Below are 42,186 nucleotides of genomic sequence, written 5' to 3'. Positions count from 1 at the left end.
GGCGAAGTTGGCGAACAGCAACATGATGAAAACGATAAGCGCGAAGAACAGCACAACAATCTGTGTACGGCTGCGTACGCCTTCCATTGACCTGCCTGTCTTACTCATTTAAATCAGGCCCCCGCCTGGACCAACTGCGATTCGTGACACAAAACAGACCCGTCGACACCGGGCCACTTCGCTCTTCTAGAACGCTACATCCAGGAACTCGTCGGATTTCACCAGTGCCCACGGACTGAACACCAGCCAGGCCTGTTCGCGAATGAACTGCCCGCGCAAAAAGGGCACCAGACGCGGATCGGGCGTGCCCTGCGCCTCCGGAATCAGGCTCAACTGACTGAAATGCTGCATGCCGAACACTTCATCCACCAGCAGACCGGCGAACGCATCCTGATGTTCCACCACCAGCACGCGGCGCTGCTTGCGCACCGGCGACAACTCATGCCCGAAGAACCCGCACAGGTCGGTAAGGGGCAGCAGTCGCCCGCGTAGATTGGCGATGCCCACAACCCAGGGTTTTACTCCGTGCAACGCCGCATGCCGTGGCTCATGCAGGATTTCGGCGATCTCGCCGATAGGCGCCACGAAACGCTGCTCGCCCATTCTGAAACCAATGCCGACCCAATCCTGCTGATGGGCTTGCTGCAGCGGCAACCCGGCCGCCAGTGACCGGCACCGCCGATCGATGTCCAGAAGCATTTCAAAGGCTGTGCGTGGCTCGGCCATGACCAGACTCCGGCGATCAGCCGGCCAGCACCGCGTTCAGGGTTTTCATCAGGGTGTCTTCATCGACCGGCTTGGTCAGGTAATCGCGAGCACCCTGGCGCTTGCCCCAGACCTTGTCGGTCTCCTGATCCTTGGTGGTGATCATGATCACCGGGATCATGGCGGTGTCGGCGTCCTTGGTCAGCTGGCGCGTGGCCTGAAAGCCGTTGAGCCCGGGCATCACGATGTCCATCAACACCGCATCGGGTTTTTCCTGGCGAGCCAGGGCCACGCCGTCCGCGCCATTTTCAGCCTTCAGCACTTCATGGCCATGCTTTTCCAGCATGCCGGTGAGTTTGTACATTTCAGTCGGCGAATCATCGACGATCAGTATTCGAGCCATGGGTGTTCCCCGTCAGTTGCGAGCACGCGAGCAATGGGCGCGGGCATCACGGTATGTGTTGTTCTACTGCAACGAAGCTCGGCACATGAGCCTTGATCGCGCTGAGCAGTTCTTCCTTGCTGAAAGGCTTGGTCAGAAACTGGTCCGACCCGACGATCCGCCCCTTGGCCTTGTCGAACAGCCCGTCCTTGGAGGACAGCATGATCACAGGCGTGGACTTGAAGGCCCGGTTGTTCTTGATCAGGGCACAGGTCTGATAACCGTCCAGACGCGGCATCATGATATCGACGAATATAATGCGTGGGTGGTTATCGGCAATCTTGGCCAGCGCGTCAAAACCGTCGACGGCCGTGATGACTTCACAGCCGACGTTTCTCAGCAGCGTTTCGGCGGTGCGGCGAATGGTCTTCGAGTCGTCGATGACCATGACTTTCAAGGCTGTGGGGTGCTGTTCCATATCTGCTCTTCCATCGCCGCAGCGAATTTTTGCGCGTTCTGCAAAGCACTGGGAGCCTGATGGTATGGCTTTACGGATCCATAAGGATCGTAGACCGGATGCCGAGCCTTTTTAGCACACTCTCCCCGGTCAATCCATAAAGTGCGCCGCTGCATGTCTGCCCCTTGACCCGGAGCAAACGGAGCGCCACCCTGACGCCAATTTCACGGCCGTCACGGCCCTTATCGATCAGAGGATATTGCCCATGAGCGTTCGCCTAGGGATTGTCATGGACCCCATTGAGCGCATCTCCTATAAAAAGGACAGTTCGCTGGCCATGCTGCTTGCCGCACAGGCGCGCGGCTGGACACTGTTTTACATGGAGCAGAAGGACCTGTATCAGAACGCAGGTCAGGCTCGCGCCCGCATGAAACCGCTCAAGGTGTTCGCCGATCCGGGCAAATGGTTCGAATTCGAGGCCGAAGTCGACGCCGGGCTGGACGATCTGGACGTGATCCTGATGCGCAAGGATCCGCCGTTCGACATGGAGTTCGTTTACGCCACTTACCTGCTGGAGCAGGCCGAGCGGGCGGGCGTGCTGGTGGTCAACAAGCCGCAGAGCCTGCGTGACTGCAACGAGAAGCTGTTCGCTACGCTGTTCCCGCAGTGCACCCCGCCGACGCTGGTCAGCCGTCGGTCCGACATCATCCGCGAATTCGCCGAGCAGCATGGCGACGTGATCCTCAAGCCGCTGGACGGCATGGGCGGCGCGTCGATCTTCCGCCACCGCGCAGGTGATCCCAACCTCTCGGTGATCCTGGAAACCCTGACCGCCCACGGCACGCAACAGATCATGGCGCAGGGTTATCTGCCGGCAATCAAGGACGGCGACAAGCGTATTCTGATGGTCGATGGCGAGCCGGTTCCGTATTGCCTGGCGCGCATTCCAGCCGCAGGCGAAACCCGTGGCAACCTGGCCGCAGGTGGTCGGGGCGAAGCGCGGCCGCTGAGCGACAAGGATCGCTGGATCGCGGAACAGATCGGCCCGACGTTGCGTGAAAAAGGCCTGCTGTTCGTGGGCCTCGACGTCATCGGCGAGCACCTCACCGAAATCAACGTCACCAGCCCGACCTGCATCCGCGAGATCGATAACGCGTTCGGCACCGACATCGGCGGTCTGCTGATGGACGCGATCGAGAAGAAACTGCAGGCGCGGTCGGCCTGATAGCGGATTCGCCAGCCGACAGCACACCGTAAGATGCCCCTTCGTCCGATCCGGACCGGAGCGGCATCGCACATTGCGTTATCATGCGCCACCTGTAACACGACACGGATTTTGACATGCAGGCTGACGAGATGCTGAACCGCCAATGACATCGATGGCCAGAAACGACCTACCGCTGGAACTCTCGAGCGTCGGAGTGCGTCCGGTCGATCGCCTGGGTTTCACCATGATGATCGCCGCCTTGATCCATCTGGCGATCATCCTTGGTGTGGGCTTCACCTACGTAAAGCCCGAGCAGATCTCGCAGACCCTGGAAATCACTCTGGCGACGTTCAAGAGCGACGAAAAGCCCAAACAGGCAGACTTCCTGGCGCAGGACGACCAGCAGGGCAGCGGCACGCTGGACAAGGCTGAAACGCTGAAAACCACCGAGATCGCGCCCTACCAGGACACCAAGGTCAACAAAGTCACGCCGCCTCCGGCCAGCAAGCCGGTCGTCAAGCAGGAAGCGCCGAAAACCGCGGTCGCGACCACTGCGCCGAGCCAGCAGAAAACCGTCGCCAAACGCGAAGAAGTCAAACCCGAACCCACCGCCAAGACCGCGCCGACCTTTGACAGTGCGGATCTGAGCAATGAAATCGCCAGCCTCGAAGCCGAACTCTCCGCCGAGCAACAGTTGTATGCCAAGCGCCCGAAGATCCATCGCCTGAACGCAGCATCGACGATGCGCGACAAGGGTGCCTGGTACAAAGATGACTGGCGCAAGAAGGTCGAGCGGGTCGGCAACCTGAATTACCCGGAAGAAGCCCGCCGCAAGCAAATCTACGGCAACCTGCGGCTATTGGTCTCGATCAATCGCGACGGTTCGCTGTACGAAGTGCTGGTGCTTGAATCGTCGGGGCAGCCGTTGCTGGACCAGGCAGCCCAGCGAATCGTGCGACTGGCGGCACCATTTGCGCCGTTCACCGGCGATCTGGCCGATATCGACCGGCTGGAGATCATCCGCACCTGGAAATTTGCCCGCGGCGACAAGCTTTCAAGCAATTGATGCTTTTTGGTCAATCCTGCTGACACACGCATAACTGACAGTTGTCAGCGACGCGGCTCAACGCCACACTAGGGCTCATGAAAAAAGTCTCTCCGAGTTACCTCAAGCATCAGTTCTTGATCGCCATGCCGCACATGCACGACGAGAACTTCTCGCAGACCTTGACCTACATCGTCGAGCACAACGCCAATGGCGCAATGGGGCTGGTGATCAACCGCCCGCAAAGCCTGACCCTGGCCGATGTGCTCGAACAACTGCGGCCGGAGCTTCCGGCCCCGGTACGTTGCCAGCAGATCCCGATTCACTCCGGTGGGCCGGTCCAGACCGATCGCGGCTTCGTTCTGCATCCCAGCGGCCAGATATTCCAGGCGACCGTCGATCTGGGTGGCATTTCGCTGTCCACGTCGCAGGACGTGCTGTTCTCCATCGCCGATGGCTACGGCCCTGATCAAAATGTGATCACCCTGGGTTACGCAGGCTGGGACGCAGGCCAGCTGGACGCCGAGATGGCAGCCAACGCCTGGCTAACCTGTTCGTTCGACCCGGCCATCCTGTTCGACGTGGACAGTGAGCAGCGCCTGGATGCCGCCGCTGCACGGCTGGGCATCAACCTCAGCCTGTTGTCGACTCAGGCAGGGCACGCCTGATGGCCGCATTGCGCCTGCTGCTGGGGTTTGATTTCGGCACCAAACAGATCGGCGTTGCAGTCGGCCAGGCCATCACCGGCCAGGCCCGCGAACTGTGTACGCTCAAAGCACAGAACGGCATCCCGGACTGGGACAAGGTGCAGGCGCTGATCAAGGAATGGCAACCCGACGCCATCGTGGTCGGCCTGCCACTGAACATGGACGGCACGCGCAGTAACATGAGCGACCTGGCCGAGAAGTTCTCGCGCAAGCTCAATGGCCGTTTCGGCGTGACGGTCTACACCCATGACGAACGCCTGACCACGTTCGAAGCCAAAGGCGAGCGCATGGCCCGAGGCGGCCAGAAAGGCAGCTACCGCGACAATCCGGTCGACGCCATTGCCGCCGCGTTGCTGTTGCAAGGATGGCTGGATGAGAACGCCGAGCTGTTGAATGCGTGACTTTTTGCGTCCGCACAGCTTCGAGATACCCGGATTCCACGTTTACGCCTGAGCGACGCCTCACCGTCGGCCGCCGCTCGAGCCCTCAAGGAGCAACCATGAGTCTGCCAAACCCCGCCGAACTGATTCGTCAGATGGCCACTGACCTGAACGCTCACCTGAGCAAGCGCGGCATCAGCGACCCTCGTTTTATCGGTATCCGCACCGGCGGTGTCTGGGTCGCTCAGGCGTTGCTCAAGGCGCTGGACAACCCTGCTGCGCTGGGCACACTGGACGTTTCCTTCTACCGCGACGATTTCAGCCAGAATGGCCTGCATCCGCAGGTACGCCCGTCAGAGCTGCCGTTCGAGATCGAAGGCCAGCACCTGGTGCTGATCGATGACGTGCTGATGAGTGGCCGGACCATTCGCGCCGCCTTCAACGAGCTGTTCGACTACGGTCGCCCGGCCAGTGTCACGCTGGTCTGCCTGCTGGACCTGGACGCCGGCGAACTGCCGATCCGTCCCGACGTGGTGGGCGCGACCCTGCCTCTCGCCCCGCAGGAACGCATCAAGCTGTCCGGACCAGAGCCTCTGGCGCTCGAACTCCAAGACCTCTCAACCGCCCTCTAAGAGTCCATTGCGATGACGCCTCTCGACGCCAAGCGCCCGCTGCAACTGAACCATCAGGGGCAGTTGCGCCATTTCCTGTCTCTGGACGGCTTGCCCCGCGAGCTGCTCACCGAAATCCTCGACACCGCCGACTCGTTTCTCGAAGTCGGCGCACGGGCGGTGAAGAAAGTCCCGTTGTTGCGTGGCAAGACGGTGTGCAACGTGTTCTTCGAGAATTCGACCCGCACCCGCACCACGTTCGAGCTGGCAGCCCAGCGCCTGTCGGCCGACGTGATCACCCTGAACGTCTCGACCTCGTCCACCAGCAAGGGCGAGACGCTGTTCGACACGTTACGCAACCTTGAGGCCATGGCCGCCGACATGTTCGTCGTGCGCCACGCCGATTCAGGCGCCGCGCACTTCATTGCCGAGCACGTGTGCCCGGACGTTGCGATCATCAACGGTGGTGACGGACGTCATGCGCACCCGACTCAGGGCATGCTCGACATGCTGACGATTCGTCGTCACAAGGGCGGTTTCGAAAATCTGTCGGTGGCCATCGTCGGCGATATCCTGCACTCCCGCGTGGCGCGCTCCAACATGCTCGCGCTCAAGGCGCTGGGCTGCCCTGACATCCGCGTGATCGGGCCGAAAACCCTGTTGCCGGTCGGCATCGAGCAATACGGCGTCAAGGTTTACACCGACCTGAACGAAGGCTTGAAGGACGTAGACGTGGTCATCATGCTGCGCCTGCAACGCGAACGCATGACCGGCGGCCTGCTGCCCAGCGAAGGCGAGTTCTACCGCTTGTTCGGCCTGACCACCGCACGCCTGGCCGTCGCAAAACCCGATGCCATCGTGATGCACCCGGGCCCGATCAATCGCGGCGTGGAAATCGAGTCGGCAGTGGCCGACGGGGCGCATTCGGTGATTCTCAATCAAGTGACCTACGGCATCGCAATCCGCATGGCGGTGCTCTCCATGGCCATGAGCGGACAAACCGCACAACGACAGTTCGAGCAGGAGAACGCCCTGTGAAGCTCAGTATTCTCGGCGCTCGCGTCATCGATCCGGCCAGCGGTCTGGATACCATCACCGATCTGCACATCGAAGCGTGCAAGGTCCTGGCTATCGGCGCAGCACCGGCCGGTTTCGAGGCGACGCAAACCGTTGATGCCAGCGGTCTTGTGGCAGCGCCTGGACTTGTAGACCTGAATGTCTCTTTGCGTGAGCCGGGTTACAGCCGCAAGGGCAGCATCGCCAGCGAAACACGTGCGGCAACCGCAGGCGGCGTGACCAGCCTGTGCTGCCCGCCGCGCACCAAACCGGTTCTGGACACCTCGGCGGTGGCTGAACTGATTCTGGACCGCGCTCGCGAAGCCGGTTTCAGCAAGGTGTTCCCGATCGGAGCACTGAGCAAGGGTCTGGAAGGCGAACAACTGGCCGAACTGATTGCGCTACGCGACGCAGGCTGCGTGGCCTTCGGCAACGGCCTGAACAGCTTCAGCAACACCCGTACGCTGTGCCGGGCGCTGGAATATGCTGCCACCTTCGACCTGACGGTGATTTTCAACTCGCAGGATCGCGACCTGGCGCAAGGCGGTCTGGCTCACGAGGGCCCGATGGCGAGCTTCCTCGGCCTCGCAGGCATTCCGGAAACCGCTGAGACTGTGGCACTGGCCCGCGATCTGCTGCTGGTCGAGCAAAGCGGCGTCCGCGCCCACTTCAGCCAGTTGACCAGCGCTCGCGGCGCGGCGCTGATCGCTCAGGCGCAGGCCCGCGGCCTACCCGTCACGGCGGACGTAGCGCTGTATCAGCTGATCCTGACGGACGAAGCGCTCATCGACTTCTCCAGCCTGTATCACGTCCAGCCCCCGCTACGCACCCGCGCCGACCGCGATGGCCTGCGTGAAGCCGTAAAGTCCGGTGTGATTCAAGCCATCTCCAGCCACCACCAGCCCCACGAGCGTGACGCCAAGCTTGCGCCCTTCGGAGCCACCGAGCCGGGCATCAGCAGCGTCGAACTGTTGTTGCCGCTGGCGATGACGCTGGTTGAGGATGGCCTGCTGGACCTACCAACCCTGATCGCCCGCCTGAGCAGCGGCCCGGCCAGTGCCTTGCGCCTGCCTGCCGGCAAGCTGAGCGCAGGCGCACCGGCGGACATCGTCCTGTTCGATCCGACGGCTTCAACCCTCGCAGGCGAGACCTGGCTGTCCAAAGGCGAAAACTGCCCATTCATCGGCCACTGCCTGCCGGGCTCGGTGCGCTACACGCTGGTGGATGGACGGATCAGTTATAGCCGCTGAAGTACCTCCTGATCGTAACCACGCTCCGCGCCTGGCCGTAAGGTCTGACGCAGAGCGCCACGGGAGGCATGCCCACCAGATATCAGCCGCGTCGTGCATTCTCCATCGAGACCTGGTTATTAAGCGTCCAGAAGTCATACAGGATGCCGATCAGGAACAACCCGCCTGTGCACAGGTAGATAACCCCGGTAATCCACTTGCCCATGTACATGCGGTGCACGCCGAACAGGCCAAGGAAGGTCAGCAGAATCCACGCCAGGCTGTAGTCGGTGGAACCGGGCGTGAAGCGCAGATCGGCCTCGCGATCCATCGACGGGATCAGGAACAGGTCAATCAGCCAGCCGATGCCCAATAGCCCGAATGTAAAGAACCAGATTGTCCCGGTTACCGGCTTTCCGTAGTAAAAACGGTGCGCGCCCAGGAACCCCAGAATCCACAACAGATACCCCATGACCTTGCTGTGCGTGTCGGACCGATAGCCGTTCATTTGTACCCTCTTTGAGCCAATAGAAAAAAATAGATAACAATTTTGTGACTCCACCGCCGTCTTCCGACGTATGGCACCGAACCTCTCACCGATCAGCCAAACCCTTGACGTCAAAGGGATTAACCCGAAAAAGGAAAGAGTCTCTCGCACAAAACGCAATGATGCCACTGTGATTCACTCGACAAATGGGGTCAGAATTTTCAAAAAAGCTGTTATAAAGTTGCGCGCTGACCACTATGAGCCCTGCCGAATGCGTCCTTTTTTCAAGACATGGCTAACCATTTGCCTATTTATGCCACTGGCCGCCCACGCCACCAATCGTGAGCAACAACTTCCTGCGAGCTTCTCGGGTTACACCGCAAAAAACCATCTTTCGCCCGTGATCGCTACCCGCAACACCCCTCAGGAAGCCACTGTCGCTCCTCATGCCACGCGAAATGCCCGCGCCGTTCAGACGCCGGTTTCGCGCAAGAATTCCGCCAAGGCCACCAAGGCACAGGCCTTGACCGCCGTTAATGGCAAACAGGGTAACGCCGTTGTGAAACGTGCGCTGCAGACGGTCGGTACGCCCTACCGCTGGGGCGGCACCACACCGGGCAAAGGCCTTGATTGCAGCGGGCTGGTGAAGTACGCCTACAGCGACGTTCGCGAAGTGGATCTGCCACGCACGTCCAACGCCATGGCTCAGGGCCACGGTCAGACAGTCGATCGCAAAGACCTGAAACCAGGTGACCTGCTGTTCTTCAACATCAAGAGCCGCAACGTCAATCACGTAGCGATCTATCTGGGTGAAGGCAAATTCGTTCACGCGCCGCGTCGCGGCAAGGCGGTCACCGTCGATACGCTGAACAAGCCGTACTGGAGCAGCCATTACAAGATTGCCAAGCGCGTGCTGCCTAAACAGGCTCCGCAAATGCGGGTCGTGCAGCGCTGATCGTCCCCTCAAGGCCTGCCGTCGCGCAGGCCTGCTCTTCCCTTCCCTCACACCACACTTAGAAGTTGTCAGGCACCTTGGCCCGCTCACGGGCGCTCTCGCGTGTAATCAGTCCCTTCTTGACCAGATCGGCCAGGCACATGTCCAGCGTCTGCATGCCCACCGACCCACCGGTCTGGATCGCCGAGTACATCTGCGCCACCTTGTCTTCGCGAATCAGGTTACGGATCGCTGGCGTGCCCATCATGATCTCGTGAGCCGCAACGCGCCCACCGCCTACCTTCTTGAGCAATGACTGCGAGACCACTGCATGCAGGGACTCGGACAGCATCGAGCGGATCATGGATTTTTCCTGGGCGGGGAACACGTCCACGACCCGGTCGATGGTCTTGGCGGCCGACGTGGTGTGCAGAGTGCCGAACACCAGGTGGCCGGTCTCGGCGGCCGTCAGCGCCAGGCGGATGGTTTCCAGGTCGCGCAGCTCGCCGACCAGAATCACGTCCGGGTCTTCACGTAGCGCCGAGCGCAAGGCTTGCGAGAAACCCAGCGTGTCGCGATGCACTTCGCGCTGGTTGACCAGGCACTTCTTGGACTCGTGAACGAATTCGATAGGGTCTTCGATGGTCAGGATATGGTGATGCTTGTTGCTGTTGAGGTAATCGATCATCGCCGCCAGGGTGGTCGATTTGCCAGAGCCGGTCGGCCCGGTGACCAGAATCAGACCACGCGGGACGTCTGTAATCTTGCGAAACACACTTCCCATGCCCAACTCTTCCATGCTCAGAATCCTGGAAGGGATGGTCCTGAACACCGCGCCAGCACCGCGATTCTGGTTGAACGCGTTGACCCGAAACCGCGCAACCCCTGGCACTTCGAAGGAAAAGTCAGTCTCCAGATCTTCCTCGAAGTCCTGGCGCTGCTTGTCGTTCATGATGTCGTAAATCAGCGCTTTGACTTCTTTCGCATCGAGCGGTGGCAGGTTGATTCGCCGCACATCGCCGTCAACCCGGATCATCGGCGGCAGACCTGCAGAGAGGTGCAAGTCCGATGCGCCCTGTTTGGCACTGAAGGCCAGCAGCTCGGTAATATCCATACAGCTCCCCAATCACATAGAATGCCGCAGACTTTAGCCCTGCTGGCGCAAATCAATGTCCACGATAGCAGCGAACATTTCAACGCTCGAACAGCGAATTCGTACAGCGTCTGTCACGGCACAGCGCGATCCGGCCTCGGTCGGCCTGTTGGCGGTGAGCAAAACCAAGCCTTCCAGCGCGCTGCGTGAAGCGTACGCCGCCGGCCTGCGGGATTTTGGCGAGAACTACCTACAGGAAGCATTGGGCAAACAGGCCGAATTGGCCGACCTGCCCTTGTGCTGGCACTTCATTGGCCCCATTCAGTCGAACAAGACGCGTGCTATCGCCGAACACTTCGCCTGGGTACATTCCGTGGACCGCCTGAAAATCGCTCAACGCCTGTCCGAGCAACGCCCTGAAGGCCTGGAGCCGCTCAACATCTGCATTCAGGTGAATGTCAGTGGCGAGGCCAGCAAATCCGGCTGTACGCCCGAAGACCTGCCCGCGCTGGCCGCCGCCATCAGCGACCTGCCGCGCTTGAAGCTGCGGGGCCTGATGGCCATTCCCGAGCCCACCGAAGACCGGGCAGAGCAGGAAGCAGCCTTCGCGGCCGTGCGCACGCTGCAGAAACAACTGGACCTGCCGCTCGACACGCTGTCCATGGGCATGAGCCACGACCTGGAAGCCGCCATCGCCCAAGGCGCGACCTGGGTGCGGATCGGCACCGCCCTGTTTGGCGCACGCGACTACGGTCAGCCCTAACTCTCCACACAAGGACCCTCTTTCATGAGCAAGACTCGTATCGCCTTCATCGGCGCCGGAAACATGGCCGCCAGCCTGATCGGCGGCCTGCGTGCGCAAGGCGTGGAAGCGTCCATGATCTGCGCCAGCGCACCGGGCGCCGAAACCCGCGAGCGGATCGCGACCGAACATGGCATCCAGGTGTTTGCCGACAACGCCGACGCCATCAAGGGCGCGGATGTCGTCGTGCTGGCGGTCAAACCGCAACTGATGAAAACCGTTTGCCAGGCGCTCAAGCCCAGCCTTGAAAGCCACCAGTTGATCGTCTCGGTGGCCGCCGGTATCACCTGTGCCAGCATCACGTCGTGGCTTGGCGAGCAGCCGGTGGTACGCTGCATGCCCAACACACCGTCGCTGCTGCGTCAGGGCGCAAGCGGGCTGTACGCCATCGGACAAGTCAGCGCCACGCAACGCGAACAGGCCGAGCAACTGCTGTCGGCGGTCGGGATTGCGGTCTGGGTCGAACAGGAAAAGCACATGGATGCCGTGACCGCGGTCTCCGGCAGCGGTCCTGCGTACTTTTTTCTCATGATGGAAGCGATGACTGCCGCAGGCGTGAAGCTCGGCCTGCCGGAAGACATCGCCAAAAAACTTACCCTGCAAACCGCGCTTGGCTCGGCGTTGATCGCCACTGGCAGCGACGTGGATGCAGGCGAGCTGCGCCGTCGTGTCGCCTCGCCAGGCGGGACCACGGAGGCGGCTATCAAGGCATTCCAGGCCGGTGGTTTCGAAGCGCTGGTAGACACCGCGCTGACCGCCGCCGACCACCGCGCAGCCGAGCTGGCTGAGCAATTGGGCAAATAATTTCCAGATCCTTTTCGGAGCAGATTGATGATCGGATTGAACACCGCTGCAATTTACGTCCTGCAAACGCTCGGCAGTCTCTATCTGCTGATCATCCTGATGCGCTTCGTGCTGCAACTGGTGCGCGCCAATTTCTACAACCCGCTGAGCCAGTTCATCGTCAAAGCGACCCAACCGCTGCTCAAGCCGCTGCGGCGCATCATTCCCAGCGTATTCGGCCTGGACATGTCGTCGCTGGTGCTGGCGATCATCGTGCAGATGATTCTGATGGCCCTGACGCTGCTGCTGATGTACGGCACCACGGGCGATCCACTGCACTTGCTGCTCTGGGCGATCATTGGTGTGACGGCGCTGTTCCTGAAGATCTTTTTCTTCGCCCTGATCATCAGCGTCATCTTGTCCTGGGTCGCGCCGGGCAGCCACAATCCTGGCGCCGAACTGGTCAATCAGATCTGCGAGCCGGCACTGGCGCCGTTCCGCAGAATCGTGCCTAACCTTGGCGGTCTGGACATCTCGCCGATCCTGGCCTTCCTGGTGCTCAAGCTGCTGGACATGCTGGTCATCAACAATCTGGCCGCCATGAGCGCGATGCCAGAGGTGCTGCGCCTGCTGATGTAAACCATTGATGATGATCGTGCCCGGGTGCCGGGCACGATCAAACGCAGTGTCTGTTATGGGGGATGAGCCAGCCTGGCGGTTATTCCCTTATTGCCGCTACACCCCACGGTCTTTAGACTTACGCCTCATTTATGCGAGAGCAGGGTCGATGCCCACGGTCTTTCCCCACGATTCTGTCGGTCTGGTCACACCGCAACTGGCCCATTTCAGCGAGCCTCTGGCGCTGGCCTGTGGCCGGTCGCTGCCTGCCTACGACCTGATTTACGAAACCTACGGCGAACTCAACGCCACCGCCAGCAACGCGGTGCTGATCTGTCACGCACTGTCCGGGCACCATCATGCGGCGGGTTTTCACAGCGCCGATGATCGCAAGCCCGGCTGGTGGGACAGCTGCATCGGCCCCGGCAAGCCGATCGATACCCACAAGTTCTTCGTCGTCAGCCTGAACAACCTCGGCGGTTGCAACGGCTCGACCGGCCCCAGCAGCATCGATCCGGAGACTGGCAAGCCATTCGGTGCCAACTTCCCGGTCGTGACGGTGGAAGACTGGGTCAACAGCCAGGCTCGTCTGGCCGATACGCTGGGCATCCAGCAGTGGGCAGCAGTCATTGGCGGCAGCCTGGGCGGCATGCAGGCGCTGCAATGGACCATCAGCTACCCGGAGCGCGTGCGCCACTGCCTGGCAATCGCCTCGGCACCCAAGCTCTCGGCACAGAATATCGCCTTCAACGAAGTGGCGCGTCAGGCCATCCTCACCGATCCGGAGTTTCATGGCGGCTCGTTCCAGGAGCACGGTGTGATCCCCAAGCGCGGCCTGATGCTGGCGCGGATGGTCGGGCACATCACTTACCTGTCCGATGACTCGATGGGTGAGAAATTCGGCCGTGGCCTCAAGAGCGAGAAACTCAACTACGACTTCCATAGCGTCGAGTTTCAGGTCGAGAGTTACCTGCGTTATCAGGGCGAAGAGTTCTCCGGACGTTTCGACGCCAACACCTACCTGCTGATGACCAAGGCGCTCGACTATTTCGACCCGGCGGCGAACTTCAACGACGATCTGGCCAAGACCTTCGCCAACGCGACCGCCCGGTTCTGCGTGATGTCGTTCACCACTGACTGGCGTTTCTCGCCGGCCCGCTCCCGTGAACTGGTGGACGCGCTGATGGCCGCCCGCAAGGACGTCTGTTACCTGGAAATCGACGCGCCACAAGGGCACGACGCCTTTCTGATTCCGATCCCGCGCTACCTGCAGGCTTTCAGGAATTACATGAATCGAATTTCGCTGTGAGGATGTCATGAGAGCCGATCTGGAAATCATCCAGGAATGGATTCCCGCTGGCAGCCGTGTGCTCGACCTGGGTTGCGGTGATGGCGAGCTGCTGACCTGGCTGCGTGATCACAAGCAGGTCACCGGCTACGGGCTGGAAAAGGACGCGGGCAACATCGCCGAATGCGTTGCCAAGGGCATCAATGTCATCGAGCAGGACCTGGACAAGGGGCTGGGCAACTTCGCCAGCAACAGTTTCGACATCGTGGTCATGACGCAGGCCCTGCAAGCGGTGCATTACCCGGACCGGATCCTCGACGAGATGCTGCGCGTCGGCCGTCAGTGCATCATCACCTTCCCGAACTTCGGCCACTGGCGCTGCCGCTGGTACCTGGCGAGCAAGGGTCGCATGCCGGTCTCCGAGTTCCTGCCGTACACCTGGTACAACACGCCCAACATTCACTTCTGCACCTTCGAAGACTTCGAGGAATTGTGCCGCGAGCGGGATGCGCAAGTACTCGACCGGCTGGCTGTCGATCAGCAGCACCGTCACGGGTGGGCCAGCAAGCTATGGCCTAATCTGTTGGGTGAAATCGGCATCTACCGCGTCACCAGCCCGGGCCTGACGGACCACCAGATCGCCGTGTGACGCTTCGTTTCGAGGAACGCGACATGTACCGTCCGGCCTGTTTACTGCTGATTACAAGCCTCAGCATCCCTGCACTGGCGACAGATGCCATCAAGGCCAGTCGTCAGGAGACATTCGGCGATGTCACGGTTCACTACAACACCTTCAATTCGACGGCGCTGCAACCGGACATCGCCAAAGGTGCCGGGTTGATCCGCAGCAAGGATAAGGGCGTCATCAACGTGTCGGTGATCCGTAACGGTACGTCCCAAGTGGCCCAGGTCAGCGGTACGGTCAAGGATCTGGCCAACGCTTCGCTGCCGCTGGGCTTCAAGCCGGTTACCGACTACGGCGCGGTCAGTTACATGGCGCAGTACCCGGTGCCGCAGCAGGAAGTCAGGATTTTCGATATTTCCGTCCAGACGGGCGGCACTACTCACCGTTTCAGTTTCAACCAGGAACTCTTTCCGGGCCCATGATGAACCTTACGCAACTTGTTTTGGCCAGCCATAACGCTGGCAAGCTCAAAGAACTCCAGGCCATGCTCGGTGACCGCGTCACCCTGCGCTCGGTGGGCGAATTCAGTCAGATCGAACCCGAAGAAACAGGCCTGTCGTTCGTCGAGAACGCCATCCTCAAAGCCCGCAACGCATCGCGCCTGTCCGGCCTGCCCGCACTGGCGGACGACTCGGGGCTGGCCGTGGACTTCCTGGGCGGTGCGCCAGGCATTTACTCGGCGCGTTACGCCGACGGCAAGGGCGATGCGGCCAACAACGCCAAGCTGCTGGAGGCGCTCAAAGACGTGCCGGACGAGCAACGCGGCGCGCAGTTCGTCTGTGTGCTGGCGCTGGTGCGTCATGCTGACGATCCGTTGCCGATTCTGTGTGAAGGTCTGTGGCACGGGCGCATTCTGCATGCGGCCAGCGGCGAACACGGCTTTGGCTACGATCCGCTGTTCTGGGTGCCTGAACGCGACTGCTCCAGCGCAGAGCTGGGCCCTGTCGAAAAGAATCAGTTGAGCCATCGCGCCCGCGCCATGGTGCTGCTGCGCCAGCGCCTGGGTCTGCAATGATCCACGATCCGCCTGCGCAGCCGCTGTTTCTCGGCGAGACTGGCTTCTCGTCCGAAAGCCCGCGCCCTGCGCTGCCGCACCTGCCGCCGCTGTCGCTGTACATTCACATCCCGTGGTGCGTGCGCAAATGCCCGTATTGCGACTTCAACTCCCACACGGCAAGCCCGGTGCTACCGGAGCAGGAGTACGTCGACGCGCTGCTGGCCGATCTGGATCAGGACCTGCCCCACGTCTACGGACGCGAACTGCAGTCGATCTTCTTCGGCGGTGGTACGCCCAGCCTGTTCAGCGCCGAAGCGCTGGGCCGTCTATTACAGGGTGTGGAGCAACGTACCCGTTTCGCTGCCGACATCGAAATCACGCTGGAAGCCAACCCGGGTACGTTCGAACAGGCCAAGTTCAGCGCCTATCGCGGGCTCGGCATCAATCGGCTATCGATCGGCATTCAGAGCTTTCAGGAATCCAAGCTCAAGGCGCTGGGCCGGATTCACAACGGTGACGAAGCGATTCGCGCGGCGGACATGGCGCGGCAGGCCGGTTTCGATAACTTCAACCTGGACCTGATGCACGGCCTGCCAGAGCAGTCGCAGGACGAAGCGCTGGATGACCTGCGTCAGGCCATCGCGCTGGCACCGACTCATCTGTCGTGGTATCAGCTGACGCTGGAGCCCAATACGGTGTTCTGGAACCAGCCACCCGTGCTGCCGGAAGACGACATTCTCTGGGATATTCAGGAGACCGGTCAGCAATTGCTGGCTGATCATGGCTATGCGCAGTACGAAGTGTCCGCCTATGCACAGCCTGGAAAACCGGCGCGACACAACCTCAATTATTGGGCCTTTGGTGATTTCATTGGCATCGGTGCCGGTGCGCACGGCAAGCTGAGTCATCTGGACGGTCGCATTTTCCGCACCTGGAAGACTCGTCTGCCCAAGGATTATCTGAACCCGGACAAGCCTTTTCAGGCGGGCATGAAGCTATTGCCGCTGGACGAATTGCCGTTCGAATTTCTGATGAACGCTCTGCGACTCACAAAGGGCGTGGACGCTGCATTATTTCGGGAAAGAACGGGTCTAAGCGTCGACTCATTGGCCGAAGCCCGCAGACAGGCGGAACGAAGAGGTCTGCTGCATACGGATCCGACACGCCTGGTGGCAACGCCCCAAGGTCAGCTATTTCTCAACGACTTGTTGCAATACTTTCTGATCTAAGGACCCTGCATGGATCTCATACTCGATCTGCTCGCCACCGTCTCACGCTGGAGTCGCAGTAACCTTTCAGAAATCGCCCTGGCATTGGTGGGCTGCCTGCTGGTGCTGTTCGGCTCGGATGTCAAAGGCTGGCTGGAGCAGCGTGTGGGCAGCATGGCCGGCGCCCTGCGCATCCCGATCATGGCCCTGCTGTGCACCGTCGGCAGCGGCCTGGCCCTGATCTACGCAACCCCTTGGGTCGTACGCGGCCTGAGCCAGTTCAACAACTACAGCCTTGCGCCTGTGTTACTGGTAGTTCTGGTCTTGATCGGCGTCATCGCAGACCGCAAGTAACCCTGGGAAAGCGGTGCTCTGCAAGGGGGCAATTGATCTACCCCCAATCGAGTGCAGCACTCTGTAATGGGCGGACCCGTGGGAGCGGACTCGTCCGCGAAAGCTTTGTCCCTGACGCCAGATTTCCCAACGCCTGCACTGCCCTCTTCGCGGACAAGTTGGCTCCCACGCAATCATCTGATCCCATCAAGTGCAGCGCTCGGTGATGGGCTCCCCCGTGGGAGCGGACTCGTCCGCGAAAGCTTTGTCCCTGACGACTCAGTCCACTTTCTCGAACTTCAGATCCCATACCCCATGCCCAAGACGTTCGCCGCGGCGTTCGAACTTGGTGATCGGACGTTCGGCGGGGCGTGGCACGTACTGGCTGTCCTCGGCCTGATTGCGGAAGCCCGGCGCAACGCTCATCACTTCCAGCATGTACTCGGCGTACGGCCCCCAGTCGGTCGCCATGTGGAACACACCGCCGATCTTCAGCTTGCTGCGCACCAGTGCCGCGAACTCGGGCTGCACGATGCGGCGTTTGTGGTGACGGCTCTTGTGCCACGGATCGGGAAAGAACAGCATCAGGCGGTCCAGACTGTTGTCGGCGATGCAGCGGTTCAGCACCTCAATGGCATCACAATCATAGACACGCACGTTGGTCAGGCCCTGAGTCAGCACGCCATTGAGCAGCGCGCCGACACCGGGGTAATGCACCTCGACGCCGATGAAATCCTGCTCGGGCGCGGCCGCCGCCATTTCCAGCAGCGAATGGCCCATGCCGAAGCCGATTTCCAGGGTGCGTGGTGCAGAGCGACCGAACACCTGGTCGAAATCGACCGGCGCGTCAGTCAGGGAAAGCCCGAACAGCGGGCGTCCCTGATCAAGGCCACGCTGTTGGCCTTCGGTCATGCGGCCGGCGCGCATCACGAAACTCTTGATGCGGCGGTGCTGGCGCTCCTCGCCTTCTTCGGTAGCGGGCGACTCTGGGGGCGTAATGTGCGAATCAGTCATCAACGGGCTCTTACTTGATCAGGCCATCCAGCGGCGAAGACGCGCTGGCATAGAGTTTTCGTGGCATGCGCCCGGCGAGGTACGCCAGACGACCGGCAATTACAGCGTGCTTCATGGATTCGGCCATCATGATCGGCTGCTGCGCATGGGCGATGGCGGAATTCATCAACACCGCCTCACAGCCCAGTTCCATGGCGATGGTGGCATCGGACGCCGTGCCGACACCGGCATCGACCAGCACCGGCACTTTGGTTTCTTCGAGGATGATCTGCAGGTTGTACGGATTGCAGATCCCCAGCCCGCTGCCGATCAGGCCGGCCAGCGGCATGATGGCTATGCAGCCGATTTCCGCAAGCTGGCGGGCGATGATCGGGTCATCGCTGGTGTAAACCATCACGTCGAAACCGTCCTTGACCAGCACTTCGGCGGCCTTGAGGGTTTCGATGACGTTCGGAAACAGGGTCTTCTGGTCGGCCAGTACTTCCAGCTTGACCAGATTACGCCCGTCCAGCAGCTCGCGGGACAGGCGGCAGGTGCGCACTGCCTCGACCGCATCGAAGCAGCCAGCGGTGTTCGGCAGGATGGTGTAACGGTCCGGAGGCAGTATGTCGAGCAGGTTCGGCTCACCGGGATTCTGGCCCAGGTTGGTGCGGCGCACGGCCACGGTCACGATTTCGGCACCCGAGGCTTCGATGGCCAGACGGGTCTGCTCCATATCCACGTATTTGCCAGTGCCTACCAACAGACGCGACTCGAAGGTCCGGCCGGCCAGAACGAAAGGCTTGTCTGTGCGAACAGTGTTCATCGGGAATCCTCTTCAACTTGCAGATTAGGGGGCATCGTCGTGCAGCGTGCGAACTAGCCGCCGCCGATCGCATGAACCACTTCGACCTGATCACCTTCGGACAGGGTGGTGGTTTCGTGCTGGCTGCGCGGCACGATATCCAGGTTCAATTCCACTGCAACCCGGCGTCCGGCCAGCTCCAGACGGGTGAGCAATGCCGCGACGGTTGCGCCATCGGGCAGTTCAAAGGATTCACCGTTCAACTGAATGTGCATGCGAGAGCAGCCATCATTTTAGGGGGCCAGCATTCTAGCCCGATCAGCCGGTATGACCAAATCAAAGCCACGCCATTCGTCTCAAGCGGACGTGGTCATCAACCCTGATTTCACGGCGCAGAACCCAGACGCCACGCCGCCAGCCCCAACATTGCCCAGCCGGTCAGAAACGCCAGGCCGCCGAATGGCGTGATGATGCCAAGCTTGCCGATGCCGGTCAGCGTCAACGCATACAGGCTGCCGGAGAACAACAGGATGCCGATGGCGAAGCTGATACCCGCCCAAGTCATCAACCTGCCGGGAAGCTGCGCCGCCAGCACGGCCACGCCGAGCAAGGCCAGGGCGTGGACCAGTTGATACAGTACGCCGGTCTGGAAGATCGTCAGGTATTCAGCGGTCAGACGTCCTTTCAGGCCGTGAGCGGCAAAGGCGCCGAGCGCCACACCGGTGAATCCGAAGAAGGCGGCCAGCATTAAAAAGCTACGAAGCATCAGGAACTCCAGTGAAAAATCGTCCGAAGGCGCACGGTCTGTATAATGGCCCGCTCAACGGGTTCGGCCAAGCCATCTCTATGCTGCAGTCTCTCTTTCGTCGCATCCTCAAAGCCCTGCTGTGGTTCGCCGCAGGCAGCGTCATTCTGGTTCTGATCTTTCGCTGGATACCCCCGCCGGGCACGGCACTGATGGTCGAGCGCAAAGTCGAATCCTGGTTCGACGGCCAGCCCATTGACCTGCAGCGCGACTGGCAGCCATGGGACAAGATTTCCGACAACCTGAAAATCGCGGTCATTGCCGGCGAAGATCAGAAGTTCGCCGAGCACTGGGGCTTCGATGTCGACGCGATCCAGGCCGCCATTCTGCATAACGAGCGCGGCGGCTCGATTCGCGGTGCCAGCACCCTGAGCCAGCAAGTGTCGAAGAACCTGTTCCTGTGGTCCGGCCGCAGTTACCTGCGCAAAGGCCTGGAAGCCTGGTTCACCACACTGATCGAACTGCTGTGGTCCAAGGAACGCATCCTTGAGGTCTACCTCAATAGCGTCGAGTGGGACGAAGGCGTATTCGGCGCCCAAGCCGCAGCGCAACATCACTTTAGGGTCAATGCCAACGCATTGTCGGTCCAGCAGGCCAGCTACCTCGCCGCCGTCCTGCCCAACCCCAGAGAATGGAGCGCCAGCCACCCCAGCAGTTACGTCTCCCGCCGTGCCGGCTGGATCCGCCAGCAAATGCGTCAGCTGGGTGGAGATGGGTATCTGGCGAATCTGAATAGCAGTCGTCGGTGGTGACAGCGGTCGCCATAAACGCTTAATGCTGACACGATCACAGCAGCTGCCTCACATTTCTGACAGTAGATTTCCGATGCGAGCCTGACTTAGCGTTTGTTAAAGGACATCCACTGAGCAGGAGCTCTGCGATCATGGAAGGCACGGAAAGAAAAACGGTTAATGTCTGCACTCTTGGGCATGTGGATGATGGAAAAACCACGTTAACGGCTGCTCTCAGTCATGTATGTTCAGAAAGCTTCAGTTCAAAAAAAGTTGGATTCGACGCCATCAATGCTGCGCCGGAAGAGAAATTTGGCGGCATCACGATTAAGGTTGCTCGCGTAGCATACGACTCGAAAACCCGTCACTACGAGCATGTGGACTGCCCCAGTCACGAAGACTACGTAAAAGGGTTGATCAGCGGTGCGGTAGAGGTCGACGGCGCTATTCTGGTTTGCTCTACGGCTGACGGCGCGATGTCAGGTACTCGCGCTCATGTCCAGCTGTGTCGCGATGTCGGCATATCGCATATCGTAGTCTTCCTTAGCAAAGCAGATTTAGCTGATGACGAAGAAACCGTGAAAATTTACGAAATGGAAGTTCGTGAATTGCTGAATAGCTATAATTTTCATGGCGATGACGTTCCGGTGATTATCGGTTCAGCCCGAATGGCATTAGAAGAAAAGGATGATAAGAACCGGGGGACTTCCGCCATCAAAAAGCTTATTGAAGCAATGGACAGCCACATTCCGAATGCAGTCCCCACTACTGATAAACCATTCTTGATGCCCATTGATGTAGATTGGCTCACTGGTCCTGGTACTGTAGTCTCCGGTCGCATTGAGCGCGGCATCATCAGAGACAATGATGAGGTCGAAGCCGTAGGTGTTCCCGATATCACCAAAACCAAGTGCCTTGCCATCAAGACGTCTAAACAAATAACCCATGAAGGTCGAGCGGGTGATGAGTGCACGATCGTGCTATCCCAAATCGAGGAAAATGATTTGAGGCCAGGTCCGATATTGGTCAAGCCAGGCACCATTAAACCTCACACCGATTTCGAAGCTGTTATCTATGTCCTGAGCGGGATGGAAAATGGTCGTACTGCCCCTTTTCTCAGTACTTATAGTCCACAATTCCACTTTCGCAATGCGGATGTGAAGGGGCAATGCAAGCTACCGGAAGACCATGAGCTTGCAGCGCCAGGTGAATATATAAAAATCAGCGTTACGCTGAGCAATCATGTTCCACTTGAAGAAAGCCTGCGATTTACTGTTCATGACCAAGGTAAGACCGTAGCCTACGGCATCATCACCAAGATTATTAAGTAAAGCTCAATGCCCCTCTGCCAGCCCCCTAAAAACAAACGCCCCGATCAAGTCGGGGCGTTTTGCATTACAGCGTTGCGTCAAGCAGCGATTGACGTCTTGAGCTTATTCATCGCGCTCTTTTCCAACTGACGAATACGCTCGGCGGAGACGTTGTACTTCTGCGCCAGGTCGTGCAGCGTGGCTTTCTCTTCGGCCAGCCAGCGCTGGTAGAGAATGTCACGGCTGCGTTCGTCCAGTACGTCCAGCGCCTGATGCAGATTGGCGGTGGAGTTGTCGGTCCAGTCGGAGTCCTCCAACTGACGCGCCGGGTCGTAGCGGTGGTCTTCGAGGTAGTTGGCAGGCGACTGGAACGCGCTGTCGTCGTCAGCTTCGGCTGCCGGGTCGAAGGCCATGTCATGACCGGTCAGACGGCTTTCCATCTCGCGCACTTCACGCGGCTCAACGCCCAGGCTTTCAGCGACGCGATGCACTTCATCATTGTTCAGCCAGGCCAGACGCTTCTTCTGGCTGCGCAGGTTGAAGAACAACTTGCGCTGCGCTTTTGTAGTCGCGACCTTGACGATGCGCCAGTTGCGCAGGATGAACTCGTGGATTTCAGCCTTGATCCAGTGCACGGCGAACGACACCAGACGCACACCCATTTCAGGGTTGAAGCGCTTCACGGCCTTCATCAGACCGACGTTACCTTCCTGAATCAGGTCAGCCTGAGCCAGACCGTATCCGGAATAACTGCGTGCGATGTGCACGACAAATCGCAGGTGGGCGAGAACCATCTGCCGAGCCGCCCCCAGATCCTGCTCATAATAGAGACTCTCAGCCAGTTCACGCTCCTGCTCGGGCGTCAGCAATGGAATGCTGTTGACCGTATGCACGTAGGCTTCCAGGTTCGCACCCGGGACCAAGGCATAAGCAGGTTGCAAAGAAGTGGTCATACGAAAAAACCTCCAGCGCACATAAAAGTGCAGTTCAGCACTGCCAGATTGACTGGGAACCGCGAGACAAGTTCCTTGATTCTGAGAAGCCAACCTGGTGAAACAAATTTAGCTTACCGTGGCGCCAGCTCACGCAAGTGGCGAGCGACCGCAATCCAAGCACCGATATACCCTAACAATACCGCTCCGAGCAAGAGCGAAAATCCGTCGCCCACTGGCACGCCGGTCAGGGCGAAGTCACTTCCATAGAGACCTGCCAAACCCACCACCGCGCCGTTGAGCCAGTTCAGGCCATAGGCCAGCACGCCCCAGGACAGGATCCCCGCCCCGAAACCGTACAGTGCGCCCATATAAAGGAAGGGCCTGCGTACGTAGCTGTCAGTCCCGCCGACCAGCTTGATCACTTCAATCTCGGTGCGACGGTTCTCGATATGCAGACGTATCGTGTTACCAATGACCAACAGCAAAGCCGAGACCAGCAGAACCGTCAAGCCGAAAACGAAGCGGTCGCCCAGCTTGAGAATGGCTGCGAGCCGTTCGACCCAGACCAGATCGAGCTGGGCCTGCTGCACCTTGGGCAGTTCAGCGAGCCGGGAGCGCAATGCTTCCAGCGCCGGCTTGTCCACCTCATCCGGTGTGACCAGCACTACGCCCGGCAACGGGTTTTCCGGTAGTTCCTTGAGCGCCTCGCCCAGGCCGGACTGCTGCTGAAACTCGCCCAACGCCTGTTCGCTACTAATGTACTCGGCGTCTGCCACGCCGGGCATTGCCTTGATTTCGTCGCGCATCCGGGTGCCATCTTCAGTGCTGGCGTCCAGATTCAGGTAGATCGAGATCTGTGCAGCGCGCTGCCACGATCCCCCGAGGCGCTCGACGTTGCTCAGCAGCAACGAAAGGCCCATCGGTAGACTCAGGGCAATGGCCATGACCAGACACGTAAAGAAGCTGCCAATAGGCTGCTTGCCCAAACGGCGCAGGCTGTCGACCAGGCTCGATCGATGGCTTTCGATCCAGGCTGACAACAATGCGCTGAAGTCCGGGCCGTCATCGTCGTGGTCGTGGCGCTGCTTTTTCTGTTTCTGCGGCGACGGATCGGCAGCCTTGGGCGCTACGCGCTCCGAAACCTTGGGACTGCGTGTGGCACTCATACCCCGGCCTCCCCATCACCGATCAGACGACCGCGCTGCAGGGTCAGCATGCGGTGGCGCATGCGAGCGATCAGCGCCAGATCGTGACTGGCGATCAGCACGCTGGTGCCCAGTCGGTTAATGTCTTCGAACACGCCCATGATTTCCGCTGCCAGTCGTGGATCGAGGTTACCGGTCGGCTCGTCCGCCAGCAGCAAGGCCGGGCGATGGACGATGGCGCGAGCGATACCGACGCGCTGCTGCTGACCGGTCGACAAATCGCCCGGGTACAGGTCCGCCTTATCGGACAGCGCCACGCGATCCAGCGCCGAATCGACGCGCTTGGCGATTTCAGGCTTGGACAGCCCGAGAATCTGCAACGGCAACGCGATGTTGTTGAATACCGTGCGGTCGAACAGCAGTTGGTGATTCTGGAACACCACGCCGATCTGACGGCGCAGGAACGGGATCTGCGCGTTGCTGATCTGCCCGAGATCTTGCCCGGCCAGCATCAATTTGCCTGTCGTCGGGCGCTCCATGGCCAGCAACAGGCGCAGCAATGTGCTCTTGCCCGCACCGGAATGCCCGGTGACGAACAGAAACTCGCCGCGACGTACTCGAAAGCTCAGTTCATGCAACCCGACATGTCCATTCGGGTAGCGCTTACCGACCTGCTCGAAACGAATCATGGACGCTCCCGCTCCGCAAACAGAGCCTGAACAAAGGGTTCGGCTTCGAAAGTGCGCAAGTCATCGATGCCCTCGCCCACGCCGATGTAACGAATGGGCAGACCGAATTGCTTGGCCAGCGCGAAGATGACGCCGCCCTTGGCCGTGCCATCCAGCTTGGTGAGCGCAAGCCCGGTCAACGTGACCGTCTGATTGAACTGCTTGGCCTGATTGATCGCGTTCTGGCCCGTGCCTGCATCCAGCACCAGCAACACTTCGTGCGGAGCGTCTGCGTCGAGCTTGCCGATCACACGGCGCACCTTCTTCAGCTCTTCCATCAGATTGTCTTTGGTGTGCAGGCGGCCTGCGGTGTCGGCGATCAGCACGTCGATGCCACGCGCCTTGGCGGCCTGCACGGCGTCGAAGATCACCGAGGCGGAATCCGCGCCGGTGTGCTGGGCAATGACCGGGATCTTGTTGCGCTCACCCCAGACCTGCAACTGCTCGACAGCGGCGGCACGGAACGTATCGCCCGCGGCCAGCATGACTTTCTTGCCTTCCAGTTGCAGCTTCTTGGCCAGCTTGCCGATGGTGGTGGTCTTGCCGGCGCCGTTGACGCCAACAACCAGAATCACAAACGGCTTGTGCTCGGCCTTGATGACCAGAGGCTGCTCGACAGGGCGCAGCATCGCCGCCAGCTCACCTTGCAGCGAGGTATACAGCGCCTGGGCGTCGGTCAACTGTTTGCGAGCGACCTTCTGAGTCAGGCTCTGGATGATCACCGACGTAGCCTCGACGCCGACATCAGCGGTCAACAGGCGGGTTTCGATTTCTTCGAGCAGGTCATCGTCGATGGCCTTCTTGCCCAGAAACAGACTGGCCATGCCCTCGCCGATGCTGGCGCTGGTTTTCGACAGTCCCTGCTTGAGGCGGGCAAAGAAGCCGACCTTGGCGGTTTCGGGTTCCTGAAGTGGTGCCGGAACAGGTGCGAGTTCCTGAACCGTTTCAACGGGCTCTTGCACCGGCTGCGGGACGGGCTGGAGCACCGGCGGTTCGGCGACTGGCGTAGGTTCGACCAACACGGATTCAGGAACACTGGCCGGCACGATATCGGCAACCAGCGCAGATTCTGGCTCTGATTCAGCTTCACGCGCCGGTACGGCAGCGTACTGAGGGGCCGACTGCGCCGCTTTTTGCTCTGGAATCGGCGGCGTGACATGCGGCTCGAGCTCGTCGATCAGTGCGACCGATTCTTCGGCCACCGGCAACGTCAGCCAGGGCTGCGGCGATGGTTCGCCTGGCTCCACAAGCAGGTGCGGCGCAGTGACAGGTGCGGGGGTAGCCGCAGGAGGCATGGGTTGAGGCGCGATCGACGGCTCAACCTGCGACGTCGCTTCGACGACCGGCTCAGGCTGTGCAACGGTTGACTCTTGCGGCGCGGGTTCGGCTTCCTGTGGCTTTTTACGCAGCCATCCGAACAGGCCTTTCTTCTCTCCAGCGGCAGCTGGGGTCTTCTTGTCGTCGTTAGAACCAAACATGGAGGACGGCTATCTCAAGGTTGCGGGACGCCAGAGCGCGATCCGGAAAATTCTGACAGTAAAAACAGACTGCATTTGGGACTGCGTGTTCACTTTGCAGCCCTTTGTTGGGATATGGTTCAGCTTCGTTTTAAACAGGTTCACTTGCAATCGACAGGTGAAAGCTGTTTCTCACGAAACACACCATTATCCTAACATCCTCGCGCCTGCCGACGCTAAGTTCAGGCAGGTCGTATCAGATCAGGTTCAAATTCACGGATGAATACATTAACCCGCAAGGCTGCGGCACTCCCGCTCGACACACACGATGTACCGTTGACGGCATCGACCACCGGTCCGCAACCCACTCACGAATTCACCCTCGACAACGGCCTCAAGGTCATTGTCCGCGAAGACCACCGTGCTCCGGTGGTGATTTCCCAGCTCTGGTACCGGATCGGCTCCAGCTACGAGATGCCGGGACAAACCGGTCTGTCACACGCCCTTGAACACATGATGTTCAAAGGCAGCAGCAAGACCGGGCCGGGCGAGTCTTCGCTGATCCTGCGAAGCCTGGGCGCCGAAGATAACGCGTTCACCAGTGCTGACTGCACCGTCTACTACCAGACGCTGGCTCGTGATTTTCTGAGTGTCGCGCTGGAGCTGGAAGCAGATCGCATGACGACTCTGACGCTACCCGCCGACGAGTTCAGCCGCGAAATCGAAGTCATCAAGGAAGAGCGGCGCATGAACACCGACGATGATCCGACGGCCAAGGCGCTTGAACGCTTCAACGCCTTGGCCTTTCCCTCCAGTGGCTACCACAACCCGACCATTGGCTGGATGGCTGACCTTGAACGCATGACCATCAAGGAACTGCGTCGCTGGTACGAAGCCTGGTACGCGCCTAACAATGCCGCGCTGGTGGTAGTCGGTGACGTACAGCCGGACGAAGTCAAAGCACTGGCAGAGCGATTCTTCGGCGCCATTCCCCGCCGTGATTTGCCACCGTCGAAAAGACCGTTGGAGCTTGCCGAACCGGGCGAGCGCAAGATCACCCTGCACCTGGACACCCAACTGCCCAGACTGATCTACGGCTTCAATGTTCCTGGCATGGCCACGACTGAAGATACGCGCTCGGTCAATGCACTGCGTCTTATCGCTGCATTACTGAACAGCGGTTACAGCGCGAGCATTGCAACGCAACTCATTCGTGGCGAAGAGCTGGCGTCTGGAGGCTCTTCGAGCTACGACGCGTTCTCGCGCGGCAACAGTCTGTTCATGATCCAGGCTGCCCCCAACACGCAGAAGAAAAAAAATCTGGCGGATGTCGAGGAGGGCATCTGGCGCCTACTGGAGAACCTGAAAACCACGCTGACTTCTGCTGAAGAGCTTGGACGCCTCCAGGCGCAGATTATTGCAAACGTAGTTTACAAGCGTGACCTGATCGAAAGCCAGGCCACCATGATCGGTACACTGGAAACCATTGGCCTGCCCTGGACGTTGATGGACGGCGAACTGGAAGCCCTGCAGAGCGTGACGCCGCAGGACATCCAGAATGCCGCCAACACCTATTTTACCCGCGAACGTCTCAGCATCGCGCATGTGCTGCCAGAGGAGAAAGCCCAATGATCAAGCGCAACGATCCACGTCATACCATTTCGGGTCAGGTCATGGCCGATAACTCTGTTGCTCAGTCCGATCTGAAGGATGAGGCCACCAGATCGTCTTTGGGCGATAAGCTGGAGACCCTCAAGGAACTGGATGGCAAGGCACCGGCTCGTCGTGCGCTGAGCATTCAGACCTGGACTACCGCCGAGGGCGCCAAGGTGTTGTTCGTCGAGGCACACGAACTGCCGATGCTGGACATATTTCTGAACTTCGCTGCAGGCAGTAGCCAGGATAACGAGACACCGGGCATCGCCCAGCTGACCAGTTACATGCTCGACGAAGGCGTCAACGGCAAGGACGCCAATGCAATCGCCCAAGGCTTCGAGGCACTGGGAGCCCAACTTGAAACCGGGGCATATGAGGACAGGGCCACGGTTTGGCTGCGCAGCCTGAGTGTGGCGCAAAAGCGTGAACCGGCCTTGAAACTTTTCAGCGAAGTCGTCGGCAAGCCTACCTTCCCGAGCGATTCGGTGACGCGCCTGAAGAACCTGATGATTGCCAATATCGAGAGTGAAAAGCGTGAGCCCCGCGCCATTGCCTGGAATGAACTGTATAAAAAAATCTATGGTGATCATCCCTATGGCCATCGAACCAATGGGAATGAAAAAGGCATCAGCGCAATTACCCAGGCGCATTTGAAAGCATTCCACGCCAAGGGATACGCCGCTGGCAATGCCGTGATCGCGATGATCGGCGACCTTTCCACGGAAGAAGCCCAGGTCATCGCAGCGCAAGTTTCAGCCTCGCTGCCAAAAGGGCCGAAACTTGCGAAAGCAGGCGATCCGGTCGAACCCAAGGCAAGCGCAACGCACATCGAGTTCCCGTCCAGTCAGACGCAAATATTGCTGGGCCAGTTGGGCATCCCGCGTAACGACCCCGATTACGCTGCACTGATGGCGGGTAATTCGATATTGGGCGGGAGTGGTTTTGGCGGCCGCCTGGTGACTGAAGTGCGTGAAAAACGCGGGTTGACCTATAGCGTTTGGTCCACATTCGATGCCCAAAAGGCTTCTGGAGCTTTCATCATCGAGTTGCAAACCCGCGCCGAGATGAGTGAAAGCACCTTGAAACTGGTTCAGAAGACTGTGCGCGACTTCATCGCCAATGGTCCGACACAAAATGAACTGGATAACGTCAAACGCAAAATAATCGGCAGCTTCCCGCTGGAGTTAGCGGGCAACGGCGCCATTGGTACTCGATTGGCCGATATTGGTTTCTATGATCTGCCAACGTCCCATTTCGATGACTACATGGCAGCCATCCAGAGCCTGACGGTCCAGCAGGTCAAGGCCGTGATGAGCAAACATCTGAGTGCCGACAAAATGGTCGTAGTTACCGTAGGTCCGACCGTCCCGCAGAAAGAGCTGCCTGAGCCAGTCGAAAAACTGACTTCTCAAGCGGCTGACGCCAAAGCGCACTAACTAACAGCCATGGCAGTGTAAGACTGCTTTTCTGGCCCCTCGCTTCCATCAGGTTGCCGACCTGCACCAGCAATCTGATGGAAAACCGCCACCGGCCTTTCTCCCCTCATCCGCATTCGCAAGTTTTCAATCATCGCTGGAACAAGGCATAAAGGACGGCTATCTCAAGATTGCCGGGCGTCAAACAGGAGAATTCTGAAAAATTCTGACATGCAAAAAAGGCTGCATTCCGGGCTGCCTGCTCACGGGACAGCCCCTTCTACGGTTATCGTCCAGCTTCGCGTCAAACAGGTTTCACTCGCATTTGGCCAGTGAAGACTGTTTCTCATGCGAACGGACCAGTATCCTACTACCCCCGCGCCTGCCGACGCCAAGTTCACGCAGGCCGCCCTACAGGTTCAAACTACGAATGAATGTCTTAGCCCGCCGCGCTGCAGGCCTGCTGCTCTGCACAATCTGTTTGCCGCTGACAGCATTGGCCGCCGATCCGCAACCCACTCACGAATTCACCCTCGACAATGGCCTCAAGGTCATCGTTCGCGAAGATCACCGTGCTCCGGTGGTGGTTTCGCAGATCTGGTACAAGGTCGGCTCGAGCTACGAGACGCCGGGCCAGACTGGTTTGTCCCACGCCCTCGAACACATGATGTTCAAAGGCAGCAGCAAGACCGGCCCCGGTGAATCCTCGCTGATCCTGCGTGACCTGGGCGCTGAAGAAAACGCATTCACCAGCACGGACTACACCGCTTATTACCAGGTCCTGGCCCGTGATCGCCTGAGCGTGGCGCTGGAACTGGAAGCCGACCGTATGGCGACCCTGAAACTGCCGCCTGAAGAGTTCGCCCGCGAGATCGAAGTCATCAAGGAAGAGCGCCGGATGCGCACCGACGACAAGCCACTGGGCAAGGCGCTGGAACGCTTCAATGCGATGGCCTATCCCGCCAGCGGCTATCACACCCCTACCATCGGCTGGATGGCAGACCTGGAACGCATGAAGGTCGAAGAACTGCGCCACTGGTACGAAGCCTGGTACACGCCGAACAACGCGACGTTGGTGGTGGTCGGTGACGTACAGCCGGATGAGGTCAAGGCGCTGGCGGAACGTTTCTTCGGCCCTATTCCTCGTCGCGACGTACCGCCATCGAAAAAGCCGCTGGAACTGGCCGAACCCGGCGAGCGCAAGATTACCCTACACCTGAAAACCCAACTGCCCAGCCTGCTTTATGGCTTCAACGTGCCCAGCGTGGCAACGGCTGAAGACCAACGCTCGGTCAATGCCCTGCGCCTGATCGCAGCCTTGCTGGACGGTGGTTACAGCGCTCGTATTCCTGCGCGACTGGAGCGCGGCGAAGAAGTGGTGTCTGCAGCCTCGTCCCGCTACGACGCATTTGCCCGTGGCGACAGTCTGTTCCTGATCAGCGCGACTCCCAACGCCCAAAAGAAGAAAACCCTGGCCGATGCCGAAGCAGGTATCTGGCGCTTGCTGAACGACCTGAAGACCAAGGCGCCGTCTGCCGAAGAACTGGAGCGTGTTCGGGCACAAGTCATTGCAGGCGTGGTTTACGAGCGCGACTCGATCACCAGTCAAGCCACCACGATCGGCGAACTGGAAACCGTCGGCCTGTCCTGGAAACTGATGGACGGCGAACTGGAAGCCCTGCAGAGCGTAACGCCACAGGACATCCAGAAAGCCGCCAACACCTATTTCACTCGCGAGCGCCTCAGCATCGCGCACGTTCTGCCTGAGGAGAAAGCCAAATGATCAAGCGCAACGCTCCACGTCATGCGCTGCTTGGCCTGATCCTGGCCGGTGCATTCATCGCCCAGTCGGCCTTCGCGGATGAAACCGCTGCACAGCCGTTGGGCGGCAACCTGCAGACCCTCAAGGAACTGGACGGCAAGGCACCGGCTCGCCGCGCGCTGAATATTCAGACCTGGAACACCGCTGAAGGCGCCAAGGTGCTGTTCGTCGAGTCCCGCGAGCTGCCAATGATCGACATGCGCCTGATCTTCGCCGCAGGCAGCAGCCAGGATGACAAGACACCCGGCATCGCCCTGCTGACCAATGCCATGCTCAACGAAGGCATCAAGGGCAAGGACGTCAGCGCCATCGCCCAAGGTTTCGAAGGCTTGGGGGCAGAGTTCGAAAACGGCTCCTACCGCGACATGGCAGTGACCTCGCTGCGCACGCTGAGCGCGCCCGACAAACGCGATCCAGCCCTGAAGCTGTTCGGCGAAGTCGTTGGCAAGCCTACCTTTCCAGCCGACTCACTGGCCCGCATCAAGAACCAGTTGATCTCCAGCTTCGAGTACCAGAAGCAGAACCCCGGCACGATCGGCAGCAAAGAGCTGTTCAAGAAGCTGTACGGCGACCATCCTTACGCCCATCCGAGCGACGGCGACACCAAGAGCATCAACGCCATCACGCTGGCTCAGCTCAAGGCGTTTCATGCCAAAGGTTATGCCGCTGGCAATGCGGTGATCGCGCTGGTCGGCGATATGTCGAAAGACGAGGCGCAAGCCGTTGCGGCACAGGTATCGGCGTCGCTGCCTAAAGGTCCGGCACTGGCGAAGGTCGCCGAGCCGGTCGAGCCGAAAGCAGGCACGACACACATCGAGTTCGCCTCCAACCAGACGCTGCTGATGCTGGCGCAGTTGGGCGTTGCCCGTAACGACCCCGACTACGCGGCGCTGACGGTGGGCAACTCTGTCTTGGGCGGTGGCGGCTTCGGCAGCCGTCTGATGACCGAAGTGCGCGAAAAGCGCGGCCTGACCTATGGCGTATCGTCCGGCTTCACAGCCATGCAGGTTCCGGGACCGTTCATGATCAATCTGCAAACCCGCGCCGAAATGGGTGAAAACACCCTGAAGCTGGTACAGGACATCGTGCGCGATTTCGTTGCCAATGGCCCGACCCAGAAGGAACTGGACGATGTGAAGCGCGAACTGACCGGCAGTTTTCCGCTGACCGCTGCCAGCAACTCCGCCATCGTCGGCCAGTTGGGCGCCATCGGTTTCTACAATCTGCCACTGACCTACCTCGAGGACTACATGACGGCCGCCCAGAGCGTGACGGTCGAGCAGGTCAAGACAGCGATCAGCAAGCACCTGAATGTCGACAAGATGGTCATCGTCACCGTCGGCCCGACCGTGCCGCAGAAAGAGTTGCCCGCACCGACCGACAAACCCGTTCGTCAACCAGCAGGGGTTCCGGAGCACTGATGGCCAATCCACGTCCGAAGGGCCATAACGGCCTGGGTCAGCTTCGTATCATCGGTGGCGAATGGGGCAGTCGCAAACTGACCTTCCCAGACGCTCCCGGCCTGCGCCCGACGCCTGATCGCGTGCGTGAAACTCTGTTCAACTGGCTGGCGCCTCATATCGCAGGCGCCAGAGTACTGGACGTGTTCACCGGCAGCGGCGCGCTGTATTTCGAGGCGCTTTCACGCGGCGCCAGTATGGGCCTGGCGCTGGACAGCAATGCCACCGCCATCGCCAGCCTGCGTCAGAACCTGAACGCACTGAAGTGCACCTCAGGCCAGGTTTCCCAGACTGACTCACTGCGCCATCTGGAAACCGCCGTCGCGACGCCGTTCGACGTGGTGTTTCTCGATCCGCCGTTTCATCAGGGTCTGCTGGCCTCGGCCTGCAACCTGCTGGAAACCCGCGGCTGGCTGGCCGACCACGCCTGGATCTACACCGAAAGCGAAACGCCCCCTTCCACCACCGGCCTGCCAGGCTCCTGGCGGCTGCATCGCGAGAAAAAGGCCGGTCAGGTCTATTACGCGCTATGGCAGCGGGGATAAGGGTTTTCCTGCGTCGTCATCAATGTGATGACAACGCAGGTCTCTGTGGACATATTCAATCCCGGATCCGGGCGACTCTGCCTGAAAAGGTAAGCCCGGATCTGGCGACCGCACATCAGCGAGCAAGCATCAGCAGCGCCCGCCAGTGGCTGCGGCATTCAGGCGCACTGCGACGTGTGACAGGCTAATCTCACATCATTCCAAGGCGCTATCATCCAACCGCTCGACCCAAACCCTCTTACATCCCGTTCCACTTAGTGGCAACGTACGAGCTGTCAGCCACTCAATTCATCGATGAGCAAGACTGTGCCTACCAGCCACACCCCGGTTTTTCATGTATCCCCTTTCGTTCCGGCGTCCGGCCTGGGCAACCCACACTTGCAGACATTGTGGGGGCCGTTATGGCGCAAGCGAACGCTGCTGGCGCGCACGCGTGAACGGATGTGGCTGGAGGACGGTGATTTTCTCGACATGGACTGGCATGGCCCGCATCAGGTCGATGCACCGCTGGTGCTGGTACTGCACGGTCTGACGGGGTCGTCGAACTCACCTTATGTCGCAGGCCTGCAGAAAGCACTGGCGGCGCAGGGCTGGGCCAGTGTGGCGCTGAACTGGCGGGGTTGTTCGGGGGGGCCGAATCTGCTGTCGCGCAGTTACCACTCCGGCGCGAGCGAAGATCTGGCCGAGGTCATCGCGCATCTGCGGTCGCTGCGTCCGCTCGCGCCGCTGTATGCGGTAGGTTACTCGCTGGGCGGCAACGTGCTGCTCAAGTATCTGGGCGAATCAGGCACCGACAGTCAGTTACTGGGCGCAGTGGCCGTTTCCGTGCCGTTCCGGCTGGACGAATGCGCCAACCGTATCGGCCAGGGATTCTCCAAGGTCTATCAGCGTCACTTCATGCGCGAGATGCTGGCCTACATTCGCGACAAGCAGAACCGCTTTCAGAACGAAGGCATCAGTGAAGGTCTGGCTGAACTCGCGGCGCTGGGCTCGCTGGAAAACATGCGTACGTTCTGGGACTTCGATGGCCGCGTGACGGCACCGCTGCACGGCTTTACCGATGCCGAGGATTATTACCGCAAGGCCTCGAGCCGCTATTACCTGGGCCAGATTCAGACGCCGACGCTGATCATCCAGTCCGTCGACGACCCTTTCGTGTTCGCGCACAGCCTGCCAGAGCCACAGGAATTATCGGCCTGCACCGAATTCGAGCTGCAGGCCAAAGGCGGGCATGTCGGCTTCGTCGACGGTTCGCTGCGCAATCCCGGCTATTACCTGGAGCGACGCATTCCTTTGTGGCTCAGCATTGCCCACGAACGCGACAATCCTTACGTGAACTGACGCAGGATCATCCTGCGCCCGTGGCGATCTCACGCGCAGGATCGGTGATCCATTCGCTCCACGACCCGGCATATAGCGTGCCCAGCGGATAACCGGCCAGGCACAGCGCGAACAGGTTGTGGCAGGCAGTGACGCCCGAGCCGCAATAAGCGACCAGGTTTTCCGGCGGACGGCCCTGCAATTTTTCGGCAAAGCGCAGCTTGAGCTGCTCGGGCGGCAGAAAACGTCCGTCCGGGCCAAGATTCTCGTTGAACGCCGCACACTGGGCGCCGGGAATGTGCCCGGCAACCGGGTCGATAGGCTCGACCTCCCCTCGAAAACGCGCCTCGGCGCGCGCGTCGATCAAGGTCATTTCCGGACGACCGAGGCGCCCGTGCAGACGGCTCGCGCTGAGCACCAGCGACATGTCTGGCTCACCACTGAAATCCCCCCGCTCGCTGCCCGGCGCATCCAGACTCAGTGGCAAACCCGCCGCATGCCAGGCTTTCAGACCACCGTCGAGCAGGTACACGCCCTCTCGCTTGCCCAGCCAAGCCAGCAGCCACCAGGCGCGCGCGGCATATATGCCGGGACCGTCGTCATACAGTACGATATCGCTGTCATTGCTGACGCCCCATGCCTGAAGGCGCTCCACCAGCGTTCCGGAATCCGGCAACGGATGGCGACCGGTCTTGCCTTTGACGACTGGCCCGCTCAGGTCACGATTCAAGTCGGCGAACCACGCACCCTCGATGTGCCCCTGTGCATAACTGCGTTGCCCGTAATCAGGGTCTTCCAGAGAAAACCTGCAATCGAAAATTACCAGCCCCGGTTTTTGCTGACGTGCCGCCAGCTGTTCAGGGCCGATCAGTTGCGCAATGGACATGGACATTCTCCTGTAACAGAAAACCTTGGAATCAGGCGCTTCGCGCTGCCGTCATATCAGCACCTTGTGCAGGGGCGCATGAAACGCCTGACACAGGGCGTCGAACGCTTGCCGAGCCTGTGGCGCGATGAAACCTGATTCGAGCATAAGCACTTGATACACGCCACGTCGAATCGCGTCTTCGTTCAACTGCTCGGAATTTTCGCGCGCGGTGCACAGAAAACGCACCCAGGATGTGAGGACGATCCAAGTATTGAGGCTGGTCCACTCGATCTGCGATTCATTCATCTGCAGAATGCCCGCGTCGATGAATCCCCGGTAAATCGCCATCGCCTGAACCAGACAACGCTGGGAAAACACCCGATAGCGCGCAGCCAATTCGGGATCGGCGCTGAGCAGATGCTCCAGATCGCGGTGCAGAAAACGATAGCGCCACATACCGTCGATTATCGCCAGAAAAAAATCGCGCTTGTCTTCGATGGTCGGTAGCCGATGCTGCGTGGGGATCAAAAAGCTCTTCACTAGCGCTTCGTACTCACCGAACAACTCGGCGATGATCGCCTGCTTGTTGGGGAAGTGATAGTAGAGATTGCCCGGCGAGATGCCCATGTGAGCTGCAATGTGATTGGTCGTGATATTGCGCTCGCCCTGCTGATTGAACAGCTCCAGGCTGACTTGCACGATACGTTCACGGGTTTTGGTGCGTGGTGCCATGCTTGCCTGAACCGCTCGAATACTGATGGGATGCGGGCGATAGTAGCGCAAGCACATCATCTGCGGACACAGGACACGCCCGAGGGAGACGGGTGGTGGTGTCTGATGTTGACTTTATAGAGCAATAACTCTACACACAGCTCACCCTTTCATTCATCGGACGACTTCATGCTGGCGGAACACGACGGTCATCAGGACGAACAGGCGCTGCAGTCCATCAAGGCCGCTTTTGCCGCGCAGCAGGCGGCCTTTGTCGGCAATCCCATGCCGTGCGCGGCGCAACGTCTGCAGTGGCTCAAGCATCTGGGCTGTCTGATCAGCGACAACCGCCAGGCGCTGATTGATGCCATCGATCAGGATTTCGGCCATCGCAGTGCGGATGAAACGCTGCTGGCAGAGTTGCTGCCGAGCCTGTTGGGTATCCGCGATGCGCGCAAGCACCTGAAACGCTGGATGAAACCCTCTTCACGTCGCGTCGGCGTGGTCTTTCAGCCGGCATCGGCCAAGGTCGTCTATCAGCCGCTGGGCGTGATTGGCATCATCGTGCCGTGGAACTACCCGCTTTTTCTGGCCATCGGTCCGCTGACCGGCGCGCTGGCGGCGGGTAATCGGGTGATGCTCAAGCTCAGTGAATCGACACCGACCACCGGCGCGCTGCTCAAGCGCCTGTTCGCCCAGACGTTCCCGGAAGATCTGGTCACAGTCGTGCTGGGTGAAGCCGAGGTCGGCATGGCCTTCTCGCGTTTACCGTTCAACCACCTGCTCTTCACCGGCGCGACGAGTATCGGCAAACATGTAATGCGTGCGGCAGCGGAAAACCTGACGCCGCTCACCCTGGAATTGGGCGGCAAGTCACCGGCCATCGTGTCCAGAGACGTGCCTCTGACAGACGCCGCTGAACGCATCGCATTCGGCAAGACGCTGAACGCCGGCCAGACCTGCATTGCGCCCGATTACGTCTTGGTACCGCAAGATCGGCTGGCCGGGTTCGTCGATGCCTATAAGCAGGCGGTCAGACGGCTTTATCCCATACTGGCTGATAACCCGGACTACACCGCAATTATCAATGAGCGTCAATTCGCCCGGCTGACCCGCTACCAGGACGACGCCATCAGCAGAGGCGCGACCGTGATACCGCTGTATGAGCATGGTCAGGAACGACGAATGCCGTTCAGCGTGCTGCTCAATGTCAGCGACGACATGCTGGTCATGCAGGACGAGATCTTCGGGCCATTGCTGCCCGTGGTGCCTTATCAGCGGATCGAGGACGCATATGCCTACGTCAACCAGCGCCCTCGCCCGCTGGCGCTGTATTACTTCGGTTATGACAAGGCCGAACAGCAACGCGTGCTGGAGCGCACTCATTCCGGCGGCGTATCGCTCAATGACACGCTGATGCATGCGGCTCAGGACGATCTGCCGTTCGGCGGTGTCGGTGCCTCGGGCATGGGGCATTATCACGGACGCGAAGGCTTCATGACCTTCAGCCATGCCAGAGCGGTGTTCATCAAACAGCGCTTCAACGCAGCACGTCTGATTTATCCGCCATACGGCCGTGCGATCCAGCGCTGGGTCTATAAACTCTTTTTGCGTTGATCACACCATTTTTCAAAGTGATCGGCAGCCCTGTAAACACGGGATTTTGGGCGAAAGATGGCCGATAATCGGCGCAATATGACCTCCAATGCCTGTTCCGTGGCTTGGCCCATCGATAAGGCTGCGATACCATCCGAGTCCCACAACGGACTCCGACCAGGACGACGCGATGAACCGAGTGTTGTACCCAGGCACCTTCGACCCTATAACCAAGGGCCATGGAGATCTGGTCGAGCGAGCCTCGCGCCTGTTCGACCAAGTGGTCATTGCCGTTGCCGCCAGCCCGAAGAAAAACCCTCTGTTTCCTCTGGAACAGCGTGTCGAGCTGGCCCGCGAGGTCACCAAGCACTTGCCCAATGTGGAAGTCGTGGGCTTCTCCACACTGCTCGCGCATTTCGCCAAGGAGCAGAACGCCAATGTGTTTCTGCGCGGCCTGCGTGCGGTGTCGGACTTCGAATACGAGTTTCAACTGGCCAACATGAACCGTCAGTTGGCACCGGACGTCGAGAGTCTGTTTCTAACGCCTTCGGAACGTTATTCGTTCATTTCCTCGACGTTGGTGCGCGAGATTGCGGCGTTAGGCGGCGATATCAGCAAGTTCGTGCATCCGGCGGTCGCTCAGGCGCTGACTGAGCGCTTCAAGCGCTGATACAACACTGGAACGTGCAGGTGCAAGCCGAGGCCTAATGCGGCACAATTCGCCGCATTGGTTTTCATATGCCCCGGCGTCGGCCGCGGCAGGAGCATTTCATGTCCCTTATCATCACCGACGATTGCATCAACTGCGACGTCTGCGAACCCGAGTGCCCGAACGAGGCGATTTCACAAGGCGAGGAGATCTACGTGATCAATCCGAACCTGTGCACCGAATGCGTAGGGCATTACGACGAGCCACAATGTCAGCAGGTCTGCCCTGTGGACTGCATCCCGCTGGATGAAAATCACGTCGAAAGCAAGGAACAGCTGATGGACAAGTACCGGATCATTACCAGCAAGGCCTGATACCGGCTTGCCTTATTCCTGCTTGCCGTAACCGTCACCCGTACACCCCAGACACCGCACGAAAGCCGACTTGCCCGGGTCGACCACCAGCGCCTTGGCGGTTGCCTTGAAATTGCCGCCTGCTGCGGCGAAGGGAGCGGCGATCACGAATAGACCCGTGCCGATGACGGTTGCCGCAATCAGCAGAGGCCGGGCAATCAGCAGATCGCCAACCATGGCAAACACGGGCGGGTTCTGGATGGTGTAGACCGGATCGCCGCTGCCTGCGGGAATGTCCGCTGCAATGACAGGCGCAGCCTGCAAACCCAACAACAGCGCCAGCATGGCAGCGAGAATACGAAACGGGCTCATAGCGTGGTCCTTCAGGCGTGGCGTGAGGTAATGCCCATCACTATAAACAGCGATGGGGGTTAAGCAAGTGGCCCTGATGTTTCAAAACCCTGCTCCCCCGCCTCAGCGCTGGCACTTGGGACAGTACACGCTGGCACGCTGGCCCAGTTTGATCTCGCGCAATGCAGTGCCGCACACCTTGCACGGCTGGTCGCCGCGTCCGTAGACGAATAATTCCTGTTGAAAATAACCGGGCTTGCCATCGCCACCGATGAAGTCGCGAAGCGTTGTGCCGCCACGCTCGATGGCATAGGTCAGAATACGTTTGATCTCGATGGCCAGCTTCAGATAGCGCGCTCGGGAAATACTCTTGGCTTCACGGCGCGGATCGATGCCTGCAGCGAATAGCGCTTCGGTCGCGTAGATATTGCCCACGCCAACGACCACCGCGTTGTCCATAATGAAAGGCTTTACCGCAATCGACTTGCCTCGGGACCGCTCGTAAAGCCGCTCGCCGTCGAACAAGTCCGTCAGCGGCTCTGGGCCGAGGCGAATCAGCAGTTCATGCGCATGTGGATCAAGACTCCAGAGCATCGCGCCGAAACGCCTTGGATCGGTGTAACGCAACGCCAGTCCCGACTCCAGCTCGATATCCACATGCTCATGCTTGAGCGCGGGCAGTCCGGCTTCGACCAGACGCAGATTGCCCGACATGCCCAGGTGGCTGATGAGCGTGCCGACTTCGGCCTCGATCAACAGGTACTTCGCGCGACGATTGACCTGCACGATACGCTGCCCAGACAGGCGGATATCGAGGTCTTCGGGAATGGGCCAGCGCAGGCGGCTGTCGCGCACAATCACACGACTGACGCGTTGCCCTTCAAGGTGGGGGGCAATGCCGCGCCGGGTGGTTTCGACTTCAGGTAGTTCAGGCATGGATAACTCGGTCGTGCGGAAAGGGGATGCGGGCGACGCGCTGCGTCAGCGTGCACCCAGCTCGCGAATGCTTTCCCTCAGGTATTCAAAGTCATATTCGGACAGACCCACGTAGTCCAGCACCAGCGCGCCGATGGCTTCCCACTCGTGATCTTCGTCCTGATTGCCGAGCACGTGATAGGACTGGCAAATATGTTCAGCCATCTTCAACGGTGCCAGCAGGTTCTTGAGTTGCGCGTTGCGACTGGAATCATCCTGAAAGATCGCCAGCGCATTGTGATGATTGGCGATGGCTTCGGTGACATGTTCGGGCAAGCGCCACGATTTGGCGGTGTAATAACCGACCACCGAATGATTGGTGTCGAACGCCTCATTCTCCGTATCCACCACTCGGCATTCAGGACCGGCGTTGGCGTAAGCACTTTCCAGCACCGTCATGTAATCCGGGAAACGCTTGATCATCAGCGGAATGCCGCAATCGTGAAACAGGCCCAGCGCATAGGACTCATCCACGGTTTGCGAGCCGATACGCTTGGCCAGCGTAAGGCTGGTCATGGCGACATCCTGAGCCGTGTCCCAGAACCGGTTGAGGGTCACGATGGTTTCATCGCTCATCTCACCCTTGATCGACTGCGCGTTGATCAGGTTGATGACGGTGCGACTGCCCAGCAGATTTACCGCCTTCTGAATCGAAGCGATCTTGTTGGACAGTCCGTAATGCGGCGAATTGACGATTTTCAACAAGGCACCGGAAAGCCCGGGATCCTGGGAAATCAGCCGCGCAATCACGCCCAGATCCGGATCGGGCATGTACTGTTCCATTTGCAGATCCACCATGATCTGCGGTTGCGGAGGCACGCTGATGCCTTGCAACGCTTGCTGGATCTGCTCGGACGTTAGCTCTGGGTGCATAGGTATTTACTCGAAGGCATAGCTGGATTCTGCCCCCTCCTCAGGCAACGGTCCATCACCTTCGTTGCTCATTTTCTCGGAACTTTGCCGCACACCCAGCTTCGGACACTGTGTTAACGGCGTCATTGCAGCCCCACAAAGGCTGGCAATGCGCCGCCCTCAAAGCACTCGACTGGAGGACCCCATGTCCAACGCACTGAATGGCAAGCGCATCGCAATTCTTGTAACCGACGGTTTCGAACAGGTCGAACTGACCGGTCCCAAGCAAGCCCTGGAACAGGCCGGTGCCACTGTGGAAATTCTTTCCAGCCAGGACGGCCAGGTCAAAGGCTGGAATCATGACAAGCCCGCCGACGACTTTCAGGTAGACGGCACCTTCAAGTCTGCCAACGCTAGCAACTATGACGGCGTCGTGCTGCCGGGTGGCGTGCAGAACTCCGACACCATTCGCATCGACAGCGATGCTCAGCAGCTCGTCAAGGACGTCAGCGCTTCCGGCAAACCGCTGGCCGTGATTTGCCACGGCGGCTGGCTGTTGATTTCGGCAGGGCTGGTCAAGGGCAAGACACTGACCAGCTTCAAGACCCTCAAGGACGATCTGGTCAACGCTGGCGCAAACTGGGTAGATCAGGAAGTGGTCATTGACGGCAAGCTCATCAGCAGCCGCCAGCCCGACGACATTCCGGCCTTCAACAGCAAGTTGATCGAGGCCCTGTCGGCGTAATCGATGGTGTTAATTCTCGTCATCCCGGCGCTTAACCGGGATGACGCGCTATAATCCCGCTCTTTTTTCCGGAGCGACGTCATGTCCCTGCCTAGCTTGCGCCTCAAAGCCAACGCCGACCGTCGCCTGCGCGCCGGCCACCTGTGGGTCTACAGCAATGAAATTGATGTAGCGGCCACTCCACTTCACGGTTTTGCGGCTGGCGATCAAGCCATTCTCGAAGCCGCCGGCGGCAAACCACTGGGTATCGTGGCGATGAGCCCCAATAACCTGATCTGCGCCCGCCTGCTGTCGCGCGACATCAAGCTGCCGCTGGACAAGTCATTGCTGGTGCATCGCCTGAACGTCGCGCTTTCGCTGCGTGATCGCCTGTTCGACAAGCCGTTCTATCGCTTGGTCTACGGTGATTCGGACCTGCTGCCAGGCCTGGTGGTGGATCGCTTCGGCGACATTCTGGTGGTGCAACTGGCCTCGGCCACCATGGAACAGCACAAGGACGATGTCATCGCCGCACTGGTTCAGGTGCTCAAGCCAAGCGGCATCCTGTTCAAGAACGACTCGGCCGCCCGCGATGCCGAAGGCTTGAACCGTTACGTCGAAACCGTGTTCGGCCTGGTCCCCGAGTGGGTTGCACTGGAAGAAAACGGCGTGCAGTTCGAGGCACCGGTCATGGCCGGGCAGAAGACTGGCTGGTTCTACGACCACCGCATGAACCGCGCACGTCTGGCGCCATACGTGAAAGGCAAGCGGGTTCTGGACCTGTACAGCTATATCGGCGGTTGGGGGGTTTTGGGGGGGGGCCTCGGGGGCCGCGGCGGGGCCTTGTTTGTCGCGTCGTCCCTTCCCCCCGCCCGCGGGGGAGCGACCCCCGCCCCGCATGGGGTTGCCCCAAAACCAACCTCTTATTATCCACTTACCCCGCCCACGGCAGACAAGGTGACGGTGTTCTCGG

The 42,186-nt window shown here is 59.8% G+C and carries 48 protein-coding genes; 30 read left to right on the top strand and 18 right to left on the bottom strand.

Going from position 1 to position 42,186, the window contains the following annotated elements; genetic code table 11:
* Positions 1–186 precede the first annotated feature (186 nt).
* The 3 genes from BZK31_RS08475 to pilG are packed head-to-tail and all read right to left on the bottom strand — an operon-like array spanning position 187 to position 1,565.
* The gene (locus BZK31_RS08475; protein ID WP_083182289.1) at positions 187–726 is read right to left on the bottom strand and encodes a chemotaxis protein CheW; all 540 of its coding nucleotides are present in this window, start codon (positions 724–726) and stop codon (positions 187–189) included.
* Positions 727–742: 16 nt separating this feature from the next.
* Positions 743–1,108, bottom strand: a complete 366-nt coding sequence (gene pilH / locus BZK31_RS08470) for a twitching motility response regulator PilH (protein WP_004884368.1) — start codon at positions 1,106–1,108, stop codon at positions 743–745.
* 46 nt (positions 1,109–1,154) lie between these two features.
* Positions 1,155–1,565, bottom strand: a complete 411-nt coding sequence (gene pilG / locus BZK31_RS08465) for a twitching motility response regulator PilG (protein WP_083182288.1) — start codon at positions 1,563–1,565, stop codon at positions 1,155–1,157.
* Between the two features lie 244 nt (positions 1,566–1,809).
* Here pilG and gshB point away from each other — a divergent pair, with 244 nt between their 5' ends.
* From gshB to BZK31_RS08430, 7 genes are all read left to right on the top strand, one after another.
* On the top strand, positions 1,810–2,769 hold the full coding sequence (gshB, locus tag BZK31_RS08460) for a glutathione synthase (RefSeq protein ID WP_083182287.1): 960 nt from the start codon (positions 1,810–1,812) through the stop codon (positions 2,767–2,769).
* Positions 2,770–2,914: 145 nt separating this feature from the next.
* Positions 2,915–3,817, top strand: coding sequence for an energy transducer TonB (locus BZK31_RS08455; protein WP_083182286.1), 903 nt, complete (start codon positions 2,915–2,917; stop codon positions 3,815–3,817).
* Between the two features lie 77 nt (positions 3,818–3,894).
* Positions 3,895–4,464, top strand: a complete 570-nt coding sequence (locus BZK31_RS08450; RefSeq protein WP_083182285.1) for a YqgE/AlgH family protein — start codon at positions 3,895–3,897, stop codon at positions 4,462–4,464.
* Positions 4,464–4,904, top strand: a complete 441-nt coding sequence (ruvX, locus tag BZK31_RS08445) for a Holliday junction resolvase RuvX (protein ID WP_083182284.1) — start codon at positions 4,464–4,466, stop codon at positions 4,902–4,904. The genes BZK31_RS08450 and ruvX overlap by 1 nt, the downstream gene beginning before the upstream one ends.
* 98 nt (positions 4,905–5,002) lie before the next feature.
* On the top strand, positions 5,003–5,515 hold the full coding sequence (pyrR, locus tag BZK31_RS08440; protein WP_083182283.1) for a bifunctional pyr operon transcriptional regulator/uracil phosphoribosyltransferase PyrR: 513 nt from the start codon (positions 5,003–5,005) through the stop codon (positions 5,513–5,515).
* A gap of 12 nt (positions 5,516–5,527) precedes the next feature.
* Complete coding sequence (locus BZK31_RS08435; RefSeq protein WP_083182282.1) at positions 5,528–6,532, top strand: aspartate carbamoyltransferase catalytic subunit; 1,005 nt, start codon at positions 5,528–5,530, stop codon at positions 6,530–6,532.
* Positions 6,529–7,800, top strand: a complete 1,272-nt coding sequence (locus BZK31_RS08430) for a dihydroorotase (RefSeq protein ID WP_083182281.1) — start codon at positions 6,529–6,531, stop codon at positions 7,798–7,800. Before BZK31_RS08435 ends, BZK31_RS08430 begins: the two co-directional genes overlap by 4 nt.
* A gap of 82 nt (positions 7,801–7,882) precedes the next feature.
* Here the strand turns inward: BZK31_RS08430 and BZK31_RS08425 are convergent, their stop codons facing one another.
* Positions 7,883–8,287 carry an NINE protein gene (locus BZK31_RS08425; protein WP_083182280.1) on the bottom strand — a complete coding sequence of 135 codons (405 nt, stop codon included), beginning with the start codon at positions 8,285–8,287 and terminating at the stop codon, positions 7,883–7,885.
* Between the two features lie 250 nt (positions 8,288–8,537).
* Between BZK31_RS08425 and BZK31_RS08420 the strand changes: the two genes are divergently transcribed.
* The gene (locus BZK31_RS08420; RefSeq protein ID WP_083182279.1) at positions 8,538–9,221 is read left to right on the top strand and encodes a C40 family peptidase; all 684 of its coding nucleotides are present in this window, start codon (positions 8,538–8,540) and stop codon (positions 9,219–9,221) included.
* A 58-nt stretch (positions 9,222–9,279) separates the two neighbouring features.
* Here the strand turns inward: BZK31_RS08420 and BZK31_RS08415 are convergent, their stop codons facing one another.
* Positions 9,280–10,314, bottom strand: coding sequence for a type IV pilus twitching motility protein PilT (locus tag BZK31_RS08415; protein WP_083182278.1), 1,035 nt, complete (start codon positions 10,312–10,314; stop codon positions 9,280–9,282).
* A 55-nt stretch (positions 10,315–10,369) separates the two neighbouring features.
* Between BZK31_RS08415 and BZK31_RS08410 the strand changes: the two genes are divergently transcribed.
* From BZK31_RS08410 to BZK31_RS08370, 9 genes are all read left to right on the top strand, one after another.
* Positions 10,370–11,056, top strand: a complete 687-nt coding sequence (locus tag BZK31_RS08410) for a YggS family pyridoxal phosphate-dependent enzyme (protein ID WP_083182277.1) — start codon at positions 10,370–10,372, stop codon at positions 11,054–11,056.
* 24 nt (positions 11,057–11,080) lie between these two features.
* Positions 11,081–11,899, top strand: a complete 819-nt coding sequence (proC, locus tag BZK31_RS08405) for a pyrroline-5-carboxylate reductase (protein WP_083182276.1) — start codon at positions 11,081–11,083, stop codon at positions 11,897–11,899.
* A 27-nt stretch (positions 11,900–11,926) separates the two neighbouring features.
* Positions 11,927–12,517, top strand: a complete 591-nt coding sequence (locus BZK31_RS08400; RefSeq protein ID WP_083182275.1) for a YggT family protein — start codon at positions 11,927–11,929, stop codon at positions 12,515–12,517.
* 148 nt (positions 12,518–12,665) lie between these two features.
* Positions 12,666–13,805: a homoserine O-succinyltransferase MetX gene (gene metX / locus BZK31_RS08395; RefSeq protein ID WP_083182274.1), complete on the top strand. Its 1,140-nt coding sequence runs from the start codon at positions 12,666–12,668 to the stop codon at positions 13,803–13,805.
* 7 nt (positions 13,806–13,812) lie between these two features.
* Positions 13,813–14,433, top strand: a complete 621-nt coding sequence (metW, locus tag BZK31_RS08390) for a methionine biosynthesis protein MetW (protein WP_083182273.1) — start codon at positions 13,813–13,815, stop codon at positions 14,431–14,433.
* Positions 14,434–14,456: 23 nt separating this feature from the next.
* Positions 14,457–14,891: a DUF4426 domain-containing protein gene (locus BZK31_RS08385; protein WP_083182272.1), complete on the top strand. Its 435-nt coding sequence runs from the start codon at positions 14,457–14,459 to the stop codon at positions 14,889–14,891.
* The gene (gene rdgB, locus BZK31_RS08380) at positions 14,888–15,484 is read left to right on the top strand and encodes an RdgB/HAM1 family non-canonical purine NTP pyrophosphatase (protein WP_167377886.1); all 597 of its coding nucleotides are present in this window, start codon (positions 14,888–14,890) and stop codon (positions 15,482–15,484) included. The genes BZK31_RS08385 and rdgB overlap by 4 nt, the downstream gene beginning before the upstream one ends.
* Positions 15,481–16,695, top strand: coding sequence for a radical SAM family heme chaperone HemW (gene hemW / locus BZK31_RS08375; RefSeq protein WP_083182271.1), 1,215 nt, complete (start codon positions 15,481–15,483; stop codon positions 16,693–16,695). Before rdgB ends, hemW begins: the two co-directional genes overlap by 4 nt.
* A gap of 9 nt (positions 16,696–16,704) precedes the next feature.
* Entirely contained in the window at positions 16,705–17,028 is a 324-nt protein-coding gene (locus tag BZK31_RS08370; protein ID WP_083182270.1) for a DUF3392 domain-containing protein, read from the top strand.
* A 258-nt stretch (positions 17,029–17,286) separates the two neighbouring features.
* Here the strand turns inward: BZK31_RS08370 and trmB are convergent, their stop codons facing one another.
* The 4 genes from trmB to BZK31_RS08350 all read right to left on the bottom strand — a co-directional run bounded on the left by trmB (position 17,287) and on the right by BZK31_RS08350 (position 19,571).
* The gene (gene trmB, locus BZK31_RS08365; protein WP_244182652.1) at positions 17,287–17,934 is read right to left on the bottom strand and encodes a tRNA (guanosine(46)-N7)-methyltransferase TrmB; all 648 of its coding nucleotides are present in this window, start codon (positions 17,932–17,934) and stop codon (positions 17,287–17,289) included.
* A 97-nt stretch (positions 17,935–18,031) separates the two neighbouring features.
* Positions 18,032–18,826: a thiazole synthase gene (locus tag BZK31_RS08360; RefSeq protein ID WP_083182268.1), complete on the bottom strand. Its 795-nt coding sequence runs from the start codon at positions 18,824–18,826 to the stop codon at positions 18,032–18,034.
* Between the two features lie 53 nt (positions 18,827–18,879).
* Positions 18,880–19,080, bottom strand: coding sequence for a sulfur carrier protein ThiS (thiS, locus tag BZK31_RS08355; RefSeq protein WP_083182267.1), 201 nt, complete (start codon positions 19,078–19,080; stop codon positions 18,880–18,882).
* A 110-nt stretch (positions 19,081–19,190) separates the two neighbouring features.
* On the bottom strand, positions 19,191–19,571 hold the full coding sequence (locus tag BZK31_RS08350) for a DUF423 domain-containing protein (RefSeq protein WP_083182266.1): 381 nt from the start codon (positions 19,569–19,571) through the stop codon (positions 19,191–19,193).
* An 80-nt stretch (positions 19,572–19,651) separates the two neighbouring features.
* Between BZK31_RS08350 and mtgA the strand changes: the two genes are divergently transcribed.
* Both mtgA and BZK31_RS08340 read left to right on the top strand, forming a co-directional pair.
* Positions 19,652–20,362 (top strand): monofunctional biosynthetic peptidoglycan transglycosylase, encoded by a 711-nt coding sequence (gene mtgA, locus BZK31_RS08345; RefSeq protein ID WP_083182292.1) that lies wholly within the window; start codon positions 19,652–19,654, stop codon positions 20,360–20,362.
* Between the two features lie 131 nt (positions 20,363–20,493).
* Positions 20,494–21,672: an elongation factor Tu gene (locus BZK31_RS08340; protein WP_083182265.1), complete on the top strand. Its 1,179-nt coding sequence runs from the start codon at positions 20,494–20,496 to the stop codon at positions 21,670–21,672.
* 77 nt (positions 21,673–21,749) lie between these two features.
* On the opposite strand, the gene rpoH is transcribed toward BZK31_RS08340, so the two are convergent.
* From rpoH to ftsY, 4 genes are all read right to left on the bottom strand, one after another.
* The gene (gene rpoH / locus BZK31_RS08335) at positions 21,750–22,604 is read right to left on the bottom strand and encodes an RNA polymerase sigma factor RpoH (RefSeq protein ID WP_024689060.1); all 855 of its coding nucleotides are present in this window, start codon (positions 22,602–22,604) and stop codon (positions 21,750–21,752) included.
* A gap of 113 nt (positions 22,605–22,717) precedes the next feature.
* On the bottom strand, positions 22,718–23,752 hold the full coding sequence (ftsX, locus tag BZK31_RS08330; RefSeq protein WP_083182264.1) for a permease-like cell division protein FtsX: 1,035 nt from the start codon (positions 23,750–23,752) through the stop codon (positions 22,718–22,720).
* Positions 23,749–24,420 (bottom strand): cell division ATP-binding protein FtsE, encoded by a 672-nt coding sequence (ftsE, locus tag BZK31_RS08325; protein WP_004884405.1) that lies wholly within the window; start codon positions 24,418–24,420, stop codon positions 23,749–23,751. The genes ftsX and ftsE overlap by 4 nt, the downstream gene beginning before the upstream one ends.
* Positions 24,417–25,937, bottom strand: coding sequence for a signal recognition particle-docking protein FtsY (gene ftsY, locus BZK31_RS08320; RefSeq protein WP_083182263.1), 1,521 nt, complete (start codon positions 25,935–25,937; stop codon positions 24,417–24,419). Before ftsY ends, ftsE begins: the two co-directional genes overlap by 4 nt.
* Positions 25,938–26,195: 258 nt before the next feature.
* Here ftsY and BZK31_RS08310 point away from each other — a divergent pair, with 258 nt between their 5' ends.
* The 6 genes from BZK31_RS08310 (at position 26,196) to BZK31_RS08285 (ending at position 34,155) form a co-directional block, all read left to right on the top strand.
* Complete coding sequence (locus BZK31_RS08310; RefSeq protein ID WP_083182261.1) at positions 26,196–27,548, top strand: M16 family metallopeptidase; 1,353 nt, start codon at positions 26,196–26,198, stop codon at positions 27,546–27,548.
* On the top strand, positions 27,545–29,008 hold the full coding sequence (locus BZK31_RS08305) for a M16 family metallopeptidase (protein WP_083182260.1): 1,464 nt from the start codon (positions 27,545–27,547) through the stop codon (positions 29,006–29,008). Before BZK31_RS08310 ends, BZK31_RS08305 begins: the two co-directional genes overlap by 4 nt.
* 409 nt (positions 29,009–29,417) lie before the next feature.
* On the top strand, positions 29,418–30,770 hold the full coding sequence (locus BZK31_RS08300) for a M16 family metallopeptidase (RefSeq protein WP_083182259.1): 1,353 nt from the start codon (positions 29,418–29,420) through the stop codon (positions 30,768–30,770).
* On the top strand, positions 30,767–32,230 hold the full coding sequence (locus tag BZK31_RS08295; RefSeq protein ID WP_083182258.1) for a M16 family metallopeptidase: 1,464 nt from the start codon (positions 30,767–30,769) through the stop codon (positions 32,228–32,230). Before BZK31_RS08300 ends, BZK31_RS08295 begins: the two co-directional genes overlap by 4 nt.
* The gene (rsmD, locus tag BZK31_RS08290; protein WP_083182257.1) at positions 32,230–32,814 is read left to right on the top strand and encodes a 16S rRNA (guanine(966)-N(2))-methyltransferase RsmD; all 585 of its coding nucleotides are present in this window, start codon (positions 32,230–32,232) and stop codon (positions 32,812–32,814) included. The genes BZK31_RS08295 and rsmD overlap by 1 nt, the downstream gene beginning before the upstream one ends.
* A 294-nt stretch (positions 32,815–33,108) precedes the next feature.
* The gene (locus tag BZK31_RS08285; protein WP_167377884.1) at positions 33,109–34,155 is read left to right on the top strand and encodes a hydrolase; all 1,047 of its coding nucleotides are present in this window, start codon (positions 33,109–33,111) and stop codon (positions 34,153–34,155) included.
* 7 nt (positions 34,156–34,162) lie between these two features.
* Here BZK31_RS08285 and BZK31_RS08280 read toward each other — a convergent pair whose 3' ends face one another.
* Both BZK31_RS08280 and BZK31_RS08275 read right to left on the bottom strand, forming a co-directional pair.
* Positions 34,163–35,020 (bottom strand): sulfurtransferase, encoded by an 858-nt coding sequence (locus BZK31_RS08280; protein ID WP_083182256.1) that lies wholly within the window; start codon positions 35,018–35,020, stop codon positions 34,163–34,165.
* Between the two features lie 51 nt (positions 35,021–35,071).
* Complete coding sequence (locus tag BZK31_RS08275; RefSeq protein WP_083182290.1) at positions 35,072–35,734, bottom strand: TetR/AcrR family transcriptional regulator; 663 nt, start codon at positions 35,732–35,734, stop codon at positions 35,072–35,074.
* Between the two features lie 168 nt (positions 35,735–35,902).
* Here BZK31_RS08275 and BZK31_RS08270 point away from each other — a divergent pair, with 168 nt between their 5' ends.
* The 3 genes from BZK31_RS08270 to BZK31_RS08260 all read left to right on the top strand — a co-directional run bounded on the left by BZK31_RS08270 (position 35,903) and on the right by BZK31_RS08260 (position 38,332).
* A complete protein-coding gene (locus tag BZK31_RS08270; RefSeq protein WP_083182255.1) occupies positions 35,903–37,330 on the top strand; it encodes a coniferyl aldehyde dehydrogenase in 1,428 nt (475 codons plus the stop codon).
* A gap of 169 nt (positions 37,331–37,499) precedes the next feature.
* Positions 37,500–37,979, top strand: a complete 480-nt coding sequence (gene coaD / locus BZK31_RS08265; protein WP_083182254.1) for a pantetheine-phosphate adenylyltransferase — start codon at positions 37,500–37,502, stop codon at positions 37,977–37,979.
* 101 nt (positions 37,980–38,080) lie between these two features.
* Entirely contained in the window at positions 38,081–38,332 is a 252-nt protein-coding gene (locus BZK31_RS08260; RefSeq protein ID WP_003316325.1) for a YfhL family 4Fe-4S dicluster ferredoxin, read from the top strand.
* 12 nt (positions 38,333–38,344) lie between these two features.
* Here the strand turns inward: BZK31_RS08260 and BZK31_RS08255 are convergent, their stop codons facing one another.
* From BZK31_RS08255 to BZK31_RS08245, 3 genes are all read right to left on the bottom strand, one after another.
* A complete protein-coding gene (locus BZK31_RS08255; RefSeq protein WP_083182253.1) occupies positions 38,345–38,683 on the bottom strand; it encodes a multidrug transporter in 339 nt (112 codons plus the stop codon).
* 102 nt (positions 38,684–38,785) lie between these two features.
* Positions 38,786–39,598 carry a bifunctional DNA-formamidopyrimidine glycosylase/DNA-(apurinic or apyrimidinic site) lyase gene (gene mutM / locus BZK31_RS08250; RefSeq protein WP_083182252.1) on the bottom strand — a complete coding sequence of 271 codons (813 nt, stop codon included), beginning with the start codon at positions 39,596–39,598 and terminating at the stop codon, positions 38,786–38,788.
* A gap of 45 nt (positions 39,599–39,643) precedes the next feature.
* Complete coding sequence (locus BZK31_RS08245) at positions 39,644–40,456, bottom strand: HDOD domain-containing protein (protein WP_167377888.1); 813 nt, start codon at positions 40,454–40,456, stop codon at positions 39,644–39,646.
* A gap of 238 nt (positions 40,457–40,694) precedes the next feature.
* On the opposite strand from BZK31_RS08245, the gene BZK31_RS08240 reads away from it, so the two are divergent.
* The gene (locus tag BZK31_RS08240; RefSeq protein ID WP_083182250.1) at positions 40,695–41,234 is read left to right on the top strand and encodes a type 1 glutamine amidotransferase domain-containing protein; all 540 of its coding nucleotides are present in this window, start codon (positions 40,695–40,697) and stop codon (positions 41,232–41,234) included.
* An 81-nt stretch (positions 41,235–41,315) separates the two neighbouring features.
* On the top strand, positions 41,316–42,186 hold an 871-nt coding region (locus BZK31_RS08235), incomplete at its 3' end, for a class I SAM-dependent rRNA methyltransferase (protein ID WP_244182651.1).

Origin of the sequence: Pseudomonas floridensis, from assembly GCF_002087235.1 — a bacterium.
GTDB lineage: Bacteria > Pseudomonadota > Gammaproteobacteria > Pseudomonadales > Pseudomonadaceae > Aquipseudomonas > Aquipseudomonas floridensis.
This window is presented reverse-complemented; position numbering and strand designations above follow the sequence as displayed.

What these genes read in the sequence shown, in the direction of transcription:
- BZK31_RS08475 (WP_083182289.1), bottom strand. Translation starts at nt 726, where the DNA reads ATGGCCGAGCCACGCACAGCCTTTGAAATGCTTCTGGACATCGATCGG.
- pilH (WP_004884368.1), bottom strand. Translation starts at nt 1,108, where the DNA reads ATGGCTCGAATACTGATCGTCGATGATTCGCCGACTGAAATGTACAAA.
- pilG (WP_083182288.1), bottom strand. Translation starts at nt 1,565, where the DNA reads ATGGAACAGCACCCCACAGCCTTGAAAGTCATGGTCATCGACGACTCG.
- gshB (WP_083182287.1), top strand. Translation starts at nt 1,810, where the DNA reads ATGAGCGTTCGCCTAGGGATTGTCATGGACCCCATTGAGCGCATCTCC.
- BZK31_RS08455 (WP_083182286.1), top strand. Translation starts at nt 2,915, where the DNA reads ATGACATCGATGGCCAGAAACGACCTACCGCTGGAACTCTCGAGCGTC.
- BZK31_RS08450 (WP_083182285.1), top strand. Translation starts at nt 3,895, where the DNA reads ATGAAAAAAGTCTCTCCGAGTTACCTCAAGCATCAGTTCTTGATCGCC.
- ruvX (WP_083182284.1), top strand. Translation starts at nt 4,464, where the DNA reads ATGGCCGCATTGCGCCTGCTGCTGGGGTTTGATTTCGGCACCAAACAG.
- pyrR (WP_083182283.1), top strand. Translation starts at nt 5,003, where the DNA reads ATGAGTCTGCCAAACCCCGCCGAACTGATTCGTCAGATGGCCACTGAC.
- BZK31_RS08435 (WP_083182282.1), top strand. Translation starts at nt 5,528, where the DNA reads ATGACGCCTCTCGACGCCAAGCGCCCGCTGCAACTGAACCATCAGGGG.
- BZK31_RS08425 (WP_083182280.1), bottom strand. Translation starts at nt 8,287, where the DNA reads ATGAACGGCTATCGGTCCGACACGCACAGCAAGGTCATGGGGTATCTG.
- BZK31_RS08420 (WP_083182279.1), top strand. Translation starts at nt 8,538, where the DNA reads ATGCGTCCTTTTTTCAAGACATGGCTAACCATTTGCCTATTTATGCCA.
- BZK31_RS08415 (WP_083182278.1), bottom strand. Translation starts at nt 10,314, where the DNA reads ATGGATATTACCGAGCTGCTGGCCTTCAGTGCCAAACAGGGCGCATCG.
- BZK31_RS08410 (WP_083182277.1), top strand. Translation starts at nt 10,370, where the DNA reads ATGTCCACGATAGCAGCGAACATTTCAACGCTCGAACAGCGAATTCGT.
- proC (WP_083182276.1), top strand. Translation starts at nt 11,081, where the DNA reads ATGAGCAAGACTCGTATCGCCTTCATCGGCGCCGGAAACATGGCCGCC.
- BZK31_RS08400 (WP_083182275.1), top strand. Translation starts at nt 11,927, where the DNA reads ATGATCGGATTGAACACCGCTGCAATTTACGTCCTGCAAACGCTCGGC.
- metX (WP_083182274.1), top strand. Translation starts at nt 12,666, where the DNA reads ATGCCCACGGTCTTTCCCCACGATTCTGTCGGTCTGGTCACACCGCAA.
- metW (WP_083182273.1), top strand. Translation starts at nt 13,813, where the DNA reads ATGAGAGCCGATCTGGAAATCATCCAGGAATGGATTCCCGCTGGCAGC.
- BZK31_RS08385 (WP_083182272.1), top strand. Translation starts at nt 14,457, where the DNA reads ATGTACCGTCCGGCCTGTTTACTGCTGATTACAAGCCTCAGCATCCCT.
- rdgB (WP_167377886.1), top strand. Translation starts at nt 14,888, where the DNA reads ATGATGAACCTTACGCAACTTGTTTTGGCCAGCCATAACGCTGGCAAG.
- hemW (WP_083182271.1), top strand. Translation starts at nt 15,481, where the DNA reads ATGATCCACGATCCGCCTGCGCAGCCGCTGTTTCTCGGCGAGACTGGC.
- BZK31_RS08370 (WP_083182270.1), top strand. Translation starts at nt 16,705, where the DNA reads ATGGATCTCATACTCGATCTGCTCGCCACCGTCTCACGCTGGAGTCGC.
- trmB (WP_244182652.1), bottom strand. Translation starts at nt 17,934, where the DNA reads ATGCGCGCCGGCCGCATGACCGAAGGCCAACAGCGTGGCCTTGATCAG.
- BZK31_RS08360 (WP_083182268.1), bottom strand. Translation starts at nt 18,826, where the DNA reads ATGAACACTGTTCGCACAGACAAGCCTTTCGTTCTGGCCGGCCGGACC.
- thiS (WP_083182267.1), bottom strand. Translation starts at nt 19,080, where the DNA reads ATGCACATTCAGTTGAACGGTGAATCCTTTGAACTGCCCGATGGCGCA.
- BZK31_RS08350 (WP_083182266.1), bottom strand. Translation starts at nt 19,571, where the DNA reads ATGCTTCGTAGCTTTTTAATGCTGGCCGCCTTCTTCGGATTCACCGGT.
- mtgA (WP_083182292.1), top strand. Translation starts at nt 19,652, where the DNA reads ATGCTGCAGTCTCTCTTTCGTCGCATCCTCAAAGCCCTGCTGTGGTTC.
- BZK31_RS08340 (WP_083182265.1), top strand. Translation starts at nt 20,494, where the DNA reads ATGGAAGGCACGGAAAGAAAAACGGTTAATGTCTGCACTCTTGGGCAT.
- rpoH (WP_024689060.1), bottom strand. Translation starts at nt 22,604, where the DNA reads ATGACCACTTCTTTGCAACCTGCTTATGCCTTGGTCCCGGGTGCGAAC.
- ftsX (WP_083182264.1), bottom strand. Translation starts at nt 23,752, where the DNA reads ATGAGTGCCACACGCAGTCCCAAGGTTTCGGAGCGCGTAGCGCCCAAG.
- ftsE (WP_004884405.1), bottom strand. Translation starts at nt 24,420, where the DNA reads ATGATTCGTTTCGAGCAGGTCGGTAAGCGCTACCCGAATGGACATGTC.
- ftsY (WP_083182263.1), bottom strand. Translation starts at nt 25,937, where the DNA reads ATGTTTGGTTCTAACGACGACAAGAAGACCCCAGCTGCCGCTGGAGAG.
- BZK31_RS08310 (WP_083182261.1), top strand. Translation starts at nt 26,196, where the DNA reads ATGAATACATTAACCCGCAAGGCTGCGGCACTCCCGCTCGACACACAC.
- BZK31_RS08305 (WP_083182260.1), top strand. Translation starts at nt 27,545, where the DNA reads ATGATCAAGCGCAACGATCCACGTCATACCATTTCGGGTCAGGTCATG.
- BZK31_RS08300 (WP_083182259.1), top strand. Translation starts at nt 29,418, where the DNA reads ATGAATGTCTTAGCCCGCCGCGCTGCAGGCCTGCTGCTCTGCACAATC.
- BZK31_RS08295 (WP_083182258.1), top strand. Translation starts at nt 30,767, where the DNA reads ATGATCAAGCGCAACGCTCCACGTCATGCGCTGCTTGGCCTGATCCTG.
- rsmD (WP_083182257.1), top strand. Translation starts at nt 32,230, where the DNA reads ATGGCCAATCCACGTCCGAAGGGCCATAACGGCCTGGGTCAGCTTCGT.
- BZK31_RS08285 (WP_167377884.1), top strand. Translation starts at nt 33,109, where the DNA reads ATGAGCAAGACTGTGCCTACCAGCCACACCCCGGTTTTTCATGTATCC.
- BZK31_RS08280 (WP_083182256.1), bottom strand. Translation starts at nt 35,020, where the DNA reads ATGTCCATTGCGCAACTGATCGGCCCTGAACAGCTGGCGGCACGTCAG.
- BZK31_RS08275 (WP_083182290.1), bottom strand. Translation starts at nt 35,734, where the DNA reads ATGGCACCACGCACCAAAACCCGTGAACGTATCGTGCAAGTCAGCCTG.
- BZK31_RS08270 (WP_083182255.1), top strand. Translation starts at nt 35,903, where the DNA reads ATGCTGGCGGAACACGACGGTCATCAGGACGAACAGGCGCTGCAGTCC.
- coaD (WP_083182254.1), top strand. Translation starts at nt 37,500, where the DNA reads ATGAACCGAGTGTTGTACCCAGGCACCTTCGACCCTATAACCAAGGGC.
- BZK31_RS08260 (WP_003316325.1), top strand. Translation starts at nt 38,081, where the DNA reads ATGTCCCTTATCATCACCGACGATTGCATCAACTGCGACGTCTGCGAA.
- BZK31_RS08255 (WP_083182253.1), bottom strand. Translation starts at nt 38,683, where the DNA reads ATGAGCCCGTTTCGTATTCTCGCTGCCATGCTGGCGCTGTTGTTGGGT.
- mutM (WP_083182252.1), bottom strand. Translation starts at nt 39,598, where the DNA reads ATGCCTGAACTACCTGAAGTCGAAACCACCCGGCGCGGCATTGCCCCC.
- BZK31_RS08240 (WP_083182250.1), top strand. Translation starts at nt 40,695, where the DNA reads ATGTCCAACGCACTGAATGGCAAGCGCATCGCAATTCTTGTAACCGAC.